Genomic DNA, 45,192 nt, shown 5'->3' with positions numbered 1-45,192 from the left:
CCTCATCGAGGAAATCGCCGCCTGGGAGCACGACCGCAATGCCAACCACACCAAGGCCAACTGGCACTTCACAACTCCCAATGCCCGGATCAAACTCAAGCACCTCTACCCATCAATCTGAGTGAATCGGGCGACTAGTGCCGCGTCGGTGTTCCAAGGAACCGGAGGGCGACCGTTTAACCTATGTGATTGGCCTAAGGCCCGACCCTGACCAAACTCCAATGAACTCAAATTGCCACGTTCAGTTTCGGTTATTGCACAATGAGCAATGTACCTTCGGATACACCACGCGCCTTTCAGGCCGAACCCCTGGAAACCTCCATCGAGTTGGATACGGTCGCCATCGCTGCCGGCGTCGCCCTTGGTTTGCGTGACGACGATGAGGCCTTCGAAGTGCCCGGGCGGCTGTTTGAGCAACTGCCGTTTGCAATTTATGTTTGCGACCGGGGCGGCCTTGTTCTTCGATACAACCGCCGCGCAGCCGAACTATGGGGCCGGTCGCCCAAACTGGGCGATCCTGCCGAACGATTCTGCGGATCGTATCGAATGTTCCGCCCCGACGGCAGTCTGCTTCCGCACCATCAATGCCCCATGGCGGACGTACTGCGTACCGGTATTTCCGTGCGCGAACAGGAAGTGCACATCGAGCGACCTGACGGTTTGCGTGGCATCGCGCTCGTTGACATCGAGGCAATCAAGGATAGCGGTGGCAACATAGTCGGCGCCGTCAACTGCTTCCAGGATATCACGGAGCGCAAACGCAATGAGGAGACGGCGCTGCAGCTCGCCGCCATCATCGAATCAAGCAACGACGCAATCATCAGCAAAAACCTCGATGGCATCGTCACGAGCTGGAACGGCGGCGCGGAGCGCATTTTTGGCTATCTCGCCGAGGAAATCATTGGCAAGCCGATCGCGGTTCTGATCCCGCCCGATTATCAAAACGACGAAGACGTGATCATGGGCAGGATTCGACGCGGCCAGAGCGTCGAACATTTCCAGACGGTTCGGCGGCGCAAGCACGGGGGTCTGATTGACATTTCGCTGAGCGTTTCACCGGTCAGAAACGCTCAAGGCAAAATCATCGGCGCATCGAAAATCGCTCGCGACATAACAGAGCACAAGCGGAGCGAGGCGCAGATCGTCAATCTCGCGCGCGAGGCCGAGCATCGAACAAAAAACATCCTGGCCACCGTGCTGGCGACGGTGCGTCTTTCTCATTCCGACAACTCCGATGATCTTAAGCAACTCATCGAAGGGCGCATTGATGCCCTCGCAAAGGTTCACGCACTGTTCGTGCAGTCGCGCTGGACGGGAGCCGACCTTCGCAGCTTGGTCACACAGGAGCTTTTGCCTTACCGCGGCGGGGTGAGGGAGGCGCGTGTGCGAATTGACGGTCCAGCCCTGACGCTGGAGCCGAATACGGCTCAGGCGGTCGCGATTTTCATGCATGAACTCGCGACCAACTCGGCAAAATACGGATCACTATCGGCGGCCGATGGTTGCGTTGAAATAGCATGGTCCCGTACGGCAGACGGTCGGCTCAATTTGCGCTGGATCGAGTCGGGCGGGCAGACCGTCACGCCGCCCACGCACCGCGGCTTCGGCACGCGCATTATGGAAAATATGATTGGCCAACTCGGGGGCGAGGTGCGTTTTGATTGGCGCGCTAAAGGGCTCACGTGCGAAATTGCCGCGCCGCTCGCATAGGCCGCGCCTTCCAAAGGTAATGCGGATCGCTTCCCTGCGCGGCGCTTCCAATTCAAGCCAAGCCTGAATGTCGCCCAAAGCCATCGCGCGATTGGTTGAACGCCGAAACACGGGCCTTCAGGCGCCATCGCGGGCGGATGTGGAACCACTCATCCCCGCCCGGAGTTGCGGCCGGGGAGCAGGGGGCAGAACACGGGCTTCAAATTCAGGCCGGTTACCGCAACGGCGCTATCAGCGGCGTTGCGCAGAGCGCTCTCCGTATTTCGCGACAAAGCGGCATGGCGAGCGCTGCAAACGAACGCCATGTCGACCGATGTTTCGTGGCCGCATCGCGCCGGACAGTACGCCGAAAGTTACGGTGAGATTGCAGGGGAGGGGTTCTTGAAAGATTGCTCAGGCGCGCGGTGAAGAGATGGACGTTTTGGCAGGGCGGCCCGGGAGCCGGCATTATCCGACGCCTAAGAACTTCGTCTGGGTTTCCACATCATCGCGAAGCGCACGGCTTTCGCCCGTATAGGCGATCTGTCCGTTGACCATCACGTAAGCCCGATCGGCAAAGTCGAGAACGAGGTCAACCTTGTGTTCGACCAGCAGGATGCTGGTCTTGTCGCGCAATTGCTCGATCGCGGCGAGCACCTCGGCGACAACCGACGGCGCAAGACCCTCGAAAGGCTCGTCGAGCAGTATCAGGCGTTGCGGGGCGCACAGCGCCCGCCCGATCGCAAGCATTTGTCGCTCGCCGCCGCTGAGGTTCTCGCCCCTGGCGTCCCGCCGCGTCTTCAGCTTCGGGAACAACCCATAGATCTCCTCCATCGGCCAGCCGCCGTCGCGCTGGGCGAGCGTCAGATTCTCGTCCACCGTGAGGTTCGGGAAGATGCGCCGGCCTTCCGGCACGATGGCGATGCCGCGCTTGTTGACTTGATCCGGCGACAGCGACGCGATGTCGTGGCCTGCGAAAGTCATGGTGCCGCGGCTCGGCTTGAGCAGCCCCATGATGGTCATCAGCGTCGTGGTCTTGCCGACGCCATTGCGGCCGAGCAAAGCGACGACTTCGCCCTCGCGGACTTCCAGATCGACGTTCTGCAGGATGTCGCTGGTGTTGTAACCGGCGCCAATTCCTTTCAGCGTCAGCAGCCGCGACCGGTCGGCTCGCGACACGGTCGCGGCTGCCGGCTGCAAGCGGCGGGCGCCGTGGCGGCCGAGATAGGCTTCGAGCACGGCAGGATCGTTGGCGATCTTCGAAGGCTCGCCTTCGGCAATGACGTGACCCTGGTGGAACACCGTGATCTGGTCGGATAGCGACAGCACGCGATCGATGTCGTGCTCGATCAGCAGCACCGTGTGATGGCGGGACAGGTTGCGGATCAGCGTTCCGATGCGTTCGCGATCCGCGTCGCCAAGGCCGGCGAGGGGCTCGTCAAGCAGGAGCAGTTCCGGATTGGTCGCGAGCGCCACTGCGATCTCGAGGAGACGCTGCTCGCCATGTGCGAGGTTGGCGCAGCGTTCGTGGGCGCGATCGACGAGGCCGACGGTGGCCAGCAGCGCCCATGCCTTCTCGCAAACATCAGGCAATCGATACGCATCGCGCCACAACGACGTGCGGTAGGGCGAGCGCGCCTGCGCCGCGACCCGCACGGTCTCGAACACGGTCAGATGTTTGAACACACTGACGATCTGGAACGATCGGGCCAGCCCGCTGTCGATGCGCTTGTGCGCCTCCATGTGGGTGATATCGCGGCCGAGAAAGCTGGCTGTGCCGCCCTCAAACGACATCAGGCCGGTGAGGATGTTGAAGAAGGTGGTCTTGCCCGCGCCATTCGGGCCGATAATGGTGTGCAGCGTGCGCGCTTTCACCGTCAGGTCGATCTTGTCCGCCACGACGAGAGAACCGAACCGTTTCGACAGACCGCGTACCTCGAGCACCGGAGCATCGGCCGCGACGGAAGCTACCGATTCGATATCGAGCAGGCTGGTGAATTTGCCCGGAGGTGGAATCGCCTCGTCGGTGAGCGTCCAGCGGTCGCCACGGCCTCTCAGGCGCATCCAGATGCCCGAGACGCCTTCCGGCGACAGCAGGATAAAGGCGATCAGGATCAGGCCGAATATCAGCCACCAGTGCTCCGTATAGGAACTGAGCTTGTCGCTGAGCGTGAGAAAGATCACCGCGCCCCAACTCGACCCGAGGAAATGGTGGATGCCGCCAAGGATCGTCATCATCACGGGATCGCCGGCGTGCTGCCAGTTGAGATTATCCGCGTAGACGCTCTGGATCATGAAGGTGAGCAGGCTTCCGCCGAGCCCGATGAAGGTCGACGACAGCACGAAGGCGATCAGCTTGAAGCGCTTGGTATCGTAGCCAAGGCAGCGGACGCGCTGCTCGTTGTCGCGTATGGCCTGCAGGACGCGGCCGAACGGCGAATGGACGATACGCCAGATCGCGTACATGCCGCACAACACCATGGCGACGACGAAGTAATGGTAGGCGAGGGGCGAAAGCAGGCTGTTGCGTGAGATGCCTTGCAGGCCGTTTTCGCCGCCGGTGACGTCGGTCCACTTGAACGCGATTTCATAAAAGAGCTGGGTAAAGGCGAGCGTCAGCAACGAAAAGTAGATGCCGCGGCGGCGCAGGATGAGCAAGCCGATGACGAGGCCGAGTACGGCTGAGGTCACGGTGCCGAAGATGATCGACAGGTAGATGTTGTCGAAGAAGTACAGCATCGACAGGCCAGCCGCGTAGCTCGCGGCGCCGAAGAAGGCCGACGCGCCGAAAGAGACGAGTCCGGTGTAGCCGAGCAGCAGATTGAAACCGAGACCATAGAGCGCGTAGATCGCGATCTCGGTCGCCAGGCTCGCGGAGGAGCCGACCAGCGGCAGAACGAGGGGCAGCACGGCGAAAACCACGCCGGCCACCAGAATAGGGTGCAGCAGGACCTTGGTCACGAACTTCATTCAAAGCGCTCCCAGCTTTCGCCGAGCAGGCCACGCGGTCGAATGAGAAGGATCAGGATCATCAGCGCATACATCACCGCAGTGGACGCCGCCGGCCAGAACTGGATCGACAACGCTACCGAAACGCCGACGAGAAGTCCGCTGATGACCGCGCCGCCGAAGCTGCCGAGGCCGCCGATGGTGACGACGACGAAGGCGGGCATGATCGCGGACTCCGACATCGACGGCACCACGCTCCAAAGCGGTGCAGCGAGCACGCCGGCGATGCCGGCGACCGCCGTCCCAAGCCCGAAGACGGCGGTAAACACGCGCTTGAGGTTGATGCCGAGCATGCTGACCATTTCAGGGTCGCGGCTGCCGGCGCGAATGATGCGGCCGTAGCGCGTTCCGTGCAGGAACAGCCAGAGCGCGAGCAGGATCAGCACGGTCAGGACAAGTACGAACAGGCGATACTTTGTGACCAGCACAGGTCCCCAGATGATGAAGCCGGACAGCCACGCCGGTGCGTTGAAAGGGTGGCCCGTTGCGCCCCAGATCGTGCGAATCAGTTCTTCGACGAACAGCGCGATGCCGAAAGTCATGAAGAGACCGAGCAGCGGCTCCTTGCCGTAGAGCGGCCGCATCAACGTCATCTCGATCAGGATGCCGACAATGCCGACGCCGAGCGGCGCGAGAAAGATGGACCATGGGCCGAGGCTGTCCCGCAGCGTCAGCGCAAAATAGGCGCCCAGCGCGAAGTAGATGCCATGCGCGAAATTGACGATGCCGAGCATTCCGAAAATGATCGAAAGTCCAATGGCGATCAGGACGTAGAGAAAGCCCAGAACAAGGCCGTTGACGACCTGCGAGATGATCAGCTCGGTCATGTGGATCGATACCGCTGCCAGGATGACGACGAGCGCGGCGGGATGTGGTCGCCGCGCTCGTCAGAAGGGAGGAAAGCAGGCTCCGTCAGCTCTTGAAGGTACAGCCGATCTCTGCCTGGGTTCCGTAGGCTGCAGCGAGGGCGGCTGCGTCTTTGGGATACTCGCTCTTGATGTCGAAATAGTCGTACTTGTCGGTAATTTTCTCCTTCACCTGCGCGACCAGCAACGGCTGCACGAGCTGATGGTCGAAGTTGCGGAAGAAGATCGGCGTATCCTTGTAGCCTTCGAACTTGTGCTCTTCGAGGAAGCCGACCAGCTTGGGCGTGTCGGTCGACTTGGTCTCCTTGATCGCGGTCAGGATCGACGTCATGGCGAACCAGTCCTGCCATCCTTCAGATTCCGGCGGCTGGTTGTATTTCTTCCGGAAAGCTTCCACGAACTCAGTGCCGCGCTTGGTCAGGTGCGCGCCGGTGTAGTTCCAGATCTTCGGATAGGTTCCGAAAGCAGCTTCGGGGCCGGCAGCCCATAGATCGGTGTCATTCACGATCGGCGACGACAACGCCACCTGATTGGTGAGGCCAATTTCCTTCATTTGCTTCAGGAAGTTGGTGAGGTCTGTGCCGCCGAGGCCCACATAGACCACATCCGGCTTGGCCTGACGCACCTTGAGCAGGTATGAGCTGAAGTCGGTGGTGCCGAGCGGCGCCTGGTCGTAGCCGACCACGTTGCCGCCGTCCTTGACCACAACCTCCTTCATCTGGTTGTAGGCGTCGATGCCCCAGGCATAGGATGCTACAACGAAGTACCACTTCTTGCCGCGCTGCTTCAGCAAGGGATAGACGGCGTTGACCGTGACCTTGTTCGGCAGATCGACACGAAACGTGTACTTGCTGCAATTCTTGCCTGTAATTTCGGTGGCGTTCGGGCCGCTCGCCATGAGCAGTTTCTGTGCGCGTTCCGCGACCGGCATGATCGCCAGCACGTCGCCGCTGGACACGCCGCCCTGAACCGCGACGACCTTCTCTTCCTCCAGAAGCTTGTGCATGTTCTGCTGTGTGGATTGCGGCGACGACTCATCGAGCCACACCAATTCGATCGGACGGTCGAGCACGTGGCCGCTGAAATCGTCGATCGCGATCTGCGCGCCCTGGTGGCCGATTTCACCCTGCACCGCATAGGGGCCGGCCTTCGGTAGCAGGAGGCCGATTTTGACGGATTCCGCGGCGCGCGCGGTGATCACGAATGGGGTCGCAAGTTGCACGGCGCCAACCGCGGCGCCCGTCAACAAGGTCCGGCGGTTGATGCCAAATCCCCCGAGGGTTTTCTTCATGGATCCTCCCGTTTTTCTATCGGGTCGCGTTGATGCGGCCCTTTGCTATTGATGCAGCGCAGACGATACGCGCTTTCTTCGGGTTTGTCCTCCCGCTCTGAAATCGTTTACAACGAAAGTCGCGAACGATGAAACGGGAGAAGCGCGCGTGATATCGCTTGATGCTGCATCGATCCTGCCGGATGACGGCACCGGTGGGACGTTGGTCGGCCGGGTCTGGTTGCCGTCCGAGCAAGGTCCGTCAGTTGTCGCCGTCCGGGAAGGCGGCGTCTACGACGTGACGGCAGACTTCCCGACCGTTAGCGCTTTGGCGGAGGACGCCGACCCGGCGTCGTCGCTTCGCAAGGCCAAGGGTACGAGGATCGGCGATCTTGACGAACTGGCCCGCAATACGCCGCCTGATCGCCGTGATCCGACCAAGCCCTGGCTTCTCGCTCCGGTCGATCTGCAAGTGCTCAAGGCTGCCGGCGTCACTTTCGCAGTCTCCATGCTGGAACGCGTGATCGAGGAGAAGGCGCGGGGCAATCCCGCTGCCGCGGCTGCCATCCGCGCCGAGGTCGTGCGGCTGGTCGGGGATGACCTGTCGAAGCTGAAGCCGGGCTCGGTACAGGCGATGCATCTCAAGGAAGTGCTGATCGCGCAGCAGGCCTGGAGCCAATATCTGGAAGTCGGCATCGGTCCCGATGCCGAGGTCTTCACCAAGGCGCCGGTCATGTCGTCCGTCGGTGTCGGCATGGATGCAGGACTTCACCCCAAATCGACGTGGAATAACCCGGAGCCGGAGGTCGTGCTCGTTGTGTCCAGCCGCGGCAAGGTCGTCGGTGCGACACTTGGCAATGACGTCAATCTGCGCGATTTCGAGGGCCGCTCCGCGCTGTTGCTCTCGAAAGCCAAGGACAACAACGCATCCTGCGCCATCGGGCCTTTGCTTCGACTTTTCGACCGCACTTTCACTCTCGACGATGTTCGCAAGATGGACTTGAACATGACGGTGAAGGGCGAAGACGGATTTGTCCTCGAGGGGCATTCATCGATCAGCAAGATCAGCCGCGATCCCGAAGATCTCGTGGCTCAGACGATCGGGCCCGTTCATCAATACCCGGATGGCTTTGCGTTATTCCTCGGCACGATGTTTGCGCCGGTGAAAGACCGCGACGTCGCGGGGCAGGGCTTCACGCACAAGCCCAACGATGTCGTCACGATCGAGGCGGCAAGGCTCGGCAAGCTCATCAACCGCATGCGCCCAAGCGACGAATGCGAGCATTGGAATTTTGGGCTGACCGCGCTGATGAAAAACCTCGCGGCGCGGAAACATCTCTGAGCGATCGCGACCAGCTCCCTTTTTCAGGGCCCGGATCTGCTCGCCGATCCCGGCGCCAGATGGTCCGGGGCGGTATGCCGCGGTTCAGGCTTTTAGAGCCCGGCGACTTAGCAGAAGGTTGAAAGGAAGCGGGGCTTCATTTTTCAGGAAAATCCTGACACTAAATCAAGATTAGGGCTGGCTTTTCCTGACCGTCTACGGGTACAGCGAACGAGCCAAAATCAAAATAAGAGGTCGCGTTTTCGCGGCTACCGCGGAGGAATGTTCGATGATCAACCGACGCACCCTGCTGAGGGCCGGCGCCATTGGTGCGGGTCAAGCCGTCGCATTGCCTTATCTCGCTCGCGAGGGTTTTGCCCAGACCGCGGCCTACACGCTGAAGCTCACGATGGCCGACACGCGAGTGCACCCGCTCTACCAGGTGCTCGTCCGGTTTGCCGACAATGTGAAAAAGAAGACGAATGGAGCCATCGATATCCAGGTTTACGGCACGGGTGAACTGGGCAGCCAGCTCAATATCCTGACCGGTCTGCAGACCGGTATCATCGACTTGTGCGCACACACATCGGGATTTATCGACACGCTCATTCCGCAGTTCCAGGTAATGGATTTGCCGTTCCTGTTTCCCGATCTCGCCAGCGCAGAGAAGGTTCTGGACGGCTCGACCGGCAAACAGCTTGCCGACTTGATGCCCCCGAAAGGCATCTACGCGCTGGGCTACGGTTACTGGGGCTGGCGCGTGACGTCGACGATCGACCGCAAGGTTCCGGAGCCGAAGGATATGCAAGGGATCAAGATCCGCGTGCAGCCCGGGCCGATCTTCGCAGCCACTTATCGCGCCCTGGGCGCCAATCCAATCGCGATCGATTTCAGCGAAATCTATCTTGCGCTTTCGCAGCGAACGATCGAAGCGATCGAAACGCCGATCATTTCGCTGCCGGCCGCGAAACACTACGAGGTCGTCAAGGTCGTCAATCTCACCAACCACGTCTACAATGCCGGCGTGCTGATGGTCAGCAAACGGAAATTCGATTCGCTTCCGAAAAATCTGCAAGAGAGCTTGCGCGAGGCCACGGCGGAGCTGACGCCCGACTGGCGCAAGACCATGGTCGAGAAGACGGCGGAGACCAGTGAATTCCTCAAGCAGAAGGGCTTGAGCATTCTCGAGGTGGATCGCGCTGCCTACAGGAAGCAGACGCACAGCGTCTACGATAGCTTCCGCAACGTCATCGGCGCGGAGCTGTTCGACTCGGTTCTCAAGCAGGTCGAAAAGGCCTGACCGACGGACCGGTCCGTGACGCTCGCAGAAGAAGCGGCAGGCCCGAGCCCGCATCATGAGCTCGCGCCCGATTCCGGGCGCGGCGTTATTTGGCAGAGCAGGGCACTCGCGAAAGGCATCCGGCGAGCGTTGGACCTGATCGATCTTGCCGGTCGCGTCGTGGTCGTCGCTGCCTTGATCGGCGAACTTTCGGTCGTCCTCACCGATATATCGATACGTTTCATATCTTCCGAGTCTTTGCTCTGGTCCGACGAAGCCTCCAAGCTCTGCCTGACGACGGTGGCGTTCCTTGGAGGAGCGCTCGCCTATCGCGCGCGTCACCATACGGCGATTCAATTCGTAACCCGCTTCTTTGCGCCCGGGTTGCGCGACGCGACGGCTGCTGCGGTGGATGCCTTCATCCTCTGCGCAACCCTGATCACGCTGTGGGTCTCTTTCGATCTGTTCAAGGTGGCGTTGACCGCCTACACGCCAATCCTGCAGATCAGCAACGCCTGGATCGTGCTGCCCTTCAACGTCGGGCTCGGCTTGATCGCGATCTTCTCGGTTGAGCGGCTGCTGTTCGAACACTGCGCGCGTCACGTCTGCATCGTGGCGCCGCTTGTAGTCGCAATCATGGTATTCGTCGCGACAGGTCCGCTTCCGCGACCGGGTATGGCCGTCGGTTTGACCATCATGCTGCCGCTGTTTTTCGCGGCTGTCCTGCTGGGCTTGCCCGTCAGCTTTTCGATGCTGCTCGGCTCGCTGTTCTTTCTTCAGGTCACGGACGCAGCGCCCTTGATCGCCGCGGCACAAAATACCGTCGATGGCACCAGCAATTTCATCCTGCTGACGCTGCCATTCTTCATTTGGGCCGGGCTGATCATGGAGAAAGGCGGGATCAGCCTGCGGCTCGTGCGCTTTGCGACCGCGCTGGTCGGCCATTTGCGCGGAGGACTGCTGCAGGTCGTGGTCGTCACCATCTATCTCGTCTCCGGTATTTCCGGGTCGAAGGCGGCGGATGTTGTCGCTGTCGGATCGGTGTTGCGGCGCGAACTCAGGCGGCAAGGCTATCGCGCCGAAGAGGGCGCTGCCGTGTTGTCGGCGGCGGGCGCGATGTCCGAGACGATCCCGCCGAGCATCGCCATGCTGGTTCTCGGATCGGTGACCCCGATCTCGATCGGAACACTGTTCATCGCGGGCCTCCTTCCGGCGGCGGTCATCGCTCTTTTCCTGATGGTTGCGATCTATTTTTTTGCATGGCGCCGCGACACCCCCCGTGCTCCCCGCGCCAGTCTGGGCGAAGTCGCACGGGCGACCGGTAGCGCGGTCCTGCCCCTGATCATGCCCGTGATCATGATCGTCGGTATCAAGTTCGGATATGCGACCCCCACCGAAGTATCAGCCGTTGCCGTGTTCTATGGCCTTGCCCTCTCGATCGTCGTTTACCGCAGCATCGGGTTCGCCAACTTCTTTGCGATTGCCGCCGAATGCGGCCTGCTTGCGGGAATGGTGCTGTTCATCATCGCTTGCGCGGGTTCGTTCGCATGGACGCTGACAGTCGCAAATCTGCCTGCGGCGCTCATTCACCTACTGCATGCGGTCGGCGATAGTCCCACCCTGTTTCTGATCGGCTCGATCATCCTGTTGATCGCGATCGGATCGCTGCTGGAGGGGCTTCCGGTCCTGATCATCCTCGGTCCTCTCCTTTTGCCCATCGCCGCGCAGCTCGGAATCGACAGCATCCATTATGCGATGGTGATGTTGCTCGCGATGGGCATCGGCATCTTCATCCCGCCGATCGGAATCTGCTTTTATATCGCATGTGCCGTCGCCGAGGCGGACGTCGAAGCGACCTCCAAAGCGATGCTGCCTTACCTGATCGTGCTGATCGCCGGCGTGCTGGCGGTCGCCTTCGTGCCGTGGTTCACGGATATCGTGCCCTATCTGGTCGAGGGGCATTGAGTGCGCTTGTTCGCGAAGGACCTGCGGTGAAAACGAAGCGGCGTACTTCGGTCGAAGCGAAAGCGTGACTTTCCGTCGAAAGTCGGGGCAGGCCGGCTAGGCGGCGGGAACATACGACGCCGCCGGTGGGTCATAGGCCTGGATCGGCGGCAGGTTGCCGTCGAAACGCTGCACCTGAACCGTCGTCAGTTGCCCGGTGCAGCCCTGGGCCAGCGCCGACGTTCCGACGTCGCGGGTCAGGACGTTTGGATTGCCGTGAACGCAGAGCGGTTTGTCTTCCTGCGGATCGGCGGGGTCATACCAGGCGCCGGTCGGAAGCTGGATCACGCCGCGCCGAATGCCGTCCGTCAGGGTAACACTCGCGAGGCAGGCACCGCGTTCATTGGACAAGCGGATAATGTCGCCCTCTGAAATGCCGCGCGACTTCGCATCGTCGCGGTGCATGGTTGCCACCTCGCGGCCCCGGTGCTTCGAAGCGCCGCTGTGCCCGCCGAAATCGAGCTGGCTGTGCAGCCGCGTGCGTGGCTGGTTGGCGACCAGCACATAGGGTGTGCTCTTGTCGGGAACGTAGACCGGCCCGAGCCAGGCGGGGTGGCCCGGACAGTCGGCTTCTCCGAAGCTTGCGATGGTCTCCGAATAAATTTCCAGTTTTCCGCTGGATGTTGGCAGCGGATTCGCATTGGGATCGTCGCGGAAGGCGCGCAGATATCCGCCGTCATCGGCTTGCTGCGGCAGGAGATAGCCGTTGCCGGCCCAGAATTCGGCAAAGCTCGGTGCGGGCAGTCCGGCCGCGGCGAGCGCCTCGCGGGTCGGCTCGTAGAGATGCTCGAGCCACTGACGCACACTACGTCCTTCGGTGAAAGCCTCGCGCGCGCCGAGACGCTCGGCAAGGTCCGCGAAGATCGCGTAGTCGTCACGCGCCTCGCCATAGGGCGCGGCGACGGAGTGCATCGGCACAAGCAATGGGTCGTTGGAGTTTCCGCCGATGTCCTCGCGCTCGAGCGTCATCGTGCAGGGCAGGACGAAGTCGGCGTGGCGCGCCGTTGCGGTCCAGGCCAGTTCATGGACCACCAGCGTGTCCAGGCGTGCGAAAGCCTTGCGCAGACGATTGAGGTCCTGGTGGTGATGGAAGGGGTTGCCTCCCGCCCAGTAGACCAGCTTGATCTCGGGATAGGTTCTGCTCTGACCGTTGTATCGATAGGTCTCGCCGGGATGCAGCAGCATGTCGGCGATGCGCGCGACCGGAATGAAATCGCGCACGCCGTTCTTCCCTTGCGAAAAGGTCGGCACAGGCACCGCATTGTAACGGCGCCCGTAATAGGCGATCGCGCCAAGCGCATAATTATAGCCGCCGCCAGGCAAGCCGATCTGTCCCAGCGCAGCCGCAAGCACCATGCCCATCCATACCGGCTGCTCGCCGTGCTCGGCGCGCTGCAGCGAATGCGAGACGACGATGAGCGCGCGTTTGCCGTGGAGACGGCGAGCGAGCGCCACGATCTCGTCAGCAGCGACGCCGGTGAGGGTAGCCGCCCACGCGACATCCTTTGGCTGGCCATCCGTCTCGCCAAGCAAATACCGCTCGAAGATTTGCCAGCCAGCGGTATAGCGCTCAAGGAAGGAGCGGTCGTGCTTGCCTTCAACGACGAGGGTATGGACGATCCCCATCATCAGCGCGGTGTCGCTGCCTGGAATGCACGAGAGCCACTCGGCTTTCGCCTCGTCCGGCAGGTCTACCCGCAGGGGGCTGACCAGCACGAAATGGCAGCCGCGTTCGGCCGCGCGCCGCATCGCGCCGCGCTCGACGTGTTTGCTGATGCTGCCGCCGGCGACCATCGAGTTCTTCAAAGCCATCCCACCGAAAGCGAGCACGATTTCGCTGTGCTCAGAGATCTGCTCCCAGGTGACGTTGCGCTTGGTCATGCCCTCGTAGTCGCCGATGATGTGCGGGATCAGGACCTGTGACGATCCCGAGGAATAGCTATTGACCGATTTCACATAGCCGCCGCAGGCAATATTCAGGAAGCGGTGGATCTGGCTCTGGGCATGGTGGAACCGGCCGGCGCTTGCCCAGCCGTACGAGCCGCCGAAGGTGGCTCCAGGCCCGGCGCAGTCGCGCACGCGGCCGAGTTCCTTGCCGAGCAGGTCAAGCGCCTCATCCCAGGACAGCGGAACAAACTCATCGCGTCCGCGCCGCTCGTCTGCGCCCGGTCCATTCTCCAGCCAGCCTTTTCGAACCATCGGCCGTGCGACACGCGCGCGATGATGCAGCGCGGCCGGGAAATTCTGGATGATCTCGTTCGGATCCGGGTCGCCTTCGTGCGGCCTGACTTCGAGTTGGCCGTCCCGCATCCGGGCCGAGAACGCTCCCCAGTGGGAGGTGTGTGGGGCGAAGCCTGTCTCCGCTTCTCTGTTCCTTTCGGCAACCTTGGAGTCGAGCATGGTTAAGGCCTCTTGTCGCACCGTTTGCGCGAAATTCGTCCGAAATCCGAATTGGCCGCCGTGCGGCTGGCGTAAGCCTTCGGGTTCCTCTGCGCCAATAACCTACATATTGGACCGGCGTTTCCAGCGCTACCTTGAAAAAAGCGGTCCTGATTTGTCGAGATGAGACGGGTGAATAGCGCCTACTTCTCGGCAACCACCGCATTGCTGAGCACGCCGATACGCGACGATTCCACTTCGACCACGTCTCCGGGTTTCAACCAGCGCGGGGGATCGAAGCGGGCGCCAGCGCCGGTAGGCGTGCCGGTCGCGATCATGTCGCCCGGCTTGAGCGTTGCGAAGGTCGAGAGATAGGCGATGAGGAAGTCAAACGGGAACATCAGCCGCTCGGTGGTGTCCTGCTGCCTCGTCTCGCCGTTGACGCGGGTGGCAATGTCATGAGGGCCGCGCGGATCGCATTCGTCGGATGTGACGATCCATGGGCCTATGCTGCCGGACCGGTCGAAATTCTTACCCTGGGTCACGTTGAACTTGCCGTGACGCAGCCAGTCTCGCACGCTGCCCTCGTTGCAGAGCGTCATTCCGAAGATATGCGACCATGCCTGTTCGCGCGGAATGTGGCGCCCCGGCTTGCCGATCACGATGACGAGTTCGCCTTCGTAATCGAGTTGATCGGACACTTTCGGCTTTTCGATCGGCTGTCCCGAACCGACCACGGAAGACGAATTGCGGACGAAGAGGCTCGGATATTTCGGCAGGTCGGAACTGTCTTTGTACTCGGCGTTGCGGTCCATGTAGTTGACGCCGATGCACCAGAGCTTTTCCGGTGTGTCGACTGGCGGCAGCAAGGTCAACTCTGCCAAGGGGTGATCGGGAGCCTGGCCTGCAATCGTGTCCCGCGCGGCGCTCAAGCCATCGCGGGCGATCAAGGCCTTCAGGTCCGGGAAGTCGCGGCCGATCCGCCGGCTGAGATCAACAACGCCAGTGCCCACCACCGCGCCGTATTGCGGCGCGCCATTCCGGAGATAGCTTGCGAGTCTCATTTTATTTTTCTTCCTCAATGCCGCGCGACGGCTCGATCGGACATATCATCATTTGACGGAGGACTTTACTGAATTGTGCCGCCTTTCTCCCATTTATTGGGCAGTGCCGGAAGCCGGGTTTGGCTGAAAAATTCGGGATCGCAGCCGAGGAGTGCCGGTGGTGCCGCTGCGGGATCGTGCCGCGGCCGCCGAGCGGGTGAAGTGGAGCTAATATTAATTTGAGAACGGGATTTTTGGGAACCGAAGCATACCGCGTGTCGTTCTGTTCGTCGGTCAGTTTTGGAGCTGCGAGTTTCGATGAAAATTAGCGACGGTTTCAAGGCGCGGCTCGAATTTGTGCTCGAGCAGGTTTTCGAAAAACTCTCCCATGGCGGCGATCACGAAACACGTGCTTTCGTTGCTCACAGGCTCCTGAAGGCAGCGCAGGCCGGTATCGTTAAGATCGACGACTTGAAACGTGTCGCAGGGGATGCGTTGCGCGACGCGCTTCAGACCCCGAAATCAGCCTGACGTCCGGAAGGCGGCAACCAAAATACCTTGTGAGACCTTGCGAGCGCTGCGGCATTCTTTGTCTCGAAGTTCAGGGCGCGGCTTGCGCTTCGCTACATGACGGTGAAGCATTCAGACATAGCCGTTCGGCGAACGCGTTGATGGCCAAGACCCGTTATTTCTGCCGTCGAAAGGCTATCCCTTGCCCTTAGCCGCCGATCGCTCGATCATGTCGAGGGCGGCAACCGCTGCGGCTTCCACGTGATCGACGCAGCGGCGTTCGGCGAGGTCTTCGTTGCCGCTCCGGATCGCGCGCCAGATCGCCGTCACCTCGCGCAGGCTCTTGTTCATGCGCTTGGGCTGCGACATCGAAGTGATCCGCAGCAGTGTGATCCGATCGTGCAGCGGCCTCAGCATCCGCTCGACGAATACGTTCTGGCACCCTCCGATCAACGCTGCGTAGAAGTCGGTCTTGGCCTCGAGTGCTGCCATCATGTCGGGCTTGGCAAAGGCAAAAGCTGCCTTCAACCGGGTGAGGGCACCACCCATCCTGCGTGCGACGGCGGGATCGCGCAGCCGCGCACATTCGCGCCCGGCGAATCCCTCAAGCACCGCGCGAGCGGCATAGAGCTGCCGGGCTTCCTCAAGGCTGATCGTGCTGACCGCGGGGCCGCGGTGGGGCACCGTGTTGACCATTCCGTCGGCTTCCAGGAGCCGCAGCGCCTCGCGGATCGACGGGCGGCTCACGCCCGTCATCTCGCACAGTTCCCGTTCGACCAGCCGCTGCCCTGGCTTGAGCGTGCCGGACATGATGGCTTCGCGCAGTTTTTGCGCGACGATCGTCCGCACAGTCGGGACGTCTTCGATGCGAAGGGTGGACTTCAGGTCGGTGCGTCGGTCCATTGGCGAGCGCCTTCGGTCAGTTCCGGTCTCATGCGGTTTACCGGCAGAATCGGCATTTCCGCAACTTACAGCCATAAGAGCCCATTTGCCTGCCAAAATCGATATCGATGAATTCGCTCGTCGGCGGCCTTTTGCCTTTCCTTGCGGACCGGTCCGCCAGCTTTTGAGATTGTCTGTCAATCTGTCAAGCCGGAGAATTTGCCATCGACAGTAGATGGCGCCCCGGATTAGAATCGCGCGGCAATGCGAGGAAATCGCTCTGTGTGGAGGCACTGGGCTCCGGCGACTCGCCCCGGGTGCGCCGAAAATATCAGGAAGCCGAAAATATCAAGAAAGTGGAAGGTTGATCATGAGCAAGACCGAACTGTTCGAAAAAGGCCTCAAGGTTCGCAAGGAAGTGCTTGGCGAGGACTACGTCAACAAGTCGATTGCAGGCGCAGACGAGTTCACCCGCACCATGGCGGAATGGTCGACCGAATTCTGCTGGGGCGCGTGTTGGACGCGGCCGGGGCTCGACCGGAAGACCCGCAGCATCATCAACCTCGCGATGCTGAGCGCGCTCGGCAAGACCCACGAGCTGAAGCTGCACGTCAGAGGTGCACTCACGAACGGGGTCACCGTCGAGGAGATCAAGGAGGTTCTGCTTCAGGTCGCGGTCTACTGCGGCGTCCCTGCTGGCATGGAGTCCTTCCGTAACGCGCGTGAAGCAATCAAGGACGCGCAGGGCAAGTGACATTGTAGCTGGTACTGACTGACAATCTGACGAGAATCAACGCGTTTGCCGCAGCAAGAAAAATAGGCCGTCGTTTCCTCTGATTCCTGGCGTTTCGTCAGAGCGCCAGCGTCAGTTCGGAGAGCGGCACGGCCTGGCAGGTCAGGCATCGATCCGCTTCGCCGTCCTCGGCGGCGAGGCGCGCAATGTTGCCGTCGACGATGCGCATGGCACAACTTTCGCACTGGCCGACCCGGCAACCGCTCGGAAGCGCAAAGCCCGCCGCTTCGGCGGCATCGAGAATGGTTCCGAGTTCAGGTGCCCAGACGAAGCTCTTGTCGCTGCCGGCGATATGGACGGTCTGCGGCATCAGCGTTTTCGGCACCGTCGGCGGCGAAGCAAAAGCTTCCGTAAAGATATCGAAACGCGGTACCCCGCGTGCGATCAGTTGTGCCGTCAACGCGGACGTAAAATCCGGCGAGCCGCAGATGTAGGCGAGCGGCCGCTGCGGCAGCATCGCATCGATCGGCGAAAGATCGAGCCTTCCGGCATAGTCGTAATCTTGTGGGCAGCGATCTTGCGCGCGCGGGGCCGAAAAGGCGGTGATGCAATCGAGTTCCGGGAGTTGGCATGCAAGCTCGCGCAGCCTGCCGGAGAACGGATGCTCGCCGCCGTTGCGGCAGCCGTGAAACAGCAGCAGCCTGGCGGCGCGCTCATCGGGCGCGCGCTCCGCCAGCGCTTCGAGGTAGCCGACAAAGGGCGTGATGCCAATGCCGCCCGCAATGAACAGGAGTGGTCGTTTTCCGTTCAGCGGCGGAGTAAAGACGCCGCGTGGCATCTCGGCGGCGACTTCATCGCCGGCGTTGAGACGATGGAGTCGATCGGAAAGGTGCGCGGCCCCATCGCACGGATCGCTGCTCTTTTTAATGGCGACCGACAGGGAGTTGCAGGCGTTGCGACCGGTCAACGAATAGGCGCGGGTAACATCGATGCCGGGCAGGCTCAGCATGATGTGTTGGCCGGGGCGGAATGCGGGCAGGGGGGCGCCATCACGCGGCACGAGTTCGAGCTCTATGACGTCGTCTGCTTGTTGTCGAAGGGCGGCGACCGAGAACGCGCGCCAGCCGGTCCAGCGCCCTTGGCTTGCGGCTTCGTCCTTGCGGATGTCGCAGCACGTTGCGCGTAGCGGCACCGAGCCGCTGACGGGATCGCGCGCGGCATCGCTCAAAGCATCGTTCATGTTCGAGGTGAGCGATCCGGCCGGGTTCATCCCATCGAGACCCAGCGGCGGGCAATCTTCCCACCATCCGAACTCGGCAATGGCAACCCGATCGTCCAGCGCCTCATTGAGGCGCACGCGCAGGCGAACTTCTCCCGAAGCCGTCTCGACGATGGCCCAATCGCCTTCCTTGAGGCCGCGCTGCGCCGCCAGCCTTTCGTTCATCTCGACCGCCGGCTCCGGCGTCTTCTTGCGGAGCGAGGCGACGTGGCGATGGGAGCTATGGATGAACCAGCCGCTCTTGGCGGTGGTCAATACGAAGGGGAAGCGGTTGTCGAGCGCCTCGGAAAGAGGGCTCTCGGCCGGTTCCACATGATCGGGCAGCGGCGAATAGCCGTGATCGAGCATCAATTCCGAATAGATTTCGACACGTCGGGTCGGCGTCGCAAATCCCCTGATCGTGCCGTCCGGCTGCTGCTGCGCGTATTTCTTGTGACTGAACGCTTGCGGGAAGCGTTTTCCGGTCGGATGCCGGCGCAACTCATCGATCGTTACGCCGAGCGGCGCGAGCTGGTAGTTCCAGCCGGCGCGGATGTCGCCGCCGAAGAATTGATTGGCGAGTCCGAGCCGCACCGCGAGCTCGGCGGCAATCTGATAATCCGCCTTGCACGCGCCAAGCGTAGGGACCATCTGCGGGCGAAACTGGATGGTCTCAACGGCCGCCTGCGTGATTTCAAAGCCGATTTTCAGCGCGTCGCGCTCCCAGGGCATGCTGGCAGGCAGCACGATATCAGCACACTCGGCCGTGGGATTCATGAACATGTCGACGTGAACGTGGAATTCGAGCTCGCGCAGGGCGCGCTGGTTGCGGGATGACTGTCCTTGCGAAACCACGAAATTGGTGCCGAAGCTCATCAGCGCACGGACGCGATAGGGTTCACCCTCCAGCACGGCGCGGCTGAAATCGCGCGCCGTGATCCAGCCGTGGGCAGGCGGCCCCAGCGGCAATTCGCCGATACCGAGCGCCTTGGCCTGCTGCTCTTTCGGCAGCAAAGAGTAATCGTTGACCGTGCGCGTCGGCGGCGGCACCTGCCAGATATTGCCGCCCGGCCGGTCGCACGCGCCGGTGAGCGCATAGAGCGTTCCGATCGCGCGCTCGGTCATGGTCGCATTGGTGTGCTGTCCGACGCCGGTCCATGAGTGATAGGCGAGGCGCGGGCTGTTTTCGAACAGTGCAAAGAACTCTGTGATCTTGCGCGCTTCCAGCCAGGTTGTTTGAGCGACGTGGTCGAGCGTGTAGGGCGCGGCAGCTTCCGTGAGCAACGAGAACGCGGTTGCGGCCGGAATGGCGCGGCCATCGCGGGTCGTGAGCTTGACCCGGCCATCGAGTTGGCAGTTGGTGGGTTCGATCACAGCCATGCGGGGATCGAAGGCGCGTGGCTCGCCCGCGTGGTCGAGAACGGCAAAAGCGTCCGATGGCTGGTCATCCCAGAGTTCGGTCGCGCGGACGAACCGTCCGGTCTGCGTGTCGACCAGTAGCGGACCGTTGCTCCAGCGCGCCACGAAATCCGTATCGAACGACTTTGTCGTGATCAGATGGCGGATGGCGCCCATTGCGAGCGCGCCGTCAGAACCGGGACGAATCCGAAGCCAGATATCGGCGTCTTGCCCGGAGCCGTTCGGCTTGGGATCGACCACAGCAACACGCGCGCGGCGCCGCCGCGCTTCGGCAACACGCGTTGCCTGCGCGAGCCAGGTGCGAGCGGGGTTATGTCCCCACAGCACGATGGCGTCGGCCTGTTCATAGTCGGGAAAGCCAATGCCGCGGCCGAAGGTCAACGCGTGCGCGAAGTCCTTATGCCAGCCGCAAATCTCGATAGCATAGATCAGGTTCGGGCTGCCGAAGCAGCGGATGAAGCGCTCGACCCATTCAAAGCTGTCGACCATCGGCGTTCCGCTCGGCGTGGTGACGGCAAAGGCGACGGCTTCGGCCCCTGACTCCTTTCGGATACCGCAGAGCTTTCCGGCGATCTCGTCCAGCGCATCGTCCCAGGAGATTTCGACCCAGCCCGGATCGGCGGCGTTGCGCGGCGCGGTCCGGCGGAGCGGCTTGGTCAGGCGGCGCGGGCTGTGCACCATCTCGGGCGCGGCGCGACCCTTGGCGCAGAGCGCGCCGCCTGTCGGATGCCCCGGCAGATTTTCGACGCCAACGAGCCGCCCGTTGTCGACAACCGTAATGGAACCGCAGCGGGATCGGCAAAGCGTGCAATAGCCGGGGATGCGCTCAACCATAAAATGCCTCAATAACAACGAGGTAGCGCAGGAAAATTGAAGGGTCACACAGCATCGACCAATGGGTCGATCCCCGTCAAGCGCATTTGGATCGTGCCTATGTAGCTCGACTGCTTTGCGTTGACGGGCGCGAGCGCGCGGCTCGCCCATGGCCAAGCGGAGATAATGATTTTTGCCGGACAGATCGTACCAATCGAGGCCTTGCGCTATGGCTCGACTTCGCGCCAGAGTTCCAGGTCCAAAAAGAACAAGGGACAGGCGGCCGCCTTCAAGAGCCGTCGTCCAGGTAATGACGGGAGGATCGCTTGGCTGGAGCCACATCGCTTCGCGCGCTGCTGCAACGCGACGGATGCCTGACGCTTCCGGGAGTCTTTGACGGCATCTCCGCGAGAGTTGCCGCAAGTACAGGATTCGACGCACTTTATATGACCGGCTATGGCGTCGTCGCCTCAGCGCTCGGTGTGGCCGATGCCGGCACCGCAACCTTCACCGAGATGCTCGACCGCGTCCGCTGCGTCGCCGGTGCCACCAGCCTTCCGTTTCTCGCCGACGGCGATACCGGTTACGGCGGGCTGTTGAATGTCGATCGCACCGTGCGCGGTTATGCCTCGGCCGGCGCCTCCGGCATTCAGCTCGAAGATCAGGAATTCCCCAAGAAATGCGGCCACACCGAGTTCCGCCGCGTCATTCCAGCCGACGATGCGGTGGCGAAAATCCGTGTCGCTGTCGAAGCGCGGCCAGGCCGCGACTTCCTCATCGTGGCCCGAACCGATGCGCGCTACGCGGAAGGGCTGGATGCGGCGCTGCGCAGGGCCGAGCGATTTCTCGAAGCGGGCGCCGACGTCCTGTTCGTCGAGAGCCCGGAGAGCCTTGAGGAGTTGCGCCGCGTTGCCGAAACCTTCAAGGGCGCAACGCTGCTGGCCAACATGGTCGAGGGCGGCCGCACGCCGTATCTGTCGACCAGCGAACTCGCTGCGATGGGATTCAAGATTGCGCTCTATCCCGGCTCCGGCTTTTTGACGGCGGCCGGTGCCTTGCAACTGGTCTATGGCCACCTGAAGAGCGATGGGATCGGCACCGGCAGCCCGGCTCCGATGCTGCCGTTCTCCGAAATGAATCAATTGATGGGCTTTCCCGCCGTGCATGCTTTCGAAAAGCGCCATGGCCTGAGCGGGAGCCAGCGCTGATCTTCGAACTCTCGATTCAGAAATCCCAAACCCATAAAGGATGATGCGATGGCACAGGGAAAACGATTTCTCCGGCTTGGACCGATTGGCGTTTTCCTCGCTTTCGCTGCGGCTGTCGCGGGCTGGACCCTTTCAAGCGTGCAGGCCGAAACAATCACGGTCACGCACTGGGGTGGTCAGTTTTATGGCGTTCCCTACGCGGTGGCGATGGAGAAGGGCTTCTTCAAGAAGAATGGCGTGGACGTCACCGGCATCCTGACGGCTGCCGGCGGAGGCACGGCGGTCCGCAACACGTTGGCCGGTGGCATTCCTTTTGGCGAAGTCTCGCTCGCCGCTGCCGTTCAAGCCATCAATGCCGGTCAGAAACTCATCATCATCGGCGCGGGCGCCTGGTCGGTGGCGGACCAGATGTGGCTGGTGAAAAAGGATTCGTCCCTCAAGGGCATCAAGGATCTCGTCGATAAAAAAATTGCCTATACGTCGCCGGGTTCGGTCAGCAACATGCTGATCCTGATGGCGCTGAAGGCAAGCGGCATGACACCGCAACAGGTGAAGCTCGTGCCTGCCGGCGATCTGGGCGCCATCATCTCCGCCGTCGGCAGCGGCGCGATCGATGCTGGCTTCTCGGATGAATTGATCTATGCCCAGCACAAGGATCTGGTGAAGCCTTTGTTCATGGTACATGATGTGCTCGACCCGCACATGACGCAGACAGTGATGATTACGACCGCCGAGTATGCCAAGGCGCATTCCGACGTCGTCAAGGGCCTGATCAAGGCGCGCCGCGAAGGGCTGGCCTATGCGATCGGCCACCCGGATGAGGCCGCTGATATCACGGCGAAGGCGTACAACAATCCGAACGCCGAACTCTTTCGCAATCACGTGCGCGAACTGATCAAGCTAAATTACTGGAGCAACGGCCGGCTCGACTACCCAAGCATGAACCACATGGTCGAAGGCCTTCGGATCACCGGACAGCTCAAGGGCGATGTCGATTGGCCGAAATACGTCGATACGGCGTACCTGCCGGACGATTTGCGCCCGACCCAGTGAGGGCTTCGCGGTGACGGGGCAGTGTCACGTATCGTTGAGGGAGGCGGTCCGCCGTTACGACGGGCCGCCCGCCGTGCATGCCTTGGGCCCGGTCAATCTTGAAATACGCCGCGGTGAGTTTTTCTCCGTCGTTGGCCCATCCGGCTGCGGCAAGTCGACCTTGCTCGACGTGATCTCCGGCCTGGTCCGCCCCTCCAGCGGCAGCGTGCATTTCGAGGACAAGGAATTGCGCGGCGAGGTGCCCGACGGAGTCGGTGTGGTGTTTCAGGAAGACTCCAGCATGCCCTGGCTCAGCGTCCGCGATAATGTCGCGTTCGGCCTGCGGACGTCCGGCTTGCCGAAGAAGGAAGTCGCCGGCCGCGTCGATCACGCCATCCGCTTCATGGGGCTCGCGCAATTCGCCGGTCACTACCCGGCGCAGCTTTCCGGCGGCATGCGCCAGCGCGTGTGCATCGCGCGGACGCTGGTGTTGCGGCCGCGGCTCATCCTGCTGGACGAACCGTTCGGTGCCCTGGACCAGCAGACGCGGCTGCTGATGGGGGACGAGCTCCTTCGACTCTGGCGCGAGACTGGCGCAACGGTGCTGCTTATCACGCATGCGCTCGACGAGGCTGCGATGTTGTCGGACCGTGTCGGCGTCATGAGCGCGCGGCCCGGCCATTTCATCGACATGGTCGAAACCGGATGGCCGCGTGATCGCGATAGCCGGGTTATCTCGGATCCGAAATTCGGTGCATTAACGGCGCGATTGTGGTCGTCACTTCGCGAAGAGTCGCTCAAGACGATGGGCCACGCGGCATGAGGCGACGCCGCGCCGCGTTTGTCGTTCGCGCGGCCATTCTGGCGGCGTTGATCGCCATGCTTGAGGTCGGTTGCCGCACCGGCGCCATCGATCCCCTGACGGTGATCCCCCCGAGCGATATGGTCGCCTCGATGGTCGGTCAGATCGGCTCCGGCGAACTCGATGCCAGCATCGTCTCGACATTCTCGACGATTCTGATCGCGTTTGTGCTCGCTGTCATCCTCGGCATAGCGACTGGCGCGACGATCCATCGTTTTGCGCGGTTGCGCGATGTCGCCGATCCGCTGCTGGCGTCCTACTACTCGGTCCCGACCTTCATCTTCTATCCGCTGTTGGTGGCCTTGCTCGGACTGGGCAAGGCGCCGTTGGTGGTGTTGGGCATTCTTTCCGCTGTGCCGGCAGTTGTGATCAGCACGCTGTCCGGGCTCGACAGCGTCGCACCCGTCTTGATGAAAGTGGCGCGCGTGCATCGGCTGACGGCGGCCCGAACCCTGTGGTGGATCGTATTGCCCGCGGCGCTGCCGCATCTGTTCACCGGGTTCAAGCTGGCACTCAGCTACGCGCTGATCGGCGTCATTGCCGGCGAATTCATCCTGTCCGGCTCCGGCCTCGGCTATGCCATTTCGTTTGCCTACCAGAGCTTTGACAACCGCACCATGTATGGCGCGATGCTGTTCGTGCTACTGGTTGCGGTGATCGCCAACGGGATACTTTATATGTGGGAGGGGCGTCTGGCGCGGCGCCGCTCTCGGGGATGAGCGATCTCTCACTGGAGACGGCGCAAGCCGCGACCGCCACGCGCCGGCCGGCTCGCGTCCTGGACGTTGTTGTGCTCATCGCGGTGGTGCTTGGGCTCTGGCACGTGATTGGAACCTGGACACACGGTGTCGCGATTGCACCGCCGTTGCAAACGCTGGTCTATCTCGCCGGTCTGCTTCACACCGAGATGTTCTGGAGCCATGCCGCCGCGACGCTGGAAGCATTCCTTCTGGCTTTCGTGTTATCGGCGCTGATGGGTCTCGCGCTTGGCTTGATCTTTGGCGTCAGACGTTTTGCCGGAGAAGTCGCCGAGCCGATTCTGGCCGGCTTCTACACTATCCCGAAAGTGACGCTATATCCGGTCGTGTTGCTGCTGTTTGGCCTCGGCATGTCGGCCAAGGTGGCTTTCGGCGTCATGCATGGGCTGGTGCCGATGACCTTGTTCACGTTGGGCGCGGTGCGCAATCTGCCGCCGGTGCTGGTTCGGACCGCGCGGGTATTGCGGCTGTCGCCCGGCCGCACCATGCGCTGGGTGCTGATACCGGCGTGCCTGCCGGATATCGTCAATGGCCTGAGGATCAGTTTTTCCCTGAGCCTGCTCGGTGTCTTGATCGGGGAAATGTTTTCGTCGCAGCGCGGGCTAGGCTTTCTGCTGGTCAACGGCATGGCGCAAAATAACGTGCCGCTGTCGACCGCGATCGTGACCGTGATCGTGGCGATTGCGATCGCGGCCAATACGCTGATGTTGCGCTTCGTGAGGCGGTTCGCGCGACGAGCGGATGAGATGGCCGGATAGGCCTTGACGGGAGAATGCCATGACAAGGCCGACGACGATCTTGAAGAACATATTCGATCGCCGCGAGGCGACAATTCTCGCCGGCGCGGCCAATGGCCTGTTCGCACGGATCATCGAGGATCTCGGCTATGAGGCCGTCTATGTCACCGGCGCCGGCGTCGCCAATATGTATCTCGGCGCGCCGGATATCGGCCTGACCACGCTGACCGAAATTGCCAGTCACGTTGCAGCGATCTCGGATGCGGTCGCCGTTCCTTTGCTGGTCGATGCCGATACCGGATTTGGCAATGCGGTGAATATGGTGCGCACGGTCAAGGTGCTGGAGCGCGCGGGCGCGGCGGGACTTCAGATCGAAGACCAGGTCTTTCCGAAGAAGTGCGGCCATTTCGACGGCAAGGAGGTCGTGCCGCTGGAAGAGATGCTGGCCAAGATCAAGGCCGCCGTCGACACCCGCCGCGACGGCGATCTTCAGATCGTAGCGCGGACCGATGCACGCGCCATCCTCGGCCTTCAGGCCGCGATCGATCGGGCTGGGGCGATGATCGAAGCCGGCGCCGACGTGACCTTCGTCGAAGCGCCGACCTCGGTCGATGAACTGGCCCAGATTGCAAGGAGTCTTTCGGCGCCGCAGGTCGCCAACATCGTGTTTGGTGGTCGCACGCCCGAACTCGGGCGACAAAAATTCGCTGAGCTCGGTTTCGGCTGCGTGCTCTACGCGAATGCCGCCTTGCAGGCCGCCCTCAAGGCTTCACATGACATACTGACGGCATTGAAACAGGAGGGCTCGCTTGCGTCCGTGGCCGATCGTCTGGCCGGCTTCGCCGTTCGCCAACAGACGGTTGCGAAGCCGAAATATGATGAGCTCGAACGCCGTTACCGCGGCGCTTGAAGGGCGACATTCGCATGCCATTGCTCGGCGTTGAGCTCCATGAAATGCCCTAGATTCGGTCAAGCCGCGGCCACTGTTGTCGGCTTATAGGGCGGCGGGCAGGGTTACGCATATGCGAGAACCCCGATGTATCGACTGGCTTTCGTTGCCGCCCTCCCGATTCTTTTGATCTCATCCGCCCAAGCCGAAACTGGCTTGGCTTCCTATTATGGCGGCCGCGGGCACGGAATGACGTGCGCTCACCGCACGAGGCCGCTTGGAAGCGTCGTGAGGGTGAGCTACCACGGCCACTCGATCCGTTGTCGGGTCAACGACCGTGGCCCGTTCGTTCGCGGGAGGGTCATCGATTTATCGCTCAGCGCGGCCCGCGCGCTTGGCATGATGAGAGCCGGTGTTATTCGAGTCTCGGTCGAATAGCGGGGCAAGCGATATCAATCCGGCTGCATCCGAAGCCAGCCGGCGAACCGCGCCCTCAAGAAGTTGTCGCCATCAGTGACCGGGCTGTGCCGAACCGTTCGCGGTATCGTTGCCGTTCGCCTGATCGCTATCGTTGCTGGACGAAGCGCCTGGGCCTTGTCCGATCGTATTCTGGTCCTTGGATCCCCCTACCTTGGTGATCGAGCCGGGATTGACGAGCATGACCACCGGGTTGTTGTTCTGATCGACCGCGCGAACGATGAACGCGCTGGGCACCAGCTTGATGTTCTTGAAACCGGCCTGCTCGAGATTGCTCTTGATCTGCTTCGCGATCTCGACGGTCGCTTGCTGCGCTTGAGCCTGCGAGGTTGATTGAGAATCTTGTTGAGCTTGTGGTGAGGTGGACTGAGAACCGCCCTGGACCTGCGGCGCGGTCATTTGGGAATTTTGTGGCGGCGGCGGATTGGCGCTCGTCTGGGCGAATGCGGGAGTGCACGCAAGCAGACCCGCGGCTGCGATGAGGAACGTTCGCATTTGATGTCTCCAGGTTTGAACCCCACAGCCCAACACTAGAAACAGGCCTCCCAGATCAATGTTCCTAACCGCGCGGTTGGCGTGCCCAGTGGAGCGGATTTGACATTCGCTGCCCGCCTAGCCGCGAGTTCGGAAAGCGAATGTCAAATCCTGAACTCCACTAGACACATATATTTGCTAGTGGTCCGGTGACTCTAACACCAGCGTCGGATCTTGATAGTGATCCTTGTATTGCCCTGCCGGGCCATGACCGCGAACGTAGACGAAGTCGGCGGTGCGCTTCCAGGGCGCGGGGGCGTCGTGGTGATCGGAAAGGCAATGCGCCGCATTTTTCCGCGAAGGAATTTTCAGGCCGGCGGGCCGGCTGATATCAGCTCGGATGCCGAAACTTGAAGCTGTAACGGCGGCGTTTCGGTAGCAGCTTGAAAAACGACAACAGTCTATCCGCGTCGGCCTCGAAATTCGGCGGCAATTGAAACAGGACCGACCGGCCTTCTCGCCCAGAATGGCCAACCGTTCTTCAATCAAAGCGAGGCTGTTGGTCGAATTGTCAGACAACCTTTTCCAATGCGTGATGAATCTCGTGAAGGCGAAATCGTCGCTGGTCTGGACTCGCAACGCTTTGACGGCGTCCATGCCTGGTATCCGGTAGAATACGCCGTTCAGCTCCGTGGTTTGAAATTGCCCGGCGTAATATTTCAGCTGGCGCTTGAACGGAAGATCAGTCGAAAAGAACGGACTTCGCCAGGAATCGTAATGCCAGCCCGATGTACCGATCGGAACGCGTGCCATGGCATTTCGCGATGAAAGGCAACTCAAGCGGGGAGGCCTGACATCGTTCCGTCGCTAGCTTGACGGCACCGCGTCGGACGGTACGGGCGTAAAGGCATACTTTCGTACTTTCGTGCCTCCATTTTCACTCACCGAGCCCAGCTTTTAACTTAGGTTGTCGCGGCCCGTAGCCGCCGCCCCTACTCTGATCCCAGTCTGACGCTCTATGTGGATGGAGTGGGCCATGAAAAAGAGACGACGGTTTAAGCAAACGACCCCGTTGAAGGAGCGGCTCATGGCGTTTGCCGAAGAAGTGCGCGGGCAAGCGTCCTCGCTGCCTCCCGGTCCCGAAAGGGAAGACCTTCTGCAAAGAGCCAGCCGAGCTGACACGGCGGCACACATCGACGAGTGGGTCAATTCGAGCGGCTTGCAGTCGCCGACGTAGACTTTGGTCTGGAGGCGGGAGAAGTAGTCCCGATGGCGGCACCGAATCCTGGTGCCCCGGCAGAAGGAGAATTAAAGGTCAGTCGGCGGCCAATTTGCCATGATGGCCAGCGTCGTGTCGTCTGGAACGCCCTCGTAGAATCGGTCGATCGCCGTCTGAAAAATAGCCCGCGCGCTAACCGCGCCGAACAACGTCATCGACGAGCGAAATTTAATATCATCCGGCGAGCCAAAAATCTCGTGCGCGGTCTTTTCGGGGTGGCCGAGGACCAACTCGGTGCATTCCAGAAGCCGTCCACTCAGCAGCCCATGCGCAAGATAGGCTGCCGCCTCATCGCGCGAGCGAATGGCGTAACGCTGTGCCATCGAGCTCTGTCCAAGCCCGATGACTTGCGGAAAGATGAACCAGATCCAGTGCATTTGTTTGCGTCCTCGGCGAAGCTCGGCGATGACGGTCGAATAGATCGGATCTTGCGCCGCGACGAAGCGCTGAAGATCGAAAGGATCCTGGTGTAACGCCGAAGAGGTCATGAGCGCGCAACAAGCAAGGGGCCAAGATAATAAGGAAAAACCGGCGGTCAAAGTTCCCGTGACGACCGGCGAACAGGGCAGCGGCCTATGAAGGCGTCGCCGAAGAATCCTGCGGGACCTCGCCAACTGTGGAACATTTGCCAAACCGTTCGGTTTGACAAGACACATCTGCACATCTGAGGAGATATCAATGAACAAGTTTGCTATCGCTTGCGTCGCAGCCGCGACGTTGGTTTCGGGAGCCCATGCGGCGACCACGACAATGTCAGCCGCCCCGTCTGACAGCGTCACGATCACCGACTACTACAAGCAAGACGTCTACAACCCGCAGCAATCGAAGATTGGGAGTGTGGACGACGTGCTGATGGATAAATCAGGCAAGGTGACCGCGCTCGTGGTCGGGGTCGGCGGCTTCCTAGGCGCCGGCGAAAAGGACGTGATCGTGCCGTTCACATCCGTCAAGAATGAAAAGAAAAACGACAAGTGGTATCTCACGCTGGACGAGAGCAAGGACAGTCTGAAAAGCGCGCCTGGTTTTGAATATAACAAGACCACCACGGCTTGGGAGCCAGAGAAGAAAAAGTAAGTCACGCTCATAGTCCGAGCGGTCCTTGGATGAGAGAGCCGCCGGCCGATCGGGCCGGACGGCCCTCTCGCCAGCTTGAGAGAAGGGCGCTGCCGATGCCGGCGAGCGCATTTCCACATCGAGGCGCACAATGCGGGCCTGGCCATTGCCCGCTCGTCGATGGACCATCTCGTCTGCACCCTCCTCGTTTTCAATTCGACGCTTCTGCGCGACCCGAACAAACGATTCCTGCTGAATGGAACAGAGGCGGCGCTTTTCGGTTGATCGTTGAAATAAATCAATCGCGAAAGGTGATCTGATGGCGCAGACGGTCGGCGATTTTCTCGTTCAACGCCTGTACGCCTGGGGTGTGCGCAGGATCTTCGGTTATCCCGGTGATGGCATCAACGGCGTGTTCGGTGCGCTCAATCGGGCGAGAGGCAAGATCGAGTTTATCCAGGCGCGGCATGAGGAAATGGCCGCGTTCATGGCCTCTGCCTACGCGAAGTTCACCGGTGAGCTCGGCGTCTGTATTGCGACGTCGGGCCCCGGCGCATCTCACCTCATCACGGGCTTGTATGACGCAAGGCTCGACCACATGCCGGTGCTCGCGATCACCGGGCAGCAGGCGCGCACAGCGATGGGCGGCCACTATCAACAGGAAGTCGATTTGTCGTCGTTGTTCAAGGATGTTGCCGGCGCGTTTGTGCAGCAAGCGTCCGCGCCGGCGCAGGTTCGCCACCTCGTCGATCGGGCAATCCGCACCGCCCTTGGCGAACGCAGGGTGACGGCGATCGTGCTACCGAACGACCTGCAGGATCTCGCTTATCAAGAGCCGCCGCGCGCGCACGGCACGGTTCATTCCGGTGTTGGGTTTACCCGGCCGAAAACCGTTCCCTACCAAGCCGATCTGCAAAGAGCGGCTGACGTACTCAACAGCGGCAAGAAGGTCGCGATGCTGGTCGGCGCCGGCGCCATGAACGCCACCGATCAAGTTATCGCTATTGCGGACAAGCTCGGTGCAGGCGCGGCGAAGGCTCTGCTCGGCAAGGCGGTGCTGCCCGACGATCTGCCGTGGGTGACCGGCTCGATCGGCATGCTCGGCACCGAGCCGAGCTATGATCTGATGATGGAATGCGACACGCTGCTGATGATCGGCTCAGGTTTTCCTTATTCCGAATTTCTTCCGAAGGAGGGAAAGGCGCGCGGTGTCCAGATCGATATTGCGCCGGACATGCTTTCGTTGCGCTATCCCATGGAAGTGAATCTGGTCGGCGATGCCGCTGAAACTCTGAAAGCGCTGTTGCCGCTGCTCGACCAGAAAGCCGACGGTGCCTGGCGCAAGCGGATTGCGGCCAATCTGGACAAGTGGTGGAAGACACTTGAAGAGCGCGCGATGCAGCCGGCCAAGCCGGTCAACCCGCAGCGCATAGCCTGGGAGCTGTCGCCCAAGCTTCCCGACCGCGTCATTCTCACCAGCGACTCCGGATCCTGTGCCAACTGGTACGCGCGCGATCTCAAGATCAGGCGCGGCATGATGGGATCGTTGTCGGGCGGTCTTGCTTCGATGGGCGCCTACCATCGGTTCGCCGAGCTCATTGGTCTGAAGGGCATCTATGTCGACAATCCGAACCGGCTCAGCGCGGCGTGGGAGGAGGCGCTCGCAGCCGACCGTCCGGTCGTCCTTGAGGTCAAGACCGACCCGGAAGTGCCGCCACTGCCGCCTCACATCACCTTGCAGCAGGCCAAGAAGTTCACTGAAACCATGATCAAGGGCGATCCCAACGAAGCCGGCATGATTACAGGAGCCGCCCGCCAGGTTCTCGAATCGATCTTGCCCGGAGGGAGCCGGGACAATGGCTGAACGCAAAGGCGCGGCCATGATCAGTGCGGTCCGCGCGGCGGCCTATCGTATTCCAACCGATCGGCCTGAGGCGGATGGCACGTTGGCATGGAACTCGACGGTTCTCGTCGTCGTCCATGTTTACGCCGGCAACCATCGTGGCCTTGGCATGACGTACGGGCATTCCTCGGCGGTGAGCCTCATCGAGGAGATGCTTGGGCCCGCCATCAGCGAGCGTGATTGTTTCGATATCGCCGGTTGCTGGATGGCGATGCAGCGCGCTGTACGCAATGTCGGTCGCTCGGGCATAGCAAGTTGCGCGATCTCGGCACTGGATCTCGCGCTCTGGGATCTTAAGGCGCAGATCCTGTCGGTGTCGCTTGCAAGGCTGCTCGGCCGCTGTCGCGATCATGTGCCGGTCTATGGCAGCGGCGGCTTTACGTCGTACTCGGACGACGAACTGCGCGAGCAACTCGGTCGCTGGACGCAGGTTGACCAGTGCCGTTTTGTCAAGATGAAGATCGGCAGCGAACCGGAGCGCGATCCGAAACGCGCCGAGGTCGCCCGCCGGGCCATCGGCGAATGCCAGCTATTTGTCGATGCGAATGGTGCCTTTGCCGTGCGGCAGGCGCTGCGCTTTGCGGAGCAGACGCGGGATCTCGATATCCGCTGGTTTGAAGAGCCGGTTTCGTCGGACGATGTGCAGGGCTTGCAGGATGTCCGCAAGCGCGTACCGGCCGGCATGGATGTCGCGGCGGGTGAGTATATTTTTACGCTCGATGATGCGCGCGGGCTAATATGCGGCGATGCCGTCGACGTGCTCCAGGTCGACGTGACGCGCTGCGGCGGCATTATCGGCTTTCTCAAGGTGTCGGCCCTCGCGGAAGCGAGCCACGTCGATGTGTCGGCACATTGTGCGCCAGCCATGCACCGCCACGGGGCCTGCACTGTGCCGAGATTGCGTCACGTGGAATGGTTTCACGATCATGTCCGCATCGAGCAGATGTTGTTCGATGGCGCGCCGGCCGTGCAGGAGGGAACGATCGCGCCGGATTTCGCGCGGCCCGGCCATGGGCTCGAGTTCAAGTCGGCCGATGCTGCACGCTATCTTGTGTCGGGGGAGGGGCTGACATGAGACCGGCACGAATTGCCCGAAGGCAGCACGATCGGCTCGCCTCGCTCCATGCTACGGCGAGTAATCTGCGTCGGAAGTATGCGACATCAGATTTGCTGCGAACCCACGCGCGGCCTGTAACGACATCGCGCCGCGAGGCAGAATGGCGAAATGCGGCCGGCAGGCAGCTCAACCTCGGGGCCGCGCTGCTTTCGTTTTCGGTGTTGGCGGACAGCGGCGTTGAGCATTACCGCGGGTCATTCCAGAACCGCGCGATGTATATTCCCCTGGGTGTATCGGCGCTCGCGCTCGCCGCAAGCCTGTTTGGGGTCGTCGATACGCGCGCAAGATCGCATGCCGTGCGCGACAGCATCTATGGTCTTGCGGCGATGACGGGCGTGATCGGCCTCGGTTTTCATGGGTACAATATCCTGAAAAGGCCTGGCGGGGTTTCGTGGTTGAATCTCTTCTACGCGGCTCCCGTCGGCGCGCCTGTTGCACTGGCGCTTGCCGGCGCGCTCGGTCGAGGCGCGGAGAAGGTCAGAGAAGAGCGCTCGTCAAGGATCCTTGGCCGCGCCGCGGGCAAGACGCTCGGCTTGCTGACCTCCGTAGGGCTGGCAGGAACGATTGCCGAGGCGGGGTTACTGCATTTTCGTGGTGCGTTTCAAAATCCCGGCATGTTTCTTCCCGTCACATTGCCGCCGGTCGCCGGCGGTCTGTTGGCCGCAAGCGTCATCAACCCGGGCAAGACGATCCGACTGGCGGCAAAGGCCTGTCTCAATCTCACCGCGCTCCTCGGCTTCGCCGGTGTTGCGTTTCACGGTTACGGCGTCTCTCGTCAGATGGGCGGTTGGCGCAACTGGAGCCAGAACGTCCTCAATGGACCTCCGTTACCGGCGCCGCCGTCGTTCACGGGCCTCGCGCTCGCCGGGCTTGCAGCCCTATCGCTGGCAGACGACGAACAATGAAGCCAATCGACATGAATGAACGTTATCCCGGATACAACGTCCTCAATAAGCGTAACTCCCCTTCCTGGAACGACCAGACGCGCGAGGTTATCGACGCGCGGCTCGCCATTGACGCGGATTTTCACCGGTTCTGCGATGAAGCCGAGTGGCAAACTCTGTGTGCGGTCTGCAACCAGATCATACCGCAGCCGGATCATCGTTGTCCCAAGGTGCCGATTGCGGCCATGGTCGACCAAAAGCTCTATTCCGGCAAAGGCGACGGTTACCGCGATGCGCGCTTGCCCGCACAAAGCGAGGCGTGGCGGAAGGGCCTTGCGGCCATCAATGCCGAGGCCGCTCTCGAAGGCGGCAAGCCGTTTTGCGAATTGGCGCAGGAGCAACAGCGCGTTGTGCTGCTCAAGGTCCAGAAGGGAGAGGTTGCGAGCCCAGCCTGGGAGGGACTGTCACCGCAGCTGTTCTTCGCCAAACGTCTGCTGCACGACGTCGTCACGGCATATTTTGCGCATCCGGCATCCTGGAGCGAAATTGGATTCGGCGGGCCGGCAAGCCCGCGCGGCTATGTCCGGATGAACTTCGATCGACGCGATCCCTGGGAGGCGTCCGAGGCAAGACCTGGTCGCGAAGAGGAAGCGCGGCGGGAGAACGAACATGTCGGCTGAAAGCTCACCTCGCGCTATCAATGGGCGTGCACCCGACGTGTTCCGGCCGAGTGGTTGGGTGGCGATGCGCGAATATTCCGAGGACGAGCCGGTAGATTTCGCCATCGTCGGTAGCGGCGCGGGCGGCGGCACGCTGGCCTGCAAGCTCGCCGAGCACGGCTTTTCCGTCGTAGCACTCGATGCCGGGCCCTATTGGCGCCCGCTCGAGGATTTTGCCTCGGATGAGATGCATCAATCGAAGCTTTACTGGACCGACGAGCGCATCGTCGACGGTGAAAATCCGCTGCAGCTCGGTTCCAACAATTCGGGAAAGAGCGTCGGTGGCTCGACGGTCCATTTCGCGATGGTGTCGCTGCGGTTTCGGCCCGAATGGTTCAAGTCGCTCAGCGTACTCGGCTATGGCGCGGACTGGCCGCTCGATTGGCGCGAGATGTGGCACTATTACGCCGAGGTCGAGCAGGCCCTGAAGGTCTCGGGGCCCGTCAATTATCCCTGGGGCCGAAACGCCCGCGCTATCCGTATCGCGCGCACGAACTGAACGCAGCCGCGCTGGTGCTGGCAGAAGGGGCCGAAGCGCTTGGCATCGGTTGGACGGCGACGCCGCTTGCGACGCTTTCTGCCCCGCGCGGCCTGGCGCATCCTTGTGTCTATCGCGGGATGTGCGTGATCGGCTGCTCGACCAACGCCAAGCAGAGCGTGCTCGTGACCTGGCTACCGCGTGCGCTTGAGGCCGGAGCGGAGATTCGCGACCTCGCCATGGTCGGCTCGATCGAACATGACGACCGCGGCCTGGTCACCGGCGTGCATTATTTGCGCGAGGGGCGCTGGCGCTTCCAGAAGGCGCGAAACGTCGTCGTTGCCGGTTATTCGATCGAGACACCGCGGCTTTTGCTCAATTCCGCGAGCGGAAAATTCCCGCAAGGCCTTGCCAATTCGTCGGGCCTTGTCGGCAAGAATCTGATGGTTCAGTCCAATCAGGCGGTCTGGGGCGTCAGCGACCGCGAGATCCGTTCGTACAAGGGCCCGCCGTCACTGGCCATCACCGAACACTGGAACTACACCGACACGGGTAAGGATTTCCACGGCGGCTATAGTTATATGAGCCAGGGCCCGCTTCCGATTGCATGGGGAACGACCCAGTCCTCCAAACGCGGGCTCTGGGGAGAAGCGCTTCTCGACGAGATGGAAAAATACAACCATCAGGTCGGCCTCAAGATTGTTGGCGAATCACTGCCGCAGGAGTGCAATTGCGTCACGCTAGCCGACGAGCTCGACCAATATGGTTTGCCCATTCCCCGCGTTACCTATTCTTTCTGCGACAACGACAAGCGGCTGATTGCGCACTCGCTGCGGTTCATGCGCCAGGCGCTGCAGGCAACGGGCGCCCGTGACATCTGGGATGAGACCGACGATACCTGTCATCTCAACGGAACGGCAAGAATGGGCTTCGATCGCAAGAGCAGCGTCGTCAATGCCGATTGCCGCTCCTGGGACATTCCCAATCTCTGGATCTGCGACGGTTCGGTGTTCCCGACAGTCGGCGGGGTAAACCCTTCGCTGACCATTCAGGCCATCGCGTGCCGCACCGCCGACCGCATCAAGGCAATGGCCCAGCGCGGAGAATTGTGACGTCGTTCGCATCCGCGCGATTGAACCGGTAACCCGCGATCAGGTGCGACGGTGCCAGCGGCCGGCCATGGCGCCGAGCACAAAGAAAAGCAAAGCTCCGGCTGCAATGGTCCCCACGCGAGCCACTTCTCCTGTGACCAGCGGGGCATGAGAAGCGGATATCGCATCGAACGAGCCATGGGTGCGATGAAGCCGCGTGATGGGGTGATTGAGATTGTCTTCGCGTCCGGGCGCGAGCGGAGTGTTTGTCTGCTGGCCCGCGATGGCCTTGCGCGCGAGATAACGGTCAAGCCACGCGGGAGCGATGGTGTTGGCCAGAATCGTCGCGAGGGTCTGCCAGCCCAGCCAATATTCCCGCGCTGAACCGCGGGCGGCCTGGAACACGGCTTTGGCGACAACTTCCGGCTGGATTGGTTGTCCCATTCGACGAGGGTTGTTGCGCAAATGAACCGCTGCCCAATCGAACTGCGGCGTGTTCACCGCCGGCAGATCGACCATGCTGACATGAATACCCGACCCTTCATGAAGCAGCTCCGCGCGGAGCGCGTCGGTGAAACCGCGAATGGCGTGCTTGGCTCCGCAATACGCCGCCTGAAGCGGGATGCCTCGATAGGCCAGAGCCGATCCGATCTGGATGATGCGGCCGCGGCGACTCGACCGCATCGATTTCAGCGCCGCCATCGTTCCGTGTACGAAACCGAGATAGCACACTTCTGTGACCCGGCGAAATTCACCGGGATCGGTTTCTGCGACCGTGGAAAACAGAGTCTCCATGGCGTCGTTGATCCAGACGTCGATTTTGCCAAGCCGCTGTTCCAGGCGTTCGGCCGCCTCAAACATGGCATTGGCGTCAGCGACGTCGACGGCTTCGTACTCGGCCTCCGCTCCCATCGCACGAAGTTCGCGTTGGACCTCCTTCAAGGCCTCTTCGTCGCGGGCAATCAGGCCAACGCGGTCGTGGGCGCGCGCAAAGCGGTGCGCAATTGCCCGGCCTACGCCGGCCGAAGCGCCGGTAACAATGATGGTACGAGACGACGGGGTATGAGGTGACATGCGGCTGATCCAGGTTTCAATCAACCAACGATCTCGTCTGCCGGTCGTTTCATGTGACTTTGATTTCGAAGTTCGCACCGGAGCCCGCCACAACAGCTTGCGAACTTCGGAAATCGAAGTTCTAGCTTGAATTTTTTGCCGAAAAACCTTCCGCGATATCGCAACCCCAAAGCCCCGGCGGTGTTTCCCTTTCGGAACTTCTTACCGGAATGATACCATCCATTGATGAGAAAACCGGGAAAGCAGAGGCGGCGGCAAACTGTTCTGGCGGTCGACGTCGGAGGCTCCCACGTCAAAGTCATGGACAGTCACGGCCTGACCAAACGCGAATTCGTTTCCGGACCGCATCTGTCGGCCAGGGAGATGGTGAAGCAGGTCAAGCGCCTGACCGCCGATTGGTCCTATGATGTTATTTCGGTCGGTTATCCCGGCCCTGTCATCCATAACCGGCCTCTGGCAGAGCCGCATAATCTCGGCCACGGATGGATTGGCTTTGACTTTGAAAAGGCGTTCGGTCATCCGACACGCGTGGTCAACGATGCCCTCATGCAAGCTCTCGGCAGCTACGAAGGCGGCCGCATGCTGTTCCTTGGGCTCGGCACGGGTCTCGGCTCTGCCATGATTGTCGACGGCATTCTTGAGCCGATGGAGCTCGGCCATTTACCCTATCGCAAGGACCGGACGTTCGAGGATGAGGTGGGTGAGGCGGGTCTCGAACGTTCAGGCAAGAAGAAGTGGAGACGCAAGGTCGCCGATGTCGTCAAGCACTTCGTCGCCGCATTGGAGCCCGACTATGTCGTGCTAGGGGGCGGCAATGCTCTGAAGCTTGGACGCTTGCCACGAAAGGCGCGGTTGGGAGACAATGCCAATGCGTTCAAGGGCGGTTTCAAACTGTGGGACACGCGTACCGTCAAAACGTCGCGGACCACGGCAAAGGCTTCCCGGCGCAAGGACTGACCGCCTCGATCGTCCCGCTTCGACGGCTTGAGAGACAATCAGAACATGGCAACCGCATCCAGGCCGGTGAACTCGCATCCGCCTTCAAACGAAGCTGGGGATAAGGGCCTGACCTCCCGCGCCGTTCTCGGCGCGACGATCGGCAACATGCTCGAGTTCTACGACTTCGTCACCTACAGCTTCTTCGCCACGCAGATCGGCCACACGTTTTTTCCGTCGCAAAGCGAGTTCGCCAGCCTTTTGTTGTCTCTGGCGACATTCGGCGCCGGCTTTGTAACCAGGCCCATCGGCGCCGTCGTGATCGGCTCGTATTCCGACCGGGCCGGGCGCCGGCCGGCGATGATCCTGAGTTTTGCGATGATGGGCGTCGCCATCCTCGTGCTGGCGCTCACGCCTTCCTACGACGCCATCGGGGTCGCCGCGCCGATCATCGTCATTCTGGCGCGGCTGACGCAGGGCTTCTCATTGGGAGGCGAAGTCGGTCCAACCACCGCCTACCTGATGGAAGCGGCATCAGCCAAACACCGCGGCCTCGCGGTTTCGTTCCAGCCGGCAAGCCAGCAGGTCGCGGCGACCGCGGGTGCATTGGTGGGCGAGATCCTCTCGCTGACCATGACAAGCCAGGCGCTCGACGCCTATGGTTGGCGTATCGCTTTCCTGCTCGGCGCCGCTACGTTGCCGGTCGGACTCTGGCTGCGCCGCGCCTTGCCCGAAACGCTGCACCGGGCCGAGACTCCGGCGATAACGGCTGAGAATGTCGAGGCTGCGAAGACATTGCGCGGCAACACCCGCTTGCTCGGCCTCGGACTCGTCATTCTCGCCAGCGGGACCATCATCACCTACGTGACGCAATACATGACGACCTATGCGCAGCATACGTTGCACGTCGATGCGCCGCTTGCCTTTGCAACCACCGTCGTCAGCAATGCGATCGGCATCGCGGCTGCTTTCTTCGGCGGCTGGCTCGCCGACCGCGCCGGCCGCTGGCCGGTCATGGTCTGGCCGCAACTCGCCGCGCTTCTCTTGACCTATCCGGTTTTCCTGTGGGTGGTCGAAAGCCGCAGCTCGGCCGCGCTTCTCGGCGGCCTCGGCCTGCTCGCGCTCATCGGCTCGATCCCCTACAGCGCGTTTTACGTCGGCCTGGTCGAAGGCTTGCCGAAAAACATCCGCGGCGGTGCCTTTGCAACCATCTATGCGGTTGCGATCGCGATCTTCGGCGGCACCGCGCAACTCGTCGTCGCCTGGCTGACCGAAGTGACGGGCAACGCGCTGGCGCCTGCCTGGTATCTGCTGCTCGCCACTGCTGCCGGGCTATGCGCCATGATCCTGATGCCGGAAACCGCGCCGTCGAAGGCCGTAGCTTCCGCCAAGCAATGACGAACCTCCGTTCGTAAGCGCACTGCGGGCGACGACCGACCTCCACGCCACCGGCAAGGGTGGTCTTCCCAACCTGTTCACTTGTCAAACAGCCAGGCTCTCGTCATCGCGAGCGATAGCGAAGCGATCCAGGCTGGATTGCTTCCGCCTTCGCGGAAGAGCGCTTTGGCGGACTTCTACCCCGCGTAGCTCGCACAGCGAGCGAAGAGAGGTCCTCGCATGAGCTCCTCGCAATGACATGCGTCCGCATTCCCGCGATGCAAATCGCACCCGGGCCCTCGTAAAATCGCCCTTCTGCAATTGAGAGGGCGCAGGGAAAGCCGGGTGCTCGATGCGCACCCGCGGCCTCGCGTGCAAAGTAAAAAAGCACACGAGTAAGTCACCACAGGTTCGCCGGAAACGCCCGGCCTTCCCTGCGCAATGGTTTTAACGGTTTCCTTCGTGCTCGCCCCGGAGACCGGGCTTTTTGTCTCCGTTGCCGGCGCAATGCGAAAGCATTGTCGCCAGCGTGATATCAGCGTCGGGATATCAGGCCCACACGACTTCGCCGTACGCTGTGGCGGCGCCCGTCTTGCGCCGCAACCCGCGTCCACTGCATCCCGCACCCAACGTTCGTGACGATCGCGATACGCCCCTCTGTAGCCGAGGCGGGACGGGCGGGGCTTGTAGAGATGATTTGCCCGACGGGTTAAGCGAAATATTTTTGCTGATAGGGCTGGACACTGGCCACGCATCACCCGCGGTGATTTGCCCGCCGGGCAAATCAGGTCATGAGCCAGCAAGAAGGCAAGGTTTAATTTGGGGCGTTCGAGGGCGTGTCCGCAATGTCCGCTTATCCCTCGACAGCGAAGCAAAAGGGAACGTTGACGTCCGCGCGCCCTAGAGCCTATCTGGTTTTGATTGAATCAAAACCAGGCTTTAGATTATTGTTTTGACGCGTTTTCTTCACGCGAAACGGTTCTCATTTCGCTCGAAAACGCTCTAATGCGTGAATTTTGGAATCTGTTCGGCGAAGCCGTCGAAGCACCCCAGTCGATCGTTCTTGTCGACGAGGTGGCGGCAATCCCGGATGCCCTTGACCGGCGGCGGATTCGGATTGAGCTCCGGCTTGACAGCAGCGTCGTAGCAATCCAGCCGGGCTTGGGGATCAACTGGGATCTTGCGACATTTCTGGGCCTTTTCGGCAATCGAAACGCCTTTCGGCGCCACCTCCTTGGCTGGCGCGGCTCTCTTCTTTGGCGCGGCCGGCTTTTCCGCTGCTGCCGGCGGCGGCGGCGTTTGGGCCAAAGCCGCCGGGACCGAAGCCACGAGGGCAAGGCCGGCCGCCGACGACATCACCACCGTGATCAGCAGCTTGATCTTCATGTCAGCTTCCTTTTGAATTCGAACCCAGCTTACAAGGCGGCAAAACAACTTGAACTCTGGTGGAGGTGGTGTCCACAGGAATGACGCGGGCTTAGAGCGAGGTAAGGCAAAGTGGACAAGGGAGCGCGGGTCTGGAGATTATTCACTTCTGAGATGGGTCATCGGCGGCTATTTGGCCGAATGTCAGCGGCTTCCGGTCTTACACTGACAACCGACGTGCCGAGCGCGAACATGCTGTTCAGCTCAGGGCCAGAAGCAGACGCTCTCCCAGCGCTTACTGTCGTTTCAGTTGTGCAGTATTAATGTTCAACTAATATGGATGCTGCCCGTAGGCGAGGCGACAAGCGAGGAAACATGGAAGTCGAACGTATCACGGGCCAAGGCAACTCGCCCCCGCCGTTTCAGAAAGCAGCAAATGCGGTCAATGAAAAGATTGTTGCGAAGTACCGAGGGAGCGACGGCACCATCGACTATACGTGCATATACAACGCCCTCGGCGCGTTCTCCGGGTTCGGCGTCCAGATGGCGATCCGTGAGGCTCTCGTCAAACCGGGCAAGCTTTCGGAAGACAAAGCCTTTGTGGTGGTTAAGACAACGGACGGCAAAAGCTACTATCTCGGTGACTTGTTGAATGAGGGTTTGTTTGGCTCTCCCCACAGCAAGATTTCAGTATGGTCCTTGATTGGGGGGGCTGCTCTTAGTGCAGGAGCCAAACAGTTACCAGATCTTCGCGAAATGGCGTCACATAGCGTCAAGGTCCTTGGCACAAAGGCTTTTGGGGTGCCTAGGGTTCCCGTCGCGTTCCTACCTAGAGAAACGCCGTATGACGTATTGCAGTTGGGTTGGAAGGCGATGCATGAGCTTCTCGCCGAGTACGAAGTGCAGCCTCTGTTCTGGGGATGGACGTTTGCTCTAGCAGCACAGTATCTCCTCCTAAGTAATAGCAATTCATTCGATCCGACCATAGCAGCCACTATTGCGTTGGAAGCCGCGGTCTCCATGTCGAAAGTTGATCCGCGAGACCTCTAGTGGGGGCCGAATTCGGCTATGGGTCAAACCGGCCATTTTTGGTTGAGCGGTAGATTTCTGCTTAGGCGTCAAAAGTCGGCATCCCACCCTTACGAGTTCACGCCCTAACACTCGTTCACTGTTCGGTGCACCTGGGTTTGCAGGCTTTTGCCGTTACTTTACAACATAGTGCTTTGTTGGAGGCGTGCATATCGGCACCCGATCGCTTCAGTGTCCGCCCCCCGCCGCAGCTCCGCCTTTCGGCTTTCCCGTGAGCAGGATGAAAATGCCGGCGATGACCAGCACCACGCCGACCACCGCAAAGCTGTCGCTGAAGCCCATCACCAGCGCCTGTTGCTTGACGGTGTTGCCGAGCGCAATGACCGCCTGCTGATGCGCGGTCGCGGTGTCGGTCACGCCATGCGACAGGAAGAAATTGGTCATCTGCTCGATCCGGGCGCGAACCTCCTCGCGGCCGAGGTGAACCGACTGGCCGATGATGTTGGAGTGAAATTGTTCGCGCTTGGTGACGATGGTGGCGAGCAGCGCGGTGCCGACGGCGCCGCCAAGATTGCGCATCATGTTGGAAATGCCGGAGGCCGCAGCCGCATCCTGCGGCGCGACGCTGCCGAGCGAGAGGGCGCTCAAGGGCGCCAGTGTCAACGCCTGACCGACCGCGCGAACGATATTCGGCAGGAATAGTTGGTCACCGGAGTAATCCAGCGACATCGTCGTGTTCATGAAGGCGCTGACCGCAAACAGGCTCATGCCGGTAAAGGCGATGAAGCGGATATCGAAGCGCTGCATCAGCTTCGGTACCAGCGGGATCAAAATGAGCTGCGGCAGGCCGGTCCAGGCCAGCACGGCGCCGATCTGCTCGGCATTATAGTGCTGCACCTCGCCGAGATAGGCGGGCAGCAGGTAGACCGTGCCGAACAAGGCGAAGCCGAGGAAGATCGCGGAGGTGGTGCCGAAGCCGAAGCTGCGCCGGGTCAGGAGGCGCAAACGCAGCAACGGCTTTTCGATGAGAAGTTCGTTGGCGATGAACAGGGTTAGGCTGACGACGGCGACGACCGCGAGCTTGACAATGAAGGGCGAGCCGAACCAGTCGTCCTTGTTGCCCTCCTCGAGCACGGCCTGCAGCGAGGCAAGGCCGATCGCCATGGTCGCGATGCCGAACCAGTCACCTTCGGCCAGCAAGCCAAGCTGCAACGGCTGGCGCTCCAGCGTGAAATAGAGCGTCGTCACCATCACGATGGTCGGGATCACATTGACGAAAAAGATGGTCTGCCAGCCGTAATTCTCGGTGAGGTAGCCGCCGATGGTCGGACCGATCGCCGGCGCAAAGGTCACCGCCAGCGAAAACATCGCCAAGCCGATCGGCTGCTGCGGCTTCGGCAGCTTGGTGAAGACCAGCGTGAACGCCATCGGGATCAGCACGCCGCCGAAAAAGCCCTGGAAGCCGCGCATCGCGATCATCGAGGGCAGGTCGTGGGTGAAAGCGCACGCGACTGAAAAGGCCGCGAACAGGCTTGCGAAGGCGAGGATCACCTTGCGAAAGGAAAACACGCGGCTGAGATAGTCGGTCAGCGGAATGACGACGATCTCGCCGATCAGGTAGGAGGTCGAGATCCACGAGCCGTTGTCGACGCCGGTGCCGATGCCGCCCTCGATGTTCAAGAGCGAGGCATTGGTGATCTGGATGTTGAGGATCGCCATGAACGCGCCGATCATGGCGGCCATCACCGAGATCCAGACGGTTGCGCTGGCCCGACCTGGAGCCGCGGGTGTTACCGCTGATGTCACGATGCGGCGAGGGGTTGCGGAAGAGGTCGAGAGTGCGAGGTCTGACATGACGTCACCCGTGGTCTCTTTTTCGGCGCCATTTCTCCGGCATCACTTCTGCGATGTGAGCAGTGCGACGCTGGCGTGGGTGTCCAAGGCTGGCGCGCTTGCCGACAGTGGCTGATGCTTGTGCGTCTGAATGGTCGGGATCACCGACATGCCCGGACGCAATTCGACACTCGACGAATCCAGCAGGATCTTGACCGGGATGCGCTGCACGACCTTGGTGAAGTTGCCGGTGGCGTTGTCGGGCGGCAGCAGCGCGAACTCCTGGCCGCTGGCGGGTGCGAGGCTGTCGACATGGCCATGCACCGGCCTGCCTGGGAACATATCGACTTCGATGTCGACCGGCTGTCCGGCCTGCACGTTGGTGAGCTGTGTTTCCTTGAAGTTGGCGATCACATAGGCGCCGCTCGTGGGCACCAGCGACATCAGTTGCGTGCCCGCCTGCACATACTGGCCGGCGCGCAGCGTGCGGTTGCCGACCACGCCGTCGATCGGTGCGACGATCGTGGTGTAAGAGAGATTGAGTTCAGCCTGCTGCTGCAAGGCGTTGGCGCGCGAGGCGGCCGCCGTGGCCTGCACGATCTCTGCCTTGAGCAATTCGACCTGTTTCAAGGCCGAAGCGAGGTTCGCCTTGTCACGTTCGATCGCAGCCTGCGCACCCGCATGGCGCGATTGCGCAGCCTGCGCGTTCTGCACGCTGCCGTAGCCGGTGGCGGCGAGGTCGGTATAGCGCTTGTTCTCCTGTGTGGCGAAAGTCGCTGACGCCGTGTCAACATCCAGCGTCGCCCGGGCCGCGTCGATGATGGCCTGCTGCACGTCGAGCTGGGCCCGCTTGCTGGTGATCGCAGCTTCCGCGGCGGCGACATCTGCCTTGGCCTGGTCGAGTGCGACCCTGAAATCGCGTTCATCGATCCGCGCCAGCATCTGACCAGCCCGAACGCGCTCGTTATCGCCGACTAGCACTTCGTGAAGATAGCCGGAGACCTTCGGGGCAACGGTGGTGTTGTCAGCCTTTACATAGGCGTCGTCGGTCGAGACCAGGAAGCGGCCGACGGTCCAATAGTCGAAGCCGTACCAGGACGCGCCGGCCAGCACAGCGACCGCGGCTCCCGCCATCAGAAGCCGGCGCAGCTTGTCCTTCCTCGAAGATCCTGTTGCGGGCACAGGGATTTCCGGCAGTTGGGCCGGCGGAGAAACCAGCTTCTGGACGGTTTCGGCCGGAAGAGCCTGTTCGGCCTCGAAAGCGGTGGAATGGCGGGTCATGGCGGTCCTCTTTTGGCTTAACCCTCTGCCGTAAAAGCGGAATTCTTAACCGCCTGCGGTAAGGTAGATTAGGAAACTTGACGTTTTCCAAAATACAGCGCATAGTGGGACTGTCAATAGAATGACAGTCATCATTTAAAAGCATGGCTCGTACCGCCGATCTGAAGTCCCTGCACCACGGGCGGCGAATTCGATCAGGGACTTCAGATCGATAAAGCGGTACGAGATTCATAAGTTTTCGAGCGCCTATGACTTTCCGAAGTTCGTGAAAGTGGGTGCTGCGATGGAACACGAACTTCGGAAAGTGGGCACTAGAGGCAAACCGATGGGACTGCTCGATCATCCCACCGCGACGCAAGGCGGACTGAAGATCGTCTGCGAGGTCTGCGGAGGCCTTTCGATCAAGCCGATCGATCCCGCGGAAGCGAGCGACGGAGCCGAGGTCTATTGCCGGCGCTGCAACGCCGTGCGCGGCACGATCGCTGACCTGCGCGCATTGGCGCGGCAGTCGACCGGCGACTTCGAGTTCTAATTCCGGCCTCTAGTGGAGTGGATCTAACATTCGCTGATCATCTAGCCGCGAGCTCATCCAGCGAATGTCAAATCCTGAACTCCGCCAGCAACCAATATTTGCCGGTGGTCCCTTGATTCTGACATTCGCAAATGTGCCCGCTGAGAAGGGATGCGAATGTTGGAATCGGACCACTAGAAAAGCCGGAAGTTGAGATTGGCGAGGCTGTCGGTCGGGGGCTCGACCGGGCGCGGCTGGAAGCGCAAGCGCTCCGTCCGCACCTTCAGATGCGCCCGCAATTCGACCTGGCCCTGGCGGATGCGGTTGCGGATCTCGCGGCGGTCGAAGGC

The 45,192-nt window shown here is 61.3% G+C and carries 37 protein-coding genes and 2 pseudogenes; 25 read left to right on the top strand and 14 right to left on the bottom strand.

Translation table 11 applies throughout. The annotated features are described in order from the left end of the window. Together M6D32_RS10415 and M6D32_RS10410 are read left to right on the top strand one after the other, a co-directional pair. Nucleotides 1–121, top strand: a pseudogene (locus M6D32_RS10415) (IS630 family transposase); the annotation flags it as partial. A gap of 140 nt (nucleotides 122–261) precedes the next feature. After that, nucleotides 262–1,710 (top strand): PAS domain S-box protein, encoded by a 1,449-nt coding sequence (locus M6D32_RS10410; RefSeq protein ID WP_298255817.1) that lies wholly within the window; start codon nucleotides 262–264, stop codon nucleotides 1,708–1,710. A 447-nt stretch (nucleotides 1,711–2,157) separates the two neighbouring features. On the opposite strand, the gene M6D32_RS10405 is transcribed toward M6D32_RS10410, so the two are convergent. From M6D32_RS10405 to M6D32_RS10395, 3 genes are all read right to left on the bottom strand, one after another. Continuing rightward, nucleotides 2,158–4,659, bottom strand: a complete 2,502-nt coding sequence (locus tag M6D32_RS10405) for an ATP-binding cassette domain-containing protein (protein ID WP_298255816.1) — start codon at nucleotides 4,657–4,659, stop codon at nucleotides 2,158–2,160. After that, nucleotides 4,656–5,525, bottom strand: a complete 870-nt coding sequence (locus tag M6D32_RS10400) for a branched-chain amino acid ABC transporter permease (RefSeq protein WP_298255815.1) — start codon at nucleotides 5,523–5,525, stop codon at nucleotides 4,656–4,658. The genes M6D32_RS10405 and M6D32_RS10400 overlap by 4 nt, the downstream gene beginning before the upstream one ends. Nucleotides 5,526–5,610: 85 nt before the next feature. Beyond that, nucleotides 5,611–6,855: an ABC transporter substrate-binding protein gene (locus tag M6D32_RS10395; RefSeq protein ID WP_298255814.1), complete on the bottom strand. Its 1,245-nt coding sequence runs from the start codon at nucleotides 6,853–6,855 to the stop codon at nucleotides 5,611–5,613. 148 nt (nucleotides 6,856–7,003) lie between these two features. On the opposite strand from M6D32_RS10395, the gene M6D32_RS10390 reads away from it, so the two are divergent. The 3 genes from M6D32_RS10390 (at nucleotide 7,004) to M6D32_RS10380 (ending at nucleotide 11,399) form a co-directional block, all read left to right on the top strand. Next, entirely contained in the window at nucleotides 7,004–8,176 is a 1,173-nt protein-coding gene (locus M6D32_RS10390; protein WP_298255813.1) for a fumarylacetoacetate hydrolase family protein, read from the top strand. A 268-nt stretch (nucleotides 8,177–8,444) separates the two neighbouring features. After that, entirely contained in the window at nucleotides 8,445–9,455 is a 1,011-nt protein-coding gene (locus M6D32_RS10385) for a TRAP transporter substrate-binding protein (protein WP_298255812.1), read from the top strand. A 15-nt stretch (nucleotides 9,456–9,470) separates the two neighbouring features. Continuing rightward, nucleotides 9,471–11,399 (top strand): TRAP transporter large permease subunit, encoded by a 1,929-nt coding sequence (locus tag M6D32_RS10380; protein WP_298255811.1) that lies wholly within the window; start codon nucleotides 9,471–9,473, stop codon nucleotides 11,397–11,399. Between the two features lie 96 nt (nucleotides 11,400–11,495). Here the strand turns inward: M6D32_RS10380 and M6D32_RS10375 are convergent, their stop codons facing one another. Both M6D32_RS10375 and M6D32_RS10370 read right to left on the bottom strand, forming a co-directional pair. Next, nucleotides 11,496–13,838 (bottom strand): molybdopterin guanine dinucleotide-containing S/N-oxide reductase, encoded by a 2,343-nt coding sequence (locus M6D32_RS10375; protein WP_298255810.1) that lies wholly within the window; start codon nucleotides 13,836–13,838, stop codon nucleotides 11,496–11,498. A 182-nt stretch (nucleotides 13,839–14,020) separates the two neighbouring features. After that, on the bottom strand, nucleotides 14,021–14,881 hold the full coding sequence (locus M6D32_RS10370) for a fumarylacetoacetate hydrolase family protein (protein ID WP_298255809.1): 861 nt from the start codon (nucleotides 14,879–14,881) through the stop codon (nucleotides 14,021–14,023). A 297-nt stretch (nucleotides 14,882–15,178) separates the two neighbouring features. Between M6D32_RS10370 and M6D32_RS10365 the strand changes: the two genes are divergently transcribed. Continuing rightward, nucleotides 15,179–15,391: a hypothetical protein gene (locus tag M6D32_RS10365; protein WP_298255808.1), complete on the top strand. Its 213-nt coding sequence runs from the start codon at nucleotides 15,179–15,181 to the stop codon at nucleotides 15,389–15,391. 174 nt (nucleotides 15,392–15,565) lie between these two features. Here M6D32_RS10365 and M6D32_RS10360 read toward each other — a convergent pair whose 3' ends face one another. Then, entirely contained in the window at nucleotides 15,566–16,273 is a 708-nt protein-coding gene (locus M6D32_RS10360) for a GntR family transcriptional regulator (protein WP_298255807.1), read from the bottom strand. Nucleotides 16,274–16,622: 349 nt separating this feature from the next. Here M6D32_RS10360 and M6D32_RS10355 point away from each other — a divergent pair, with 349 nt between their 5' ends. Further along, nucleotides 16,623–17,006, top strand: a complete 384-nt coding sequence (locus tag M6D32_RS10355; protein WP_298255806.1) for a carboxymuconolactone decarboxylase family protein — start codon at nucleotides 16,623–16,625, stop codon at nucleotides 17,004–17,006. Between the two features lie 97 nt (nucleotides 17,007–17,103). Here the strand turns inward: M6D32_RS10355 and M6D32_RS10350 are convergent, their stop codons facing one another. After that, nucleotides 17,104–20,496, bottom strand: a complete 3,393-nt coding sequence (locus M6D32_RS10350; protein WP_298255805.1) for a molybdopterin-dependent oxidoreductase — start codon at nucleotides 20,494–20,496, stop codon at nucleotides 17,104–17,106. A gap of 305 nt (nucleotides 20,497–20,801) precedes the next feature. On the opposite strand from M6D32_RS10350, the gene M6D32_RS10345 reads away from it, so the two are divergent. The 7 genes from M6D32_RS10345 (at nucleotide 20,802) to M6D32_RS10315 (ending at nucleotide 26,399) form a co-directional block, all read left to right on the top strand. Then, on the top strand, nucleotides 20,802–21,683 hold the full coding sequence (locus M6D32_RS10345; RefSeq protein ID WP_298255804.1) for an isocitrate lyase/PEP mutase family protein: 882 nt from the start codon (nucleotides 20,802–20,804) through the stop codon (nucleotides 21,681–21,683). Nucleotides 21,684–21,731: 48 nt separating this feature from the next. After that, the gene (locus M6D32_RS10340) at nucleotides 21,732–22,736 is read left to right on the top strand and encodes an ABC transporter substrate-binding protein (RefSeq protein WP_298255803.1); all 1,005 of its coding nucleotides are present in this window, start codon (nucleotides 21,732–21,734) and stop codon (nucleotides 22,734–22,736) included. A gap of 73 nt (nucleotides 22,737–22,809) precedes the next feature. Continuing rightward, nucleotides 22,810–23,538 carry an ABC transporter ATP-binding protein gene (locus M6D32_RS10335; RefSeq protein WP_298255802.1) on the top strand — a complete coding sequence of 243 codons (729 nt, stop codon included), beginning with the start codon at nucleotides 22,810–22,812 and terminating at the stop codon, nucleotides 23,536–23,538. After that, nucleotides 23,535–24,296, top strand: coding sequence for an ABC transporter permease subunit (locus tag M6D32_RS10330; protein ID WP_298255801.1), 762 nt, complete (start codon nucleotides 23,535–23,537; stop codon nucleotides 24,294–24,296). The genes M6D32_RS10335 and M6D32_RS10330 overlap by 4 nt, the downstream gene beginning before the upstream one ends. Continuing rightward, a complete protein-coding gene (locus M6D32_RS10325) occupies nucleotides 24,293–25,093 on the top strand; it encodes an ABC transporter permease subunit (protein ID WP_298255800.1) in 801 nt (266 codons plus the stop codon). Before M6D32_RS10330 ends, M6D32_RS10325 begins: the two co-directional genes overlap by 4 nt. A 19-nt stretch (nucleotides 25,094–25,112) precedes the next feature. After that, nucleotides 25,113–25,982: an oxaloacetate decarboxylase gene (locus M6D32_RS10320; RefSeq protein WP_298255799.1), complete on the top strand. Its 870-nt coding sequence runs from the start codon at nucleotides 25,113–25,115 to the stop codon at nucleotides 25,980–25,982. 126 nt (nucleotides 25,983–26,108) lie between these two features. Further along, the gene (locus tag M6D32_RS10315; protein ID WP_298255798.1) at nucleotides 26,109–26,399 is read left to right on the top strand and encodes a septal ring lytic transglycosylase RlpA family protein; all 291 of its coding nucleotides are present in this window, start codon (nucleotides 26,109–26,111) and stop codon (nucleotides 26,397–26,399) included. Between the two features lie 72 nt (nucleotides 26,400–26,471). Here the strand turns inward: M6D32_RS10315 and M6D32_RS10310 are convergent, their stop codons facing one another. Further along, nucleotides 26,472–26,837 (bottom strand): hypothetical protein, encoded by a 366-nt coding sequence (locus M6D32_RS10310; RefSeq protein ID WP_298255797.1) that lies wholly within the window; start codon nucleotides 26,835–26,837, stop codon nucleotides 26,472–26,474. Nucleotides 26,838–27,110: 273 nt separating this feature from the next. Continuing rightward, nucleotides 27,111–27,725: a DUF72 domain-containing protein gene (locus tag M6D32_RS10305; protein ID WP_298255796.1), complete on the bottom strand. Its 615-nt coding sequence runs from the start codon at nucleotides 27,723–27,725 to the stop codon at nucleotides 27,111–27,113. A gap of 274 nt (nucleotides 27,726–27,999) precedes the next feature. Between M6D32_RS10305 and M6D32_RS10300 the strand changes: the two genes are divergently transcribed. Beyond that, on the top strand, nucleotides 28,000–28,149 hold the full coding sequence (locus tag M6D32_RS10300) for a hypothetical protein (RefSeq protein ID WP_366145830.1): 150 nt from the start codon (nucleotides 28,000–28,002) through the stop codon (nucleotides 28,147–28,149). A 71-nt stretch (nucleotides 28,150–28,220) separates the two neighbouring features. Here M6D32_RS10300 and M6D32_RS10295 read toward each other — a convergent pair whose 3' ends face one another. Continuing rightward, nucleotides 28,221–28,679 carry a DUF1810 domain-containing protein gene (locus tag M6D32_RS10295; protein WP_298255818.1) on the bottom strand — a complete coding sequence of 153 codons (459 nt, stop codon included), beginning with the start codon at nucleotides 28,677–28,679 and terminating at the stop codon, nucleotides 28,221–28,223. A gap of 190 nt (nucleotides 28,680–28,869) precedes the next feature. On the opposite strand from M6D32_RS10295, the gene M6D32_RS10290 reads away from it, so the two are divergent. The 6 genes and pseudogenes from M6D32_RS10290 to M6D32_RS10265 all read left to right on the top strand — a co-directional run bounded on the left by M6D32_RS10290 (nucleotide 28,870) and on the right by M6D32_RS10265 (nucleotide 35,457). Beyond that, the gene (locus M6D32_RS10290) at nucleotides 28,870–29,265 is read left to right on the top strand and encodes a PRC-barrel domain-containing protein (RefSeq protein WP_298255794.1); all 396 of its coding nucleotides are present in this window, start codon (nucleotides 28,870–28,872) and stop codon (nucleotides 29,263–29,265) included. Between the two features lie 298 nt (nucleotides 29,266–29,563). After that, nucleotides 29,564–31,108: a thiamine pyrophosphate-requiring protein gene (locus tag M6D32_RS10285; RefSeq protein ID WP_298255793.1), complete on the top strand. Its 1,545-nt coding sequence runs from the start codon at nucleotides 29,564–29,566 to the stop codon at nucleotides 31,106–31,108. Then, a complete protein-coding gene (locus tag M6D32_RS10280) occupies nucleotides 31,101–32,222 on the top strand; it encodes an enolase C-terminal domain-like protein (protein WP_298255792.1) in 1,122 nt (373 codons plus the stop codon). Before M6D32_RS10285 ends, M6D32_RS10280 begins: the two co-directional genes overlap by 8 nt. Then, entirely contained in the window at nucleotides 32,219–33,169 is a 951-nt protein-coding gene (locus M6D32_RS10275) for a hypothetical protein (RefSeq protein ID WP_298255791.1), read from the top strand. The genes M6D32_RS10280 and M6D32_RS10275 overlap by 4 nt, the downstream gene beginning before the upstream one ends. After that, a complete protein-coding gene (locus M6D32_RS10270; RefSeq protein ID WP_298255790.1) occupies nucleotides 33,166–33,828 on the top strand; it encodes a gluconate 2-dehydrogenase subunit 3 family protein in 663 nt (220 codons plus the stop codon). Before M6D32_RS10275 ends, M6D32_RS10270 begins: the two co-directional genes overlap by 4 nt. After that, nucleotides 33,818–35,457, top strand: a pseudogene (locus M6D32_RS10265) (GMC family oxidoreductase). The gene M6D32_RS10270 and the pseudogene M6D32_RS10265 overlap by 11 nt, the downstream one beginning before the upstream one ends. Before the next feature lie 39 nt (nucleotides 35,458–35,496). Here the strand turns inward: M6D32_RS10265 and M6D32_RS10260 are convergent. Next, nucleotides 35,497–36,510 (bottom strand): SDR family oxidoreductase, encoded by a 1,014-nt coding sequence (locus M6D32_RS10260; protein ID WP_298255789.1) that lies wholly within the window; start codon nucleotides 36,508–36,510, stop codon nucleotides 35,497–35,499. 225 nt (nucleotides 36,511–36,735) lie between these two features. On the opposite strand from M6D32_RS10260, the gene M6D32_RS10255 reads away from it, so the two are divergent. After that, nucleotides 36,736–37,467, top strand: coding sequence for an ROK family protein (locus M6D32_RS10255; protein ID WP_298255788.1), 732 nt, complete (start codon nucleotides 36,736–36,738; stop codon nucleotides 37,465–37,467). Nucleotides 37,468–37,512: 45 nt separating this feature from the next. Next, on the top strand, nucleotides 37,513–38,844 hold the full coding sequence (locus M6D32_RS10250) for an MFS transporter (protein ID WP_298255787.1): 1,332 nt from the start codon (nucleotides 37,513–37,515) through the stop codon (nucleotides 38,842–38,844). Nucleotides 38,845–39,825: 981 nt separating this feature from the next. Here the strand turns inward: M6D32_RS10250 and M6D32_RS10245 are convergent. Beyond that, complete coding sequence (locus M6D32_RS10245; RefSeq protein WP_298255786.1) at nucleotides 39,826–40,209, bottom strand: hypothetical protein; 384 nt, start codon at nucleotides 40,207–40,209, stop codon at nucleotides 39,826–39,828. Between the two features lie 354 nt (nucleotides 40,210–40,563). On the opposite strand from M6D32_RS10245, the gene M6D32_RS10240 reads away from it, so the two are divergent. After that, the gene (locus M6D32_RS10240; RefSeq protein WP_298255785.1) at nucleotides 40,564–41,238 is read left to right on the top strand and encodes a hypothetical protein; all 675 of its coding nucleotides are present in this window, start codon (nucleotides 40,564–40,566) and stop codon (nucleotides 41,236–41,238) included. 207 nt (nucleotides 41,239–41,445) lie between these two features. Here the strand turns inward: M6D32_RS10240 and M6D32_RS10235 are convergent, their stop codons facing one another. After that, nucleotides 41,446–43,071, bottom strand: coding sequence for a DHA2 family efflux MFS transporter permease subunit (locus M6D32_RS10235; protein WP_298255784.1), 1,626 nt, complete (start codon nucleotides 43,069–43,071; stop codon nucleotides 41,446–41,448). Between the two features lie 42 nt (nucleotides 43,072–43,113). Continuing rightward, nucleotides 43,114–44,331: an HlyD family secretion protein gene (locus M6D32_RS10230; RefSeq protein WP_298255783.1), complete on the bottom strand. Its 1,218-nt coding sequence runs from the start codon at nucleotides 44,329–44,331 to the stop codon at nucleotides 43,114–43,116. Between the two features lie 325 nt (nucleotides 44,332–44,656). Between M6D32_RS10230 and M6D32_RS10225 the strand changes: the two genes are divergently transcribed. Further along, nucleotides 44,657–44,863, top strand: coding sequence for a hypothetical protein (locus tag M6D32_RS10225; RefSeq protein WP_298255782.1), 207 nt, complete (start codon nucleotides 44,657–44,659; stop codon nucleotides 44,861–44,863). The last annotated feature ends 329 nt before the right edge of the window (nucleotides 44,864–45,192 follow it).

Source organism: Bradyrhizobium sp., assembly GCF_027307225.1.
In the GTDB taxonomy this organism is placed as follows: Bacteria; Pseudomonadota; Alphaproteobacteria; order Rhizobiales; family Xanthobacteraceae; genus Bradyrhizobium.
This window is presented reverse-complemented; position numbering and strand designations above follow the sequence as displayed.

Coding starts and splice junctions, on each gene's coding strand:
- M6D32_RS10230 (WP_298255783.1), bottom strand. CDS start 44,331: ATGACCCGCCATTCCACCGCTTTCGAGGCCGAACAGGCTCTTCCGGCC.
- M6D32_RS10320 (WP_298255799.1), top strand. CDS start 25,113: ATGACAAGGCCGACGACGATCTTGAAGAACATATTCGATCGCCGCGAG.
- M6D32_RS10225 (WP_298255782.1), top strand. CDS start 44,657: ATGGGACTGCTCGATCATCCCACCGCGACGCAAGGCGGACTGAAGATC.
- M6D32_RS10325 (WP_298255800.1), top strand. CDS start 24,293: ATGAGCGATCTCTCACTGGAGACGGCGCAAGCCGCGACCGCCACGCGC.
- M6D32_RS10310 (WP_298255797.1), bottom strand. CDS start 26,837: ATGACCGCGCCGCAGGTCCAGGGCGGTTCTCAGTCCACCTCACCACAA.
- M6D32_RS10270 (WP_298255790.1), top strand. CDS start 33,166: ATGAAGCCAATCGACATGAATGAACGTTATCCCGGATACAACGTCCTC.
- M6D32_RS10330 (WP_298255801.1), top strand. CDS start 23,535: ATGAGGCGACGCCGCGCCGCGTTTGTCGTTCGCGCGGCCATTCTGGCG.
- M6D32_RS10245 (WP_298255786.1), bottom strand. CDS start 40,209: ATGAAGATCAAGCTGCTGATCACGGTGGTGATGTCGTCGGCGGCCGGC.
- M6D32_RS10410 (WP_298255817.1), top strand. CDS start 262: ATGAGCAATGTACCTTCGGATACACCACGCGCCTTTCAGGCCGAACCC.
- M6D32_RS10295 (WP_298255818.1), bottom strand. CDS start 28,679: ATGACCTCTTCGGCGTTACACCAGGATCCTTTCGATCTTCAGCGCTTC.
- M6D32_RS10255 (WP_298255788.1), top strand. CDS start 36,736: ATGAGAAAACCGGGAAAGCAGAGGCGGCGGCAAACTGTTCTGGCGGTC.
- M6D32_RS10290 (WP_298255794.1), top strand. CDS start 28,870: ATGAACAAGTTTGCTATCGCTTGCGTCGCAGCCGCGACGTTGGTTTCG.
- M6D32_RS10260 (WP_298255789.1), bottom strand. CDS start 36,510: ATGTCACCTCATACCCCGTCGTCTCGTACCATCATTGTTACCGGCGCT.
- M6D32_RS10375 (WP_298255810.1), bottom strand. CDS start 13,838: ATGCTCGACTCCAAGGTTGCCGAAAGGAACAGAGAAGCGGAGACAGGC.
- M6D32_RS10285 (WP_298255793.1), top strand. CDS start 29,564: ATGGCGCAGACGGTCGGCGATTTTCTCGTTCAACGCCTGTACGCCTGG.
- M6D32_RS10275 (WP_298255791.1), top strand. CDS start 32,219: ATGAGACCGGCACGAATTGCCCGAAGGCAGCACGATCGGCTCGCCTCG.
- M6D32_RS10385 (WP_298255812.1), top strand. CDS start 8,445: ATGATCAACCGACGCACCCTGCTGAGGGCCGGCGCCATTGGTGCGGGT.
- M6D32_RS10235 (WP_298255784.1), bottom strand. CDS start 43,071: ATGTCAGACCTCGCACTCTCGACCTCTTCCGCAACCCCTCGCCGCATC.
- M6D32_RS10300 (WP_366145830.1), top strand. CDS start 28,000: ATGGCGTTTGCCGAAGAAGTGCGCGGGCAAGCGTCCTCGCTGCCTCCC.
- M6D32_RS10315 (WP_298255798.1), top strand. CDS start 26,109: ATGTATCGACTGGCTTTCGTTGCCGCCCTCCCGATTCTTTTGATCTCA.
- M6D32_RS10405 (WP_298255816.1), bottom strand. CDS start 4,659: ATGAAGTTCGTGACCAAGGTCCTGCTGCACCCTATTCTGGTGGCCGGC.
- M6D32_RS10395 (WP_298255814.1), bottom strand. CDS start 6,855: ATGAAGAAAACCCTCGGGGGATTTGGCATCAACCGCCGGACCTTGTTG.
- M6D32_RS10250 (WP_298255787.1), top strand. CDS start 37,513: ATGGCAACCGCATCCAGGCCGGTGAACTCGCATCCGCCTTCAAACGAA.
- M6D32_RS10305 (WP_298255796.1), bottom strand. CDS start 27,725: ATGGCACGCGTTCCGATCGGTACATCGGGCTGGCATTACGATTCCTGG.
- M6D32_RS10350 (WP_298255805.1), bottom strand. CDS start 20,496: ATGGTTGAGCGCATCCCCGGCTATTGCACGCTTTGCCGATCCCGCTGC.
- M6D32_RS10355 (WP_298255806.1), top strand. CDS start 16,623: ATGAGCAAGACCGAACTGTTCGAAAAAGGCCTCAAGGTTCGCAAGGAA.
- M6D32_RS10400 (WP_298255815.1), bottom strand. CDS start 5,525: ATGACCGAGCTGATCATCTCGCAGGTCGTCAACGGCCTTGTTCTGGGC.
- M6D32_RS10365 (WP_298255808.1), top strand. CDS start 15,179: ATGAAAATTAGCGACGGTTTCAAGGCGCGGCTCGAATTTGTGCTCGAG.
- M6D32_RS10340 (WP_298255803.1), top strand. CDS start 21,732: ATGGCACAGGGAAAACGATTTCTCCGGCTTGGACCGATTGGCGTTTTC.
- M6D32_RS10360 (WP_298255807.1), bottom strand. CDS start 16,273: ATGGACCGACGCACCGACCTGAAGTCCACCCTTCGCATCGAAGACGTC.
- M6D32_RS10280 (WP_298255792.1), top strand. CDS start 31,101: ATGGCTGAACGCAAAGGCGCGGCCATGATCAGTGCGGTCCGCGCGGCG.
- M6D32_RS10240 (WP_298255785.1), top strand. CDS start 40,564: ATGGAAGTCGAACGTATCACGGGCCAAGGCAACTCGCCCCCGCCGTTT.
- M6D32_RS10370 (WP_298255809.1), bottom strand. CDS start 14,881: ATGAGACTCGCAAGCTATCTCCGGAATGGCGCGCCGCAATACGGCGCG.